At 34.1% G+C, this 57,671-nt stretch carries 49 protein-coding genes (1 of these 49 cut by a window edge); 23 read left to right on the forward strand and 26 right to left on the reverse strand.

Annotated elements, in window-relative coordinates; all coding sequences use genetic code 11:
- Positions 1-364 carry the 5' portion of a hypothetical protein gene (locus tag IEV50_RS07050; RefSeq protein WP_188412537.1) on the reverse strand. 362 nt of this gene lie to the left of the window's left edge, so the window shows 364 of its 726 coding nt (coding positions 1-364); it begins with the start codon at positions 362-364; its stop codon lies beyond the left edge, outside the window.
- Positions 365-800: 436 nt separating this feature from the next.
- Positions 801-3,308, reverse strand: a complete 2,508-nt coding sequence (locus IEV50_RS07055) for a S9 family peptidase (RefSeq protein WP_188412538.1) — start codon at positions 3,306-3,308, stop codon at positions 801-803.
- Positions 3,309-3,699: 391 nt separating this feature from the next.
- Here IEV50_RS07055 and IEV50_RS07060 point away from each other — a divergent pair, with 391 nt between their 5' ends.
- Genes IEV50_RS07060 through IEV50_RS07075 form a run of 4 tightly spaced genes read left to right on the forward strand, consistent with a single transcriptional unit; the run spans position 3,700 to position 8,093 of the window.
- On the forward strand, positions 3,700-4,578 hold the full coding sequence (locus IEV50_RS07060) for a polysaccharide deacetylase family protein (RefSeq protein ID WP_188412539.1): 879 nt from the start codon (positions 3,700-3,702) through the stop codon (positions 4,576-4,578).
- Positions 4,579-4,629: 51 nt separating this feature from the next.
- Complete coding sequence (locus IEV50_RS07065) at positions 4,630-5,991, forward strand: M1 family aminopeptidase (protein ID WP_188412540.1); 1,362 nt, start codon at positions 4,630-4,632, stop codon at positions 5,989-5,991.
- 11 nt (positions 5,992-6,002) lie between these two features.
- Entirely contained in the window at positions 6,003-6,884 is an 882-nt protein-coding gene (locus IEV50_RS07070; RefSeq protein ID WP_188412541.1) for a polysaccharide deacetylase family protein, read from the forward strand.
- Positions 6,885-6,923: 39 nt separating this feature from the next.
- Positions 6,924-8,093 (forward strand): RsiV family protein, encoded by a 1,170-nt coding sequence (locus tag IEV50_RS07075; RefSeq protein ID WP_188412542.1) that lies wholly within the window; start codon positions 6,924-6,926, stop codon positions 8,091-8,093.
- Between the two features lie 62 nt (positions 8,094-8,155).
- On the opposite strand, the gene IEV50_RS07080 is transcribed toward IEV50_RS07075, so the two are convergent.
- Together IEV50_RS07080 and IEV50_RS07085 are read right to left on the reverse strand one after the other, a co-directional pair.
- Positions 8,156-8,608: a 3-oxoacyl-ACP synthase gene (locus IEV50_RS07080; RefSeq protein ID WP_188412543.1), complete on the reverse strand. Its 453-nt coding sequence runs from the start codon at positions 8,606-8,608 to the stop codon at positions 8,156-8,158.
- A gap of 147 nt (positions 8,609-8,755) precedes the next feature.
- Complete coding sequence (locus IEV50_RS07085; RefSeq protein ID WP_188412544.1) at positions 8,756-9,331, reverse strand: nitroreductase family protein; 576 nt, start codon at positions 9,329-9,331, stop codon at positions 8,756-8,758.
- A 1,159-nt stretch (positions 9,332-10,490) separates the two neighbouring features.
- Between IEV50_RS07085 and IEV50_RS07090 the strand changes: the two genes are divergently transcribed.
- The 5 genes from IEV50_RS07090 (at position 10,491) to IEV50_RS07110 (ending at position 15,637) form a co-directional block, all read left to right on the forward strand.
- Positions 10,491-12,113 carry an ABC-F family ATP-binding cassette domain-containing protein gene (locus IEV50_RS07090; RefSeq protein WP_188412545.1) on the forward strand — a complete coding sequence of 541 codons (1,623 nt, stop codon included), beginning with the start codon at positions 10,491-10,493 and terminating at the stop codon, positions 12,111-12,113.
- Positions 12,114-12,190: 77 nt separating this feature from the next.
- Complete coding sequence (locus IEV50_RS07095; protein ID WP_188412546.1) at positions 12,191-12,847, forward strand: hypothetical protein; 657 nt, start codon at positions 12,191-12,193, stop codon at positions 12,845-12,847.
- Between the two features lie 107 nt (positions 12,848-12,954).
- Positions 12,955-13,656 carry a DUF4397 domain-containing protein gene (locus tag IEV50_RS07100; protein WP_188412547.1) on the forward strand — a complete coding sequence of 234 codons (702 nt, stop codon included), beginning with the start codon at positions 12,955-12,957 and terminating at the stop codon, positions 13,654-13,656.
- 123 nt (positions 13,657-13,779) lie between these two features.
- On the forward strand, positions 13,780-14,364 hold the full coding sequence (locus tag IEV50_RS07105) for an RNA polymerase sigma factor (RefSeq protein WP_229746663.1): 585 nt from the start codon (positions 13,780-13,782) through the stop codon (positions 14,362-14,364).
- Positions 14,357-15,637: a hypothetical protein gene (locus tag IEV50_RS07110; RefSeq protein WP_188412548.1), complete on the forward strand. Its 1,281-nt coding sequence runs from the start codon at positions 14,357-14,359 to the stop codon at positions 15,635-15,637. The genes IEV50_RS07105 and IEV50_RS07110 overlap by 8 nt, the downstream gene beginning before the upstream one ends.
- An 81-nt stretch (positions 15,638-15,718) precedes the next feature.
- Here IEV50_RS07110 and IEV50_RS07115 read toward each other — a convergent pair whose 3' ends face one another.
- The 10 genes from IEV50_RS07115 to IEV50_RS07160 form a co-directional block, all read right to left on the reverse strand.
- A complete protein-coding gene (locus IEV50_RS07115) occupies positions 15,719-16,225 on the reverse strand; it encodes an FKBP-type peptidyl-prolyl cis-trans isomerase (RefSeq protein WP_123204087.1) in 507 nt (168 codons plus the stop codon).
- Positions 16,226-16,615: 390 nt separating this feature from the next.
- Positions 16,616-16,954, reverse strand: coding sequence for a TfoX/Sxy family protein (locus IEV50_RS07120; protein WP_188412549.1), 339 nt, complete (start codon positions 16,952-16,954; stop codon positions 16,616-16,618).
- A gap of 131 nt (positions 16,955-17,085) precedes the next feature.
- Complete coding sequence (locus IEV50_RS07125; RefSeq protein WP_188412550.1) at positions 17,086-18,129, reverse strand: ligand-binding sensor domain-containing protein; 1,044 nt, start codon at positions 18,127-18,129, stop codon at positions 17,086-17,088.
- 107 nt (positions 18,130-18,236) lie between these two features.
- A complete protein-coding gene (locus tag IEV50_RS07130) occupies positions 18,237-18,782 on the reverse strand; it encodes a hypothetical protein (protein ID WP_188412551.1) in 546 nt (181 codons plus the stop codon).
- Positions 18,783-19,030: 248 nt separating this feature from the next.
- Positions 19,031-19,447, reverse strand: a complete 417-nt coding sequence (locus IEV50_RS07135) for a hypothetical protein (protein ID WP_188412552.1) — start codon at positions 19,445-19,447, stop codon at positions 19,031-19,033.
- Between the two features lie 11 nt (positions 19,448-19,458).
- Entirely contained in the window at positions 19,459-19,812 is a 354-nt protein-coding gene (locus IEV50_RS07140) for a YciI family protein (RefSeq protein ID WP_188412553.1), read from the reverse strand.
- A gap of 79 nt (positions 19,813-19,891) precedes the next feature.
- Complete coding sequence (locus IEV50_RS07145; RefSeq protein WP_188412554.1) at positions 19,892-20,461, reverse strand: Crp/Fnr family transcriptional regulator; 570 nt, start codon at positions 20,459-20,461, stop codon at positions 19,892-19,894.
- Between the two features lie 185 nt (positions 20,462-20,646).
- Positions 20,647-21,222, reverse strand: coding sequence for a DUF4411 family protein (locus tag IEV50_RS07150; RefSeq protein ID WP_188412555.1), 576 nt, complete (start codon positions 21,220-21,222; stop codon positions 20,647-20,649).
- Positions 21,206-22,375: an ImmA/IrrE family metallo-endopeptidase gene (locus IEV50_RS07155; protein WP_229746664.1), complete on the reverse strand. Its 1,170-nt coding sequence runs from the start codon at positions 22,373-22,375 to the stop codon at positions 21,206-21,208. Before IEV50_RS07155 ends, IEV50_RS07150 begins: the two co-directional genes overlap by 17 nt.
- A 394-nt stretch (positions 22,376-22,769) precedes the next feature.
- Positions 22,770-24,779: a thioredoxin domain-containing protein gene (locus IEV50_RS07160; protein WP_188412556.1), complete on the reverse strand. Its 2,010-nt coding sequence runs from the start codon at positions 24,777-24,779 to the stop codon at positions 22,770-22,772.
- A 128-nt stretch (positions 24,780-24,907) separates the two neighbouring features.
- Here IEV50_RS07160 and IEV50_RS07165 point away from each other — a divergent pair, with 128 nt between their 5' ends.
- Both IEV50_RS07165 and IEV50_RS07170 read left to right on the forward strand, forming a co-directional pair.
- A complete protein-coding gene (locus tag IEV50_RS07165; RefSeq protein WP_188412557.1) occupies positions 24,908-25,555 on the forward strand; it encodes a PDDEXK nuclease domain-containing protein in 648 nt (215 codons plus the stop codon).
- Between the two features lie 396 nt (positions 25,556-25,951).
- On the forward strand, positions 25,952-27,049 hold the full coding sequence (locus IEV50_RS07170) for a mandelate racemase/muconate lactonizing enzyme family protein (RefSeq protein ID WP_188412558.1): 1,098 nt from the start codon (positions 25,952-25,954) through the stop codon (positions 27,047-27,049).
- A 198-nt stretch (positions 27,050-27,247) separates the two neighbouring features.
- Here IEV50_RS07170 and IEV50_RS07175 read toward each other — a convergent pair whose 3' ends face one another.
- The 6 genes from IEV50_RS07175 to IEV50_RS07200 all read right to left on the reverse strand — a co-directional run bounded on the left by IEV50_RS07175 (position 27,248) and on the right by IEV50_RS07200 (position 34,018).
- Positions 27,248-28,114: a glycoside hydrolase family 25 protein gene (locus IEV50_RS07175; protein WP_188412559.1), complete on the reverse strand. Its 867-nt coding sequence runs from the start codon at positions 28,112-28,114 to the stop codon at positions 27,248-27,250.
- A gap of 373 nt (positions 28,115-28,487) precedes the next feature.
- Positions 28,488-29,651: a Shedu immune nuclease family protein gene (locus IEV50_RS07180; protein WP_188412560.1), complete on the reverse strand. Its 1,164-nt coding sequence runs from the start codon at positions 29,649-29,651 to the stop codon at positions 28,488-28,490.
- A 96-nt stretch (positions 29,652-29,747) separates the two neighbouring features.
- On the reverse strand, positions 29,748-30,233 hold the full coding sequence (locus tag IEV50_RS07185) for a hypothetical protein (protein ID WP_188412561.1): 486 nt from the start codon (positions 30,231-30,233) through the stop codon (positions 29,748-29,750).
- 341 nt (positions 30,234-30,574) lie between these two features.
- A complete protein-coding gene (locus IEV50_RS07190) occupies positions 30,575-31,744 on the reverse strand; it encodes a hypothetical protein (protein ID WP_188412562.1) in 1,170 nt (389 codons plus the stop codon).
- Between the two features lie 166 nt (positions 31,745-31,910).
- Positions 31,911-33,518: an SIR2 family NAD-dependent protein deacylase gene (locus IEV50_RS07195; protein WP_188412563.1), complete on the reverse strand. Its 1,608-nt coding sequence runs from the start codon at positions 33,516-33,518 to the stop codon at positions 31,911-31,913.
- 164 nt (positions 33,519-33,682) lie between these two features.
- Positions 33,683-34,018, reverse strand: a complete 336-nt coding sequence (locus IEV50_RS07200; protein ID WP_371870267.1) for a DUF5763 domain-containing protein — start codon at positions 34,016-34,018, stop codon at positions 33,683-33,685.
- 425 nt (positions 34,019-34,443) lie between these two features.
- Between IEV50_RS07200 and IEV50_RS07205 the strand changes: the two genes are divergently transcribed.
- The gene (locus tag IEV50_RS07205; protein ID WP_188412565.1) at positions 34,444-35,670 is read left to right on the forward strand and encodes an MFS transporter; all 1,227 of its coding nucleotides are present in this window, start codon (positions 34,444-34,446) and stop codon (positions 35,668-35,670) included.
- A 174-nt stretch (positions 35,671-35,844) separates the two neighbouring features.
- On the opposite strand, the gene IEV50_RS07210 is transcribed toward IEV50_RS07205, so the two are convergent.
- Both IEV50_RS07210 and IEV50_RS07215 read right to left on the reverse strand, forming a co-directional pair.
- Complete coding sequence (locus IEV50_RS07210; RefSeq protein ID WP_188412566.1) at positions 35,845-36,825, reverse strand: glycoside hydrolase family 43 protein; 981 nt, start codon at positions 36,823-36,825, stop codon at positions 35,845-35,847.
- Between the two features lie 637 nt (positions 36,826-37,462).
- Positions 37,463-38,833: a dipeptidase gene (locus tag IEV50_RS07215; protein ID WP_188412567.1), complete on the reverse strand. Its 1,371-nt coding sequence runs from the start codon at positions 38,831-38,833 to the stop codon at positions 37,463-37,465.
- A 259-nt stretch (positions 38,834-39,092) separates the two neighbouring features.
- On the opposite strand from IEV50_RS07215, the gene IEV50_RS07220 reads away from it, so the two are divergent.
- Positions 39,093-40,064, forward strand: a complete 972-nt coding sequence (locus IEV50_RS07220) for an SGNH/GDSL hydrolase family protein (protein ID WP_188412568.1) — start codon at positions 39,093-39,095, stop codon at positions 40,062-40,064.
- A 63-nt stretch (positions 40,065-40,127) separates the two neighbouring features.
- Here IEV50_RS07220 and IEV50_RS07225 read toward each other — a convergent pair whose 3' ends face one another.
- The gene (locus tag IEV50_RS07225; protein ID WP_188412569.1) at positions 40,128-40,439 is read right to left on the reverse strand and encodes a DUF493 family protein; all 312 of its coding nucleotides are present in this window, start codon (positions 40,437-40,439) and stop codon (positions 40,128-40,130) included.
- Positions 40,440-41,122: 683 nt separating this feature from the next.
- Here IEV50_RS07225 and IEV50_RS07230 point away from each other — a divergent pair.
- The gene (locus tag IEV50_RS07230) at positions 41,123-43,423 is read left to right on the forward strand and encodes an ATP-dependent helicase (protein ID WP_188412912.1); all 2,301 of its coding nucleotides are present in this window, start codon (positions 41,123-41,125) and stop codon (positions 43,421-43,423) included.
- A 76-nt stretch (positions 43,424-43,499) separates the two neighbouring features.
- Here the strand turns inward: IEV50_RS07230 and IEV50_RS07235 are convergent, their stop codons facing one another.
- Positions 43,500-44,483: a potassium channel beta subunit family protein gene (locus IEV50_RS07235; RefSeq protein ID WP_188412570.1), complete on the reverse strand. Its 984-nt coding sequence runs from the start codon at positions 44,481-44,483 to the stop codon at positions 43,500-43,502.
- 371 nt (positions 44,484-44,854) lie between these two features.
- Between IEV50_RS07235 and smc the strand changes: the two genes are divergently transcribed.
- From smc to IEV50_RS07265, 6 genes are all read left to right on the forward strand, one after another.
- Positions 44,855-48,394, forward strand: a complete 3,540-nt coding sequence (smc, locus tag IEV50_RS07240) for a chromosome segregation protein SMC (protein ID WP_188412571.1) — start codon at positions 44,855-44,857, stop codon at positions 48,392-48,394.
- Between the two features lie 172 nt (positions 48,395-48,566).
- Entirely contained in the window at positions 48,567-48,779 is a 213-nt protein-coding gene (locus tag IEV50_RS07245; RefSeq protein ID WP_188412572.1) for a DUF2281 domain-containing protein, read from the forward strand.
- Entirely contained in the window at positions 48,779-49,186 is a 408-nt protein-coding gene (locus IEV50_RS07250; RefSeq protein ID WP_188412573.1) for a type II toxin-antitoxin system VapC family toxin, read from the forward strand. The genes IEV50_RS07245 and IEV50_RS07250 overlap by 1 nt, the downstream gene beginning before the upstream one ends.
- Before the next feature lie 16 nt (positions 49,187-49,202).
- Entirely contained in the window at positions 49,203-50,171 is a 969-nt protein-coding gene (locus IEV50_RS07255) for a M28 family peptidase (protein ID WP_188412574.1), read from the forward strand.
- 177 nt (positions 50,172-50,348) lie between these two features.
- Positions 50,349-50,720, forward strand: a complete 372-nt coding sequence (locus IEV50_RS07260) for a BlaI/MecI/CopY family transcriptional regulator (protein WP_188412575.1) — start codon at positions 50,349-50,351, stop codon at positions 50,718-50,720.
- The gene (locus IEV50_RS07265; RefSeq protein ID WP_188412576.1) at positions 50,717-51,946 is read left to right on the forward strand and encodes a M56 family metallopeptidase; all 1,230 of its coding nucleotides are present in this window, start codon (positions 50,717-50,719) and stop codon (positions 51,944-51,946) included. Before IEV50_RS07260 ends, IEV50_RS07265 begins: the two co-directional genes overlap by 4 nt.
- A 48-nt stretch (positions 51,947-51,994) precedes the next feature.
- Here the strand turns inward: IEV50_RS07265 and rsmG are convergent, their stop codons facing one another.
- Both rsmG and IEV50_RS07275 read right to left on the reverse strand, forming a co-directional pair.
- Complete coding sequence (gene rsmG / locus IEV50_RS07270; RefSeq protein WP_188412577.1) at positions 51,995-52,630, reverse strand: 16S rRNA (guanine(527)-N(7))-methyltransferase RsmG; 636 nt, start codon at positions 52,628-52,630, stop codon at positions 51,995-51,997.
- 25 nt (positions 52,631-52,655) lie between these two features.
- Positions 52,656-53,783: a glycosyltransferase gene (locus tag IEV50_RS07275; RefSeq protein WP_229746665.1), complete on the reverse strand. Its 1,128-nt coding sequence runs from the start codon at positions 53,781-53,783 to the stop codon at positions 52,656-52,658.
- Between the two features lie 229 nt (positions 53,784-54,012).
- Here IEV50_RS07275 and tgt point away from each other — a divergent pair, with 229 nt between their 5' ends.
- Genes tgt through IEV50_RS07290 form a run of 3 tightly spaced genes read left to right on the forward strand, consistent with a single transcriptional unit; the run spans position 54,013 to position 57,129 of the window.
- Positions 54,013-55,143: a tRNA guanosine(34) transglycosylase Tgt gene (gene tgt / locus IEV50_RS07280; protein ID WP_188412578.1), complete on the forward strand. Its 1,131-nt coding sequence runs from the start codon at positions 54,013-54,015 to the stop codon at positions 55,141-55,143.
- 1 nt (position 55,144) lies between these two features.
- Entirely contained in the window at positions 55,145-56,248 is a 1,104-nt protein-coding gene (locus IEV50_RS07285) for an LptF/LptG family permease (protein WP_188412579.1), read from the forward strand.
- A 2-nt stretch (positions 56,249-56,250) separates the two neighbouring features.
- Positions 56,251-57,129, forward strand: coding sequence for a DMT family transporter (locus IEV50_RS07290; RefSeq protein ID WP_188412580.1), 879 nt, complete (start codon positions 56,251-56,253; stop codon positions 57,127-57,129).
- The last annotated feature ends 542 nt before the right edge of the window (positions 57,130-57,671 follow it).

Genomic DNA, 57,671 nt, shown 5'->3' on the forward strand with positions numbered 1-57,671 from the left:
TAGCCGAAACAGGTACTTTCTTCTTTCTCTGAAAACCCCTAATTTTATCTGCCAGGCTTTTTGCCGTTTCTATTTCTTTAGGGTTGCTGATGCAAACTTTAAAATAATTTAAGCTTCTGGTAATTTTATTATTTAAAGATTTAAAAACCAGCACTTGTTTGTCTACTGCTAAACTAAAAGGGGGCATAGCAATACTAATATCCCTCATTGCAATTTTTGCTTCAGTTAATTTTTCTTGCAGGTTAAGTATCCTTAATTCGGGCTTCGGCGGATTATATAATGTACCCAAGGCTGTAATTTGTGCTATAAAATCTTCGAATCCGGCCAGTTGTTTTGCATTTCCTGTTTCTGATGTTAATCCCATAATATTGTTTCTAAGTTTAAAAATTAATTATTGCAGGAAAGATTTTTTTTTGGATTTGCACAAATCTGTTTAGATATTTTAAGCAAAGCGGGAATGTGTATTGCTTAAAAATGAGCCGAATGGCAAAGACCAATTTTCTATTTATGATCTTTTTAGGGATGATTTCAGAACGATTGATGTTGTGAAATCTTAAAGCAATATTGGAAAAATAAATAAATTTTCAAAAAAAAAATATTTTATTTAAGCGGGTTGGCGTTGAAAACTAAAATTAGCTGATGCATTGCTTTATGGTTTTCCGGATTAAATTACTGGTTGGTGCATCCACCAACCAGATATAACCTAATAGTTGAAATTGAAATAGTTTATGTGGATTTTATTGGTTTATACCCCCATCAAACAGATAAGTTGATATATTTAGCATAACGTTTGCAGAATTTTACTTCCCATTCTGTTCTATATCTCTATCCATTTCAACCAAATCGACTTCACTGGGATCAGAAAAATCGCCGATTAAATATTTATTAAAATGATCGGCAAGTTTCCAAAATGCATATTCGGTTAAATCGCCATAACCGTGGCGTTGTCCGGGTACAATAAGCATATCAAAACGTTTTCCTGCTTTAATTAAAGCATTTGCAACCCTAATTGTATTAGCCGGATGAACGTTATTATCAACATCTCCTGTCATTAAAAGTAAATGACCTTTTAAGTTTTTAGCTAAATCTGGGTTCTTTTCAATATTATATTTAAAAGTTGTATCTCCTTTCGGACTAATAATCTCTTTAACACCATGATGTTTTTCGCTCCACCACCGATTGTAAATGCTATTATCATGATTACCTGAATTACTTACGGCAGCTTTAAAGAAATCGGGATAAACCAACATTGCCGCGGTAGACATAAAACCACCACCAGAATGACCTGTAATACCAACTTTATCATCATCTATGAAGGAATATTTTGCCGCCAATTGCTCAATGGCAGTTTTTTTATCGGCCAAACCATAATCGCGAAGATTGCCATAACCATAAGTATGGTACCATTTCGAGCGGGAAGGATTACCGCCACGATTACCAACTGTAATAACAATATAGCCAAATTGCGCAAGGCGTTCGGTACGATCCATGCTTTTGCTAAACGCTTTGTTTACAGCTTCTGTTTGCGGGCCAGGATAAACGTACTCAATTATAGGATATTTTTTATTCGGATCGAAATCGAATGGTTTATACATTACACCGTATAAATCGGTAATACCATCATCAGCCTTAACTTTAAAAGGTTCAGGAAATTTGTAACCCGCAGCCATTAATAACGATAAATCTGTAGTTTCCAAATCCATTACTTTCTTACCCTGCTTATCATAAAGTGTAGATTTTGGTGCCGTATTCACCCTCGAATAATTATCAACAAAATAAGTGTTGTTATCATTTAAACTTGATAAGTGATCGAAATCACCTGCATTTAATAACTTCATGTTCGAGCCATCAAAATTAATGCTGTATAAATGCAGATAATAAGGATCTTCTTTGACTTCTCTCCCATTTGCAGTAAAATAAAGCACACGGTTTTTCTCATCGATATTTACAATACTTTCGCAATGAAAAGCGCCTTTCGTAATTTGATTTTTAAGTTTTCCGTTTCCATCAAACAAATAAAAATGTGCCCAACCATCGCGTTCGCTCCAATGTATTAATTCATTTCCATCGTTAACTAAACCTGGTCTGTTCACTTCAACATAAGTATTAAAACGTTCATCAATTAAAGGGGTCACCTTGCTGGTCGCAATGTCCACTGTGCCGATATCAATCCGTTTTAAATCGCGACTTGTGCGGGAGAAATAAAATTTGCTATCGTTACCCAACCAAACCGAGGGGCGAAATTCATTATCTCTATCTTTATTTAATGATGGTTTGCTCCAAATAGAAACGCTCTGATCTTTAAATGCGGATACGTTTAGTTTTTTATATGATTTGGCAGTAAAATCGAAAAGCAAAACTTCATCTTGTGGCGCTTCTGCTTCGCCAGGCATTTGGTATTTGTAAGTTTCTAAAGTCGGGCGACCTGGCGTTACGCTGTTAATCACCCATAAATCCTTAACCTTACGCGAATCGGTTCTATCTAAAACAAAATATTTGGCATTTGGAGACCAAAGCACATAGGCACCTCTACGTTTTTTATTATTTTTTTCGTTTTCTACGTTATTTTCTCCATCACCATCACTTCCGTAAGAATAAAATTTAACACCATCTTTAGTTAACTGGTGTTCTACAATTGTACTATCATCCTCATTTTTTACAGCCTTTTTATAGTTTTCTTTATCCATCCAATACAAATTATAATTGCGTGAAAAGATAATGGCCGATGAATCTGGCGATACAGAACCCCACATTGGCTTTGGCTTTGGTTTGCTGAAATTAGGGACTTCTGTAAGTTTAGTAGTGGCTAAATCATACTTAAAAGAATAAATTTTCTTCTGCATAGAATCTGCAGCTTTTTTATCCTTCCTATCTTTTTTTAACTCATCAATAGAACTTTTTACCTCGAATGAAACGCTTTTCTCATCAGCAGCGAATTTTAAATTTTCTAAAGGTAAATGTTCAGCATCAAATGGATCGCGAACGATTAGGGTGATATCCGCAGCGATTTTTGCGTTATCAAACATCAGTTTTTTTGATTTTGCAGCAGGATCTACCAAATACCAAAACTTACCTTTCGGGCTTTCGAATGTATACCAAAAACGGTTAGTTAATTTTAGCCAATGCGGATCTACAGCAGTTGAATAAACCATTTTCTTTAGCTTGTTAGGCGAAAATCTGGATGCAAGCTGATAATTTGCTTTAGGTTGAGCCTGTACGTTTTCGGTTATGGTAAAGGTTTTGGTTTGTGCCGCAACTGCAAACGATAAAAGTTGAGCGCATAAAACGAGTTTGTAAAATTTATTCATTAATGCTTGATTTTGAGTTGCCTAAATTATTCAATAAACAGGAAATAAGGCTTATAGATGATGTAATAAATGCGATAGTTTTACTTAAAATAATTCGCATAAAAACAATGAAAGCCCTAAGGAATCTGTATCATAAACCAATTTGTCTTTGGATCTTGCAACGTTGAGCTTGTCGAAACGCTCTAAAAGGCAGTCTTTGTAAGTCATTCGACAAGCTGGATGACATTTATTATTTAGATTCCGTCTGCACTGGAATAACAATAGCGATAAATATAATGTTGACTTAATTTGAGGAAAACTAGCCTTTCGAAAAACCAAGTATTTATCAACACAATTTAAATTAACGGATATTTTTTAGCAGAATTTATAGTTTTGTACCAAATACTTATATATGAAATTCAACTTTTTAATGATTGTATCTGCAAGCATAATTCTATTTGCAAGTTGCCAATCTAAATCGAAAACAGAAGGAAGCAAAGTTGCCGATTCTACAAACCAAACAACACCAGATAATGAAATAACAGCAAGTAAAATCGATGTGTCTAAAATAAAAGTAGCCGATCCAAAAACCATTTTAGCCAGAAAACAAGTCCCTATATTGTGTTACCACCAAGTTAGAAACTGGAAACCGACAGATGGTAAAGTAGGCAAAGATTATATCGTTGAAATTCAAAATTTTAAAGATCAAATGAAAATGCTGGCTGATAGCGGTTACCATACCATTTTGCCTAATCAACTTTACGCTTATTTAAATACTGGCGCTGCTTTACCAAGCAAACCCATTATGTTAACTTTTGATGACACAGATGAAGATCAGTTTACTGTTGTGCGCCCAACTTTAGATAAGCTTGGCTATAAGGCAGTTTATTTTATCATGACGGTCTCCATCGGACGAAAAGGAAAGTTTGTTGATTATATGACTAAAGAGCAAATTAAACAACTTTCTGATGAAGGTAATGTAATCGGCTCACATACTTATGATCATAAAAACTTTAAAAAATATGCCGGTAAAGACTGGGAAGAGCAATTGGATAAACCAACTAAAAAATTGGAAGAAATTACAGGCAAAACAATGACTGAATTTGCTTATCCATTTGGTTTATGGAACGCAGAAGGTATTCCGGAATTGAAAAAGCGTGGTTTTAGAATGGCTTACCAGTTATCAACAAAACGTGATGAAAAAGATCCTTTATTTACCATCCGTAGAATTATAGCAAGTGGTTACTGGAGTCCGAAAACATTGAGTAACAGCATTAAAAATAGTTTCTAAAATTCATTTAAGTGTTGAACTTTTATTAATTTAATAGAAAAATCGACAGGTATGAAAAGATACTTATTTGCAGCACTATTAACGTTTTTACTTTTAAATGTTCGTGGTCAAACGCCCCATTTAAAAGGAAACGTTGATGTTGCAATGGCAACAGGCCAGATTACCTGCGATTTTGTTTTGAGCAATATTCCCGACTTAGGAAAAGATTATCAGATTTTATTAAACAAGGGTTTCAACATTAAAGCTATAAAAGATTCTGAAAATAAAACACTTAGCTATGGTGGTTTTTACAACGGGAAAATGCGTGGAGAAGGTTTAATTTACGTTCCTGAAAAAGGAAAGGACACCTTAACAAATCCCAAACAACTACATATAATCTATACGGGCGCATTTCCAATTTATACAGATACTTTAAATTTTATAGATTTTAAAGGCTTAATTGCTTTTAATGGTAAAACTGTTCGGGCTACAGATCAATCTAAATGGTACCCGATAATTTACGATATTAAAAACGACAGGCTTATTGAGCAAATGACTTACGATATTCAGGTAACAAGTAAAGATGCTAAAACAATTTTTGTTAACGGAGATTTACCTAAATCAGGACCTGTTGCAAGCTTTAAATCAGATATAGCGATTGCGCCAATGCTTTTTGCAGGTGACTACGACATACAGAAAACCAATGGTGCTTTATTCCTGAACACAGAAATGAATGATAAGCAATTGGCTGTTTTTGAGCAAAATATTGCAGAAATGAAAGCTTATTATTTTAAGGCACTAAAAATTCCTTACCATACAAAAAACGTTTTTATTGAACATTCGCCTGTCGAAAAATTTAACAAAGGCCGAAGCTGGGGTTTCGTTTCATTTCCGGTTATCGCTTTTGCGGGCTTAAAACTGGGTGATTTGGTTGATGAAGAACACTCGAAACTGAAAGATTCTACAGACTATCCTTTTATTGCGCATGAGATTGGTCACTATTATTTTGGCAATGTTTTGCAACCAAACTCCACCTTATTTTGGTTTTTTTTAGAATCAACAGCCGAATATCTTTCTGTTAAAGCTGCGGAAGAAAAATTTGGCAAACAGTTCGCAACTCAATATTTTCAGAGTAAAGGCAAGCAATTAAAAAACTTTAAAGCCGTACCACTAAATTCCATCAAAGATATGAACAGCATATCTGGCACTTACCGATATGCTTATGGGCCATTTTTATTAAGAGGTTTAGAACAAATGATTGGAGAAAAACGAATGTTTAAGTTTTTAAACACCTGCTTAACTACGAAAAACGAATTGACCGATTACGAATTTTTTAAAAGAAATGCATTGAAATCGGGTATTACCCAAAAGGAATGGTATGCTTATGAAAAGGACTTTATTTTATCTGAAAACGCAGTATATTTGATTAAATAAATTTTACAACCTTGAATAGAAAACTAAAAGCAGCTACTCATCCCCTCCTATTAACTACATTTCTTGGATTATTTTTAGCTGGTTGTACAGCTAAACCAGGAAAAGAAAAAATTAAAGATAAACCTACTGTAGAATTGTCAAAAATTGATTCTGGCAATACAAACCCTGCTGACAATAAAACGATTCTAGCCCGACGTGAAATTCCGGTTTTATGCTACCATCAAATTAGAAATAACATCGCCAGCGACAGTAAAAGAGCACATGATGATATTATAGCGCCTGATAAATTTAAAGAACATATCAAAATGCTGGCCGATAGTGGTTTCCATACCATTTTGCCCGACCAGCTGTATAATTACCTAGTGTATGGGGCAAAGTTACCTCAAAAACCAATTATGATAACTTTCGATGATACAGACGAAGATCAGTTTACTACTGGTGCATCAACCCTAAAAAAGTATGGTTATAAAGGTGTTTATTTCATTATGACAGTTTCAATTGGCAGAAAAGGGCGAATTAACTATATGACCAAAGAACAGATAAAGCAATTATCTAATGAGGGGAATACCATTGCAAGCCATACCTACGATCATAAAAATTTCGCCCAGTTTAAAGATGAAGACTGGACAACACAAATAGATGAGCCAACAAAAAAGCTCGAAGAAATTACGGGTAAAAAAGTTGAATATTTCGCTTTTCCTTATGGTGTTTACAAAGCTGCTAGCTTGCATAAATTAAAAGAGCATGGTTTTAAAGCAGCGTTTAGTTTATCAACACCACGAGATGAAAACTATCCCCTTTATACCATCCGAAGAATAATCGACCCAGGGAGATATACTGCTAAAAATCTTTATTACAGCATTAATAATAGCTTTAACAAAACAAAATCATAGTTTCATCTGTAAATTAGTAATCAGATTTAATCCCATCCTATGAGAAATTCAATTCTTTTTCCCCTTTTTGGATTACTACTATTCAGCGCTTGCAATAATAAAAAAAGCGAAAATAGCAGCAATGAAAGTTCTGATAGCACAACAAGTGTAAGTACAAAACTGCCAGAGAATTTTTACAAAAGATTAGAAGGTACAATTGCCGGAAAAAAGGTTGTTATGCACCTTCAAAAAGTTAAGGGCGAATTTGATGGTGAGTATTATTATGATGGTAGCTGGCTTAACCTAACTACAGATACAATAATTGGAAAAGACAGCCTTGTGCTTTTGGAAAATAGTTTCTACGATTACTATTTTGATAAAGAAGCTAAACAACCTCATTTAACTTTGAAATGGACAGGCAAAGGCTTTAAAGGAAAATGGGAAAGTGGCGATAAATCAAAAAATTATCCTGTTTTGTTAGAAGAGAAATATCCTGTAGGAAGTTATGCTTTTTCAGCAGGAATTTATCAGGATTCTACCAAAGCATTTGCAGACAAACCAAAATCACCAACTGCTAAAATTAGTTTTGAATATTTAAAGCCAAAAGCGGCTGACGAATCTGGAAATTGGCTAAACAACCAGCTTAAACGTATTTCAGGAATTAAATTAGGCAATGTTGATAGAGAAATTGGTTTCAAAAAAATTGCTGATGAATACTTTGCTGATTATAAAAGTGAAATTGCAGAACAACAAGAAAATGATACAGACAGAGGATTTTTACAATGGATGAATTACGATAATAATAGTCAGCAATCTTTAGCTTATAATGATAATGGTTTTGTGATTATCGATTTCCTTGCCGATGCATACACAGGTGGTGCACATGGAAATTATAGCAGCACAATGTATTGTTTGGATGTATTCAACAAAAAACAACTTACCTTAAATGATATTGTTAAAATTGATTCGAATACGCTTCAAAGTTTGCTGGAAAAAAACTTAAGAAAACAATACAATATAAAATTGGGCGATAAAATAAGTAGTTTTCTTTTTGATGACTATCTAAAACCAAATGAGAACTTTTATTTCAATAATAATGGCCTGGCTTTTATGTATAATCCTTACGAAGTTGCAAGTTATGCACAGGGTCAGATTGTGGTTTTTATTCCTTTTTCAGAGCTGAAACCATACCTGATACCTGCTTTTGCTTCGAGAATTGATGTAAAATAGTTTAACTTACTCGTTTTTATTGGTTGGGTGCAAAAGCAAAATTTCGTAAATTTAAAGTCCAGTTACAAAATATCTTTTACTAAATATTTCTTTCCGTTAAAATTGAGTTCTTCTTTTACTTTCTTGCCAATAAATAATTTTCCAATTGGCGATGCCTGAGAAACTGCAAAAAAGATTTGTCCATCGTAATTAAGTTCTCCTGCACTAATGCTGATGTAAAAATTTCCGCCAGATGTTAAAACCAAACTTCCGTTTTTAATTTCTTTTGCTGCATCAACATTTTCTATTAGTTGCAAGGCTATTTTCTGCTGGCCAGCCTCATACAATAGCTTGCTGTTTCTATCCATTTCCTGCTGCATCATTTCACGGGTGGTTTCATACTTATCACCTGCACTACTTTTGGTATCGTCGTTTGATGCCTGCCTTGCTTGCTGCAATGAATACTCGATGTTTTCTATTCTATTTTGAATAAAAGTAAGGCATAGTTTATATAGGTGAGATTTTAAAGATGACATATTTGTTGATGGAAAATGGTAAATGTTTGATTTAAGTTGGTAATGAATAATTGGAATAAACGATTTAAGAATAAATTGTTTTATTGCTAAATTGTTAACAAACGCTTATGGCTATATAACAATAAAACATTTATCAATATACAATTGCTACGCTTCAATCCATCTAACTTTTTCTTCAATTGAAGTTCGATTTGGCTCCCAGGGTTTTTCATTATGATAGCCCATGTAAAAAAGACCTATACATTTTTCGTTTTCTTGCAAACCTAAAAATTCTCCTAAATCATTAATTAGTGGTGGAGAACTCCAGTAAGCACCAACTTTTAAGCTTTCGGCAGTTATAGCCATATTTTGAACCGCACAAGATACAGCTGCCAATTCTTCCCACTCGGGTATTTTGCCACTAAGCTGCATATTAATAGCAATAATGCAATCGGCCTGGCTTGTTTTTTCGGCAAAGCTATCGTATTTTTTCTGTAGAAACTGCTGTGGTGTAACCAGGTTTTTATATAACCTACCCAACTCCTCACCCAACCTGGCCAACGCAGCTTTTCTTATCACAACAAAACGCCAGGGTTGCGTTAATTTATGCGTTGGTGCATAATTTGCCGTTTCTAAAATCTGGTTAATAACCTCAACCGGAATTTCCTTTTTGATGTAGCTTGCAGGAAAAATACTGCGTCGCTCTTTTATAATTTTTGATACAATTTCGTAATTAGTACTCATTTGGTAAAAATATATAAAAGCTAAAAGAACAAAGCTGAAAGCCTTTATTAAAATAGTTAAAACAGAAATATGTGACTTTTTGATGTATTAAACTACTAATTACAATGGCTTGATAAGTTTTGTATTCTTCAACTGCTTTCTTATTTGTTTCACCTTTGCAAAAAAGGCAATACTTTCTTTATCAACTAAAAAATCCATTGTTTCTGTAAGCTCGTCTCTTATCCAACTGTGCTTTGCGCTGAATTACACCGATTGGATTTCGTATTATGTTGATTAGGTACTGCATAAATAACCAGTTTTTGAAGGTTAATTTATAAAAATATAAATTTCCTACAAGCCTTTATTAAGACATTGCATAAGAGCTTCTAACTTTGTTAAATAAACCTGATTAAAAGAAAATACTTTTTGTTGCAGATTTCTTTCAATTTAAAGCAGAACGATAACAAAAAGATTGCAGTGAAAGCAGGGCTGCTTTTGCCATGAAAAACTGAACCTTCGTTTACAAAACAAAAAAACCTTTAAAATTTGATTGATTCTGATTTCGGTCTGTGAGGACACAGACCGAGGAGTTAAATATAAATTTTCTACAAGCCTTTATTAAGACATTGCAATAAGAGCTTCTAACTTTGATAAATAAACCTGAATAAACGAAAATCCTTTTTGTTGCAGATTTCTTTCAATTTAAAGCAGAACGATAACAAAAAGATTGCAGTGAAAGCAGGAATGCTTTTGCCATGAAAAACTGAACCTTCGTTTACAAAACAAAAAAATCTCTCAAATTTAATTGATTCCGATTTCGGTCTGTGAGGACACAGACCGAGGAGCTTACCTTACAATTATTTTTAAGAACATCTTAAAAAGCTTCTAACTTTGTTAAATAAACCTGATTAAACGAAAATCCTTTTTGTTGCAGATTTCTTTCAATTTGAAGCAGAACAATCACAAAAAGATTGCAGTGAAAGCAGGGCTGCTTTTGCCATGAAAAACTTAACCTTCGTTTCCAAAACAAAAAACTTTTATAATTTTCAGAACGGAAAGCGAGACTGTACAAGCCAAGCTTATCTGAATATTCATTTCCAAATAAAAGAAAATACTACCCTACTATTCACTTTTGACTTCGGACTATTAACCGTATCTTTGCGGCTTATTTATTTACAGTATGATTTCAGTTTCTAATCTTTCCCTACGCTACGGCAAACGCACACTTTTTGAAGATGTTAACCTTAAATTTAACCAAGGCAATTGCTACGGTGTAATTGGAGCGAATGGTGCAGGAAAATCAACTTTTCTTAAAATCTTATCGGGTGAGGTAAACCAAACCTCAGGTAGTGTTGCTTTTACGCCTGGTGAAAGGATGGCTGTTTTAAAACAAAATCACCACGAATTTGATGAATCGACGGTTTTGGAGACCGTAATGATGGGACATAAAGAACTTTATGCCATTATGAAGGAGAAAGATGCCATTTATATGAAAGAAGATTTTACCGAAAAAGACGGCGAACGTGCTGGCGAATTGGAAAATATCTTCGCTGAAAAAGATGGCTGGAACATGGAAAGTAATGCAGCTACCATGTTGAGTAACTTAGGCATTACGGAAGAAAATCACTATAAATTACTTAAAGAATTAGATAACACACAAAAAGTACGTGTGTTGTTGGCACAAGCGCTTTTTGGTAATCCTGATATTTTGTTGCTCGATGAGCCTACTAACGATTTGGACATTGAAACCATTGCATGGTTGGAGAATTTTTTAGCTGATTACCAAAACATTGTATTGGTTGTAAGCCATGACAGGCACTTTTTAGATGCCGTTTGTACGCATATTGTAGACATTGATTTCGCGAAAATGAATATCTACTCTGGTAACTATACATTCTGGTATGAATCTAGTCAGCTGGCATTGAAACAACGTAGCGACCAAAACAAAAAAACCGAAGAAAAAGTAAAAGAGTTACAGGAGTTTATCCGCAGATTCAGTGCAAATGCATCGAAATCTAAACAAGCAACTTCGCGTAAAAAAGCTTTAGATAAAATTGATATAACAGAAATTAAAGCTTCAAGTAGAAAATACCCAGCAATTATTTTCAATAACACAGGCAGAGATGCAGGCGACCAGATTTTACAGGTTGACGCTTTAGGCAAGTCTGGCAACGACGGTATTTTATTCGATAAAGTTACCTTCATGGTTAATAAAGGTGATAAGATCGCTGTTTTATCGCAAAATAGTTTGGCAACCGCAGCATTTTACGATGTTTTAAGTGGTAGAGACACCGACTTTAAAGGTGAATTTAAATGGGGAGTTACCATCAGCACGGCTGATATACCAAACGATAACGCAGAATATTTTGCTGATAAAAATGAAAATTTAGTCGACTGGTTACGTGAATACTCTGGAACGGATGCTGATGAGCAGTTTGTAAGAAGCTTTTTAGGCCGTATGTTATTTTCTGGTGAGGAGGTTTTGAAAAATGTAAAAGTGCTTTCTGGTGGAGAAAAAATGCGTTGTATGTTTTCGAGGATGATGCTTCAACAAGCAAATGTGTTGATGTTTGACGAACCGACCAATCACCTTGATTTAGAATCTATCGAAGCGCTAAACAACGGTATGAAAGATTTTAAAGGAACGATTTTATTTACTTCACGAGATCACCAGTTAACAGAAACTGTTGCAAATCGTATTATCGAAATTACACCAAAAGGAACTATAGATAAGTTAATGACTTATGATGAATACATTAACAGTTCTGACGTTGCAAAGCTTCGAGAAGAAATGTACTCGTAAATTCATTTTTAAATATTATTATAGAAAGAGCTTTGATTTTGATTCAAAGCTCTTTTTTTTTATCTAAATTTATTAATATGAAATCGCTCTACTCCATTATTCTATCCTTTATTTGTCTATCTGTTTTTGCTCAGAAAAGTGATTCTACCAGAACATATTATAGAATTATTAGAGGCGGCTTAATAGAACATGCAACAGAATTAAAATCTAAAAGATATATAAAAAATGGTGAATCGGAAATAAGAGCGAATAAACATCTCGCAGCTTCTGGCCTTTACAAAGATGGAGAACGATATGGCAGATGGCGCTTTTTTGATGGACCTGATTCAGTAGAACAAGTGTATAATTACACAACTAAAAAAGTTGAAATAAATAAGCCAATAAGGGATATTCTGTACGAAGTTGATGGACTAAAAACTGGCGATAGAATCATCTATCCTGCTAAAATCGGTGGTTTTAATTTGGGTTTAAGGTTTTTATTAAAAGAATATATTCCATCAAAAAGTTTTAGACCATATGTTGGTATTCATGTGGTTAAGTTGATATTTCACATAAATGAAGAAGGAAAACTAGTTAAATATGAAACTGAAACCGGAGAAGGTAATTTAAAAGAAGTTATAAATATTGATTTGAAAAATTTACGCCCCGAAGATTTTGAATTTACCCCTGCCTATCTTAACAATAAACCAGTTGCAAGCCGACTAATTTTTAAAAGTAAATTAACAGTCGATTAAAATAATTCTTGTACACTGTAGCGTTTTTCTATCCTGCTTCGTTTTATCAGAAAAAGTGTTAATGGCCATTAACCAATTTTAATTTAAAATTGACTTAAATCATTAAAATGAAAACGAATCTGAAAAAATTTAGTACGACAACAAAAATTATATGCTCGCTCCTATTATTTACAATATTTATATCAGCCTGTAAAAAAGATTGGAATAACGATGCCGTTACCGTTGCAGGTATAGGTTTTGTACATGCTTCTCCAGGCACTGGTGCTTTAGATTTTATCGTAGATAATCAAAAAGCTAACAATAAAGCTTTTAACTACACAAATGATTTGGGTTATTTCGGTGCCTACCCTGGCTCAAGATTATTCGGTATCACTAAAAAAGATTCAACCAAATTTATTTCTACAGCAAATGTTAATCTACAATCGGGTTTATTTTACTCGGCCTTTGTGATAGATGTTTTGCCAACTCCAAAAATTTTAGTGGTTGAAGATGATTTAAAAGCTCCTGAAACCGGCAAAGCAAAAATTCGATTTATAAATTTAAGTCCTGATGCTGCTGCTTTAGATTTAGCTGTTGTTGGCAAAGATGCAGCTTTAGTAACTGCAAAAGCATATAAAGAAGCTTCTCCTTTCATTTCGATCGACCCATCAGCAAGTTATACTTTTCAAATTAAAGAAAGCAATGCAGTAACTGCTACACTTCCAGACACAAAAATTGAAGCTGGCAAAATTTACACCCTTTGGGCAAAAGGTTTAAAAAGTAAAACAGATAGTACCAAATTTGGCTTAAGCATCCTTACAAATAAATAACACCTACATATGAAACGAAAATCGACATCATCCGGTTAAACGGATGGTGTCATTTTCATTAACTTTGCATCAGAATTGCAATCCACACCAAATCATTAACAAATCTCTATAAGTTCTTAAAGGTTGATAAAAAAAATACTCAGTATTGAGGAAATTATACAAGGCTGCCAAAGGAATGATAACAGCTGCAAGGAAATGATGTATAAATCATTTTATGGCTATTTAATGGGTATTATTTTAAGGTATGTAAACAACAGTTATGATGGAGAAGAACTTGTAAATGACAGCTTTATAAAAATTTTTAAGAGTATTGATGGTTTTCAAGCACCGAATAATGCTTCAGACTTACAAAAAATATTTAAAGGTTGGATTGCCAAAATTGCTTCGAGAACAGCAATTGATAAACTTAGAACCTTAAAAAACCAGGCTTATGTTGATGATTTATCGGAAGCTGAGCATCCTGTTACCCACGTTTCAGTTGCATCTGATTTACATGTCCAGGATATTCTGAAACTGTTAAATTATTTACCTGAAACACATCGGCTGGTTTTTAACCTTTACGAAATTGAAGGCTTTGCACACGATGAGATTTCAAAAATGATGAATATACCCGAAAGTTCGAGCAGGGTTTATTTAACCCGTGCAAAAAATAAATTGCGGGGTTTATATTTAAAAACATTGGTTAATTCGTATGAGAAAAATGGATAAAGAATTAATTGACCACATAAAGGATAATCTTCAGGCACATGAAGAGGCATATACTCCCGGAGCTTGGGAGCGCTTTAGCGTGCCCGAAAAAAAGAAAAGAAGAGGTATTGTTTACTGGCCACTTTGGTCGGCCGCAGCAATAATTTTAGCTATGGGCAGTATATTCTTCCTGCAAAACAATGAAATTAAGCGTGATAAAATCGTTGTGAATCAACATAAAGCAGTAGATAAAAAAGTAGAAGATAAACCTTCAACAACTGTAGAAGAAACTCCTTTACTACAACCTAAAACTCAAAAAACGGAGCGTAACTCATTATACAGTAAAAACGAACAAAATTCGGTTTCTTCATCAATAGAAAAAGAGGAGATCATTTTAAATAAAAATCCATTTATCACATCAAATGAAGTAGAAATAGCTTCAGTTTCTGATAAATCATCGCCTAACAATGTATTAGCTGGAAAAACATACATAGAACAAATTGCTCCAAAATCGAAGGCCAATGAAACTGAAATCGTTGTCGAGAAAAAGCCGAAAGCGAAAGCAAAAACCACTTTTGAAGAACTTTTAGCGCAAGATAGTTATGCCAATAGCACAAACAAATCACAAAAAACTAAAGGAAATACAAAATGGGAACCTGGAATATTTGTTGCGCCTGCAATAGGGAATGATAATAAAGTAAATATGAATTATGGTTTTTCCCTTTCATATAACCTAGCAAATAAACTTTCGATTAGTTCTGGAGTTGCCTATACAGCATTAAGTTCTACAAGTAACCCCGCACAAAATGATTTTGGGGCAGCTCAAAATTCACCATCTGCAATGGCCTTGGCAAGTTCTAATAACAGTAACCGAAGTCTTCAATCTGTTGATGCAAGTGTTCGTGGCATTAATATTCCGCTTGAGCTAAAATATAATTTCAGCAATAAATTTTATACTGGAATTGGCGTTTCTGCTTTAGCTATTCTCAACAATAAACAGCAAAATAATTATATTGTTAGTCAGGCACAAAACACTACAGTTGTAAATACAATGGGTTATGCCGAGCAAAAAATGCAGGTTGTTACAGAAAGAGTTTCAGAGCAGCAAAGTGAAGCCACAATTGCACCCGAAAAATATTTAGGTTTTTATAATTTTAATCTTGGTTACAAACAAAAAATTTCATCGAAGAAACATATTGCTGTTGAGCCATTTTTGAGGTTACCAATGAAAGATTTCTCTAAAGATAATTTAAACCTTACCAACGGAGGATTAAGGCTAAAGCTTGATTTTTAGAAATATGAGATAAAAAAACCTTTCCGAAAAATCGAAAAGGTTTTACAATTTATCAGCACAAAAACTGACAGATATAATTATTTAATGACCAGAGTGACCGTCAGCACCATGAGCATGACCATGAGCCAGTTCATCTTGTGTAGCTTCGCGAACGTTTAAAATTGTTCCGGCAAACATTAAATTTTTACCAGCCATCGGATGATTTAAATCAACTGCAACCGTTTCATCATGAACTGCAGTTACACCAGCTCTAAACTGATTTCCTTGATTATCTTGCAATGGAATAACATCTCCAACTGCTGGTACTTCACCACCAGCCTCGGTAAACATGCTTTTTGGTAAATCTGCAAATGCACCAGGATCTAATTCTCCATAACCATCAGCAGCAGATAATTCGAAGCTATATTCATCGCCAGTTTTTAAACCAGTTAAATGCTCTTCAAATTTAGGCAACATCATGCCAACACCATATAAAAATACTAAAGGATTTTGCTCATCAGCTTTTTCAACAAAAACTTGTTGTCCTTCTTCGTTAGTGGTGTGCAATTCATAAGTTAATGCAACCACTGAGTTTGATGAAATATTCATTTAAATTGTTTTATTGTAAATACTCTAATGCTTTATCAACAGAACTAACCGGCAACTGGCATAATTATTTCGGCAAATATCTTTTAATTGATTTAACGCTCGTGGCGCAAAGATAGCCTAATTATTAGTTTAACAAAAAAAGTGTTTAATTGTTGGCTAATAGATATAAAAATTAATATCGGTGCGAGTTTGGAAGAAAAGGGTGTCCGCCAACATTCTCCGCTAACGGTTTGGGGCTTTGCATTCGGGTAAGAAATCGAAGCACAAATGCTGGTATTATGATTAAAGTTCAACTTGAAAACTACTGTTGGATTATACAAGTCGGCCCTAACTTTTCAAACCCCAATTGGCGGTTCGTTGCTTTTTCTTGGCTTGTCTTCTTAGTAAAATCTACTTTTTGTCTTTCGCTTTAATTTTTTTTAGCTTCGGTTCTGGCAATTCATCAACAGTAATTTTTATTAATTTTCTTAGCCATTCCCTATCGTCCAATTTTTCTTCAATTAAAAAGCTTGGTTTTGCTCCTGGATATGGTGATGCTTCAACAACGTCATTGATATATACTCTTCCCAGTTGAGTTGGCTTAATAAATAATTTATTGTCGCAAACAAGAGCAAATAATTTGTTGTCAAAATATAGTCCGTACTCACCAAACATTTTTTTGCTTGTAACTTGTTCTGAAAAACCAATTTGGTCTATGATAAAATCTACGAATTTCTGCTCTGATGCCATGGATAATTTACTTTAATTTGAAATATGGATTAATTTTAATGCGAACAACTATTGTTTGATTAACCACTGATTTGTTTCTTAGAATCGAATCAGCAATTTGCCCAAATCGACGTTATGCATTCGAAATTTATTTAATATTTTCTTTCGAAAGAACTTCCGTTGAACCAATACACACCACTTGAATTTGCTCCTCCAAACCACAATTCGCCTTGTTTGCTTTTGTATATCGTCCAAATGTGTTTACTTTCAAGTCCATCTTCTTTAGTAAAATTTTTCACAGAATTACCATCATATCTCCATACACCAGAAGCTAAAGTACCAAACCAAATATTTCCTGCAGTATCTTCTCCAATCGAAAAAACTTTTTCAAGAGAATTGCCTTTCGTAAACTCCTTCTTCAAATTATGTTGTGCGGTAAAATTGACTACTTTTTTTCCATCATATTTCAAAACGCCAATTCCATTATTACCAATCCAAAGATTTCCTTTCCTGTCTTCCATTATACTTCGAACATGCAAAGCACCAGTTTCTGCGTTTAGCCCAAGATATTCATTATCCAGTATCTTAAAACCTGAACCATTATATCCAATTACAGCGCCGTAAGCTCCAAACCAAACGATTCCATTTTTACCTTTGACAAAAGATGTTGAAATGTAATATTTAAACCCATCTCCGGGTTTAGGTGTAACAGGAAACAAACGATAGGAAAGCTTTTGTCCGTCATATTGATACACGCCCGGGTACGCTTCAAGTTTATTGTAGCCCTCAATTTTATCACCTTTGAACCAAAGATCACTTTCATTTAACGTCCATTCGTGCTTTGAACTGTAATCTCGTTCTTTATAAGTAGCCATTTCCTGGCCATTATAAGTACTCAATCCTCTTCCACATTCAAGCCAGATAATGCCATTTTTATCTTCATAAATATTCCTTACCTGGTTATCACTTAAGCCGTTTTTTGTTGTGAAATATTGAAGCTTCCCATTATGAAGCAAACATACCCCTTCGTTGTAACTACCAAACCAAATATTTCCTTTACTATCTTCTAAAATTGAACGAACTCCGGTTGTGTATTTTAATCTTATGGCACTTTGCTTATTACAAGAAATTGTTACGACAATCAAAAATGTGCAGCAAAGCAGACATGTATTTTTCCATTTTGGTTTTACGTTCATTCTAACGATATTTTTTCTGTGACGCACAATGGCTACGGCCTGGTGATATGGCGTAAATCGAAGCACAAGAAGGGCGTAATTTTGTCAAGCCCATGTTGGCAAACGTATTATTTTCTGTTATATCTATTTCTAAAATTAGTTTTAGGAAAAGACGCTTGTAAAATTATTAAAACTGCACCTTCGTCAACTTTCACGCCGTTTAAAATCAATTGATTTTCTTTTGTTAAGCCTAATTCCGTTTTGTTAATCTGATAACCACCAAAAATATAAGGTAAACCTGTTAACCTAAAATTTTTGTTTTTTAAAAATATTAGTCCATTTGCCGATAATTTATATTCTGTTTCATAATTGCTTTCATTTCCGTTTTCAGTTTTGAATGTAAATTGAATTTTTTTATCATTTAAAATTAAAATTTTCACACTTTTAATTTCACTTGTATTCTTGACCCTGTTTCGAAAGTCTATGTAACTTTTAATACTTGTATATTTTAAATTTTCATTTTCAAAAGATTTATTTTCATATTCTCCTTCAATTTCTTTTACATTTCTGATTTCTTTTAAATCGCTTTCTTCGTATTTTTTTATTGATGCGCAAGAACAAAGCAATCCAATTAGAGGCAAAATGATATATTTTAAAAATTTATTTTTTTTCATTTCTTCTTATTAACGATTTCGCTCAAAATATATTTGCCAAGGGCTTGCGGCCTTGCGAAGACGGGATTTTGAAACCGCAAACTGACTGTCATCACGAACTTAATGAGAAACAAAAACCTTTATTATAATCACTGAACCACCAATTTCTTGCAGCTGCTATTGGGAATATATGCTTCTTTTTCCACTAAGCTAAAATACAAAAAGTCGGAACATAATTATCCCGACTTAAAATTGATTTGCTTTTGCACTTAACCGATTACACTTTTGTCTTTCGCTACAAATTTTGCAAAAGCCAATAATGCACCTGTTACCATTATGTTTCTGAAAAAATTGACCATTTCCAATTCTTTTTCTCTTGCTATATCTGCTGCCATATTTTCTGTACCTAATTCGTGTCCCATTGCTCGTGGCAAGTGAACCAAAATAGCCATTAATATTACGTATAATGCCATTAACGAATAAGCTAATTTGTCGTATTTGCCTAGTACAGCACTTACAATAAATAGAAGAATACAAACCAAAGTGAAGTAGTTCCAAAAATAAGGAAAAGGAATATAGTCAGGCACGAAAGAAGCGCCCACTTCTGGTTTTCCAAGGTGCAACCCAACATACAATAAAAACGAAAGTGGAAAAATGTATTTTCCTAAGTTTAAAATTTTATCCATTTTAGTAAAGTTTAATTGGTTGGAAATGGAATAAGTGGTCTGATTTCTACCGAACTGTTTGGATATTTAAGTATTGGACAAGTCTTGCTCCATTCTTCAACTTCTTCTAAATTGTCAGACTTGCAGATTAAAAAACCAGAAACTAAAACACTGTCTATTTCTTTGTGCGGACCAACTGTAACTTCGTTATTTTTTACAATTGAAGCATCGTAGCGAATGGGTGCAGTATGCATTAGCTTACCTTGCATTGCGATATTGCCGATCCACGATTGCCATTTGGGCATATCTTCAGCCATGTCTTGTGAAGTAGTCAAGTAGCCATTCTCGGCACTTGCGTTGCGGAACAATAATAAGTATTCTGTCATTGTGTTGAAATTTAATTTGTGAATGATGAAGCAAAATTCAGCTATTAAGTTTCTGTGAGCGATGACAAAAGTCGATGTTTTACAATTTGGCTTTTAGTCGACTGAAAACGTCTTTGTTGATGCCTAAATAAGAAGCGATGAGTTTGCTTGAAAGTCTGGTCATTAACAATGGTCGGTATTCCATTAGCCACTTTATTCTTTCAAATGCCGTCAATGAAACAAAAGTATTAATGCGATAAACAGAGTTGGCATAAGATGCTTCAAGGATTTGTTTATATACTTTATCAAACTGAGGAACAGTTTCCATCATTGTTTGAAATGATTTTCTGTCAATTGCAAAAAGCTCGCAAGGCTCAACGGTCCTAACGTTTTCTGTTGCAGGTTTGCCGCTTCCAAAACTCAAAAGTTCTGAACACCAATTGTCTTCAATAACAATGTCCCTTGTGGTTTCGTTAAGGTCTTTATCGTGAACGTAAACCTGTAAACAACCTTTGGCAATAAAGTAAACGTTTTTGCAAATATTACCTTGCTGTAAAAGTTGCTCGTTTCGTTTAGTCGAGATGTGTTTAAATGAAGAAAGCACCTCGTCCAAATGGTCAAGGTCATTACCAAGTCTGGTTGTGATGTGTTTCCTTAAAACTTCTATCATTTATTTTATGTCGTTGATATTTGCTTTCGGGGTCGTTTTAAAATGCCATATAACGTTTCGCTACTTTACGATAGCGAGAATATCGAAGCAGAAATGTTCAGTTTTGCACAAAAGTTCAATCGAAGAGCGGCTGTCAAATTTAGCACAAAACCCGCCATTTTGCCAAACTGTTGTTGTGTGCCGTTTTATTTTATCTCGAAACTTATTCCGTCAAATTTGTCGACAAGCTGTTGAATATTTATTGTCTGAATGCCCAATTGCGAACAAATTAAAGGTATTTTTTTGAAAACTTTATTGTCATTACTGACTTCTGTTTCTTCGGTTACGAGGAAAATATCTTCGGTTGGATTATCTTTTATGAGAGTTAGGCTTGTCAGAATTAATTTCATATCAGCCGAATTCATAAAATCATTTTTTACTGAGTCGTATTGCGTTTCTGTTAAGCGGTTTTTCTGAACTCCATTTACAAATTGGTTGTCAACTTGTCTATAAAATTTAGCAGGTGCAGGTGGTAGAATAAATTCAGTATTTAATGGAAGTTTGTTCGTTTTATTAAAAGTCTTGTCAGTTAAAAACGTAAGTGAAGTCAAAACAATTCCTTTTGATGTATAGGCACACTCATCAATTATCTTGTCAATAACCAAGATTTCCCCATTTACAATTTTTGATTTAATTGCTTCAAATAAAATTGTTTTCTTGTCAAATGGTAAGTAATACCGAACCAACGACAATAAAGAGCTGGTGTCAATTACTACTTTCATAGATGAAACTACCTATTTTATCGGGTTTTATGTTTAGCTTTTTACACAATTCGTATTCATTAATTACACCTTCATAAAATGCAGTTTGAATTGTTGATACTAATAATGGCGATTTAATTGGTATTGGTGTTGAACCACCCGGATTAATTCCGTTCTGTTTGTCTAATTCCCTTTTCTTTTTTAGCTCTTCATTTTTAATTCTAAAATCATCTTCAAAACTAACTTTTACTTTATTGTAATTTGCTGGGCTGATTTTATTTAGCAAGAGTAACTTTGTGAAAATCGCAATTCTACTTAAATGCGTCTTTTCTGAAATGGATTGAATTAGGTCAATATTATAATCATTGTTGGCAGTTGAATTATCGATTGTTTCAATTATTTTTTGAAATTCGCCACTTAGAAAATGGAAGGCAAAATCATTGCACCAAGTTTCAATTCTTGATAATTTTTGATTAACGAAGTCTTGATAATCAATTTGGTCTATTTCTTCTTCATTTAAAAGATAATGTCCCAATTCGTGTGCAATTGTAAATATTTCTCTTTTAAAAGAAATTTGTTGACGTTTTAATACAATTACATTAGGTTTAAGGAAAAAGCCATCAATATTTGCTCTTTCTTTTTTATTCCAAGTTTCTACGAACTCAAATACTAAAATATTTTTTTCTGCAAGTTTTTCTATTAGCTCGGTTAGAAAATCTTTATCCTTGATTTTAAATTCGGGATTTACCAATTTTCGTATTTCTGTAGCTACATTTTTTGGGTTGCTATTAAGCGTAAAAACAGGTAATGTTCTATCAAACTTTATGTCTGATAGTTCCGCAATGGCAGATAAGGAGATTTTAAATTCTTCAAAATGATTTACAATCTTTCTTGCACCTAAACTTAAATTAACATCAAATTTTGTCTTTCTAAAAAATATACTTGCATCTTTAGAAACTTCAGGTGATTTAGGGTCTAAATAGTAATGAATACCTTTATTAAAAACTTTATCAATTCTTTTAAGGTGTCCAAGTTCAATATTTGGACTTAATATTTGTTCTTTTGTTATGGGCTTAGTCAAACCTTCACTTATTAAAGGTAATAGTTCTTCAACCGACATTTTTAACAGTGTCAGTAAGTACTTTAGCTTTTCTATGTTTTGTTCAACTTTCAAGAATTCATCTTTAATTTATTTACAAATATACTCAAATTTTTAGTTGTCTTTTAATGTACGGTGGTTCGAAAAAATTGCACCTAACTCTCAAATATCCGCAACTATAAACACCTAAAACAATGTTCAAATGCTTATATTCGCTATTTCTATTAGGTATTTTGAATACACTTCATAAATAGTTAAACGTTATAAACGGAGACTCATAGTTAACCAATTATTGATTTCGAAGAATTTTGAGCGTATGGGGTTATTAATTTAGTTCACACTAAACTATAAACTAAAAAGCACAATTCAAAGTGGGTATACAATATTTAAATGATCTGATAAAACCATGAATGGCAAGTAGAAAATATTATAATAAATAAATGATTTACAGTTTTTTAATTAAATTTTTCTATTCCAAATACCCTAAAGCCTCCTCAATAGTTTTAACCGGCAATTGGCATACTTTATTTCGGCAGATATAAATTTTAGTATCATTGCTTTGCTTACCTTTAAGCAGCGGCAACGTACTTTCTGTTCCGCCCAATAAAATTTTATTTGGAATATAATGATTGCTTAATTCCAATTTAACAACATCAGTTTCTAAACCTGTTAGGGCAATTTCGTTTATGCCATAAACTTCGTTAAGCAATTGAATGGACCAATTTGAATAGGCAGAACCATACGTTTTTATTTTAGGATGAACCGAAGCAAGCATTTCAGCAGCTTTTGCACTGTAGCTTTCTAAATCAAAAAATAAGCCCAGTTTTTTAAGGTTTTGAGCCATTACAGAATTCGCTGCCGGAATTACATTATCCATCACTTCGTGTTTACGAGCAATTAAACTTTCACTTTCTGCTGAGGTATAAAAAAACATCGGCGAATCTGTATCCGAAAAGTTTTCCAATACATAATCGCTAAGGGCTTTTGCCTCATTGAGCCACTTTTCATCAAAATCATATTCATATAAGGCAATTAATGCATCAATTAAAAAAGCATAATCATCTAAGAAGCCGATAATAGAGGCTTTACCATTTTTATAATTTCGATACAATCCACCTTGTTCTGTTTTTAAATTAGCTAAAATAAATTTTGCTGCTTCTGCGGCTTTTTCATAATATAAATCATGGTTTAAAACGGTTGCCGCATCAGCCAAACCCTTAATCATCATTCCATTCCAGGCCGTTAAACATTTATCATCTAAACCTGGTCTGATTCTTTTGCTTCTAACCTCAAGCAATTTAGCCTTCTCAGATTTTACTTTATTGTAAAGTGTTTCAGCATCTATTCCGTACGTAGCAATTAAATCATCATCTAATATGGTTTTACGCAATATATTGGTTTGCTCCTCCTCCCAGTTTCCATCTTCGGTAATGTTGTAATACTCACCAATTATTTTGGCATCATCACCCATTATTTCATCGAACTCTGTTCTATCCCATACGTAAAACTTACCTTCAACACCTTCGCTATCGGCATCCAAAGCAGCATAAAATAAGCCATCACCTGATGTCATTTCTCTAAAAACCCAATCAATAGTTTCTGTAACAGTTCGTTTAAAGGAGTCGAATTTTGTGCATTGATAGGCTTCTGCATATAAGCTTACCAGCTGCGCATTATCATAAAGCATCTTCTCGAAGTGAGGAACATGCCATTTATCATCAACAGAATATCGGGCAAAACCTCCCCCAATCTGGTCGTAAATTCCGCCTCTGCTCATTTCCTCTAAAGTGTGACAAACAGCCGTAAAAACCGATTCATCATCTTTTAGAAAACCGTATCGCAGCAGAAATATCCAATTATTTGGCAAAGGAAATTTCGGTGCACGGTTATAGCCACCATAAGTGATATCAAAATGGCGTTTCCAAGGATCAATAATTTCTATTAAATGTGCTTCAGTATAGGCTTCCTGAATATCTACCGCAACTATTTTTTCACTATCATTTATTCCTGATGTTAATCGCTCTGCATATTGAATTGCTTTCTCCGGCTCGTTTGACCACAAACCCGCTACGTTTTCAAGTATGTTAATCCAGTCATCTTTCCTAAAATAAGTTCCGCCATAAATTGGACGCTGGTCTGGCAGGCAAATACAATTTAGTGGCCATCCGCCACTTCCCGTCATTAACTGTATGGCATACATATAAATCTGGTCGATATCTGGGCGTTCTTCCCTATCTACTTTTATACAGATAAAATGTTGATTCATAACTTCAGCAACTTCATGGTTTTCAAAACTTTCTCGTTCCATAACATGGCACCAATGGCAGGCAGAATAACCTATACTTACTAAAAGTAACTTATTTTCAGACTTAGCTTTTTGTAATGCTTCGGTTCCCCATTCGTACCAATGAACAGGATTGTATGCATGTTGCAATAAATATGGCGATGAAGCATTGATTAAACTGTTGGGTTCGGACATGTAAATGATGGAAAATGTAAGATGTATAATAGAAGTTAAATTTAGCGATTGTAAATCTATTAATAATCTACAAAGCTGCCTTGTTTTAGTTTTTGTTTTTATATTTTAGATGGAAATCTATTTCTTTTATGGAGCTATCAAAAAGTGATTTATTTAGTGTAATTAAGGATATTATTATTCAATCTCGCTTGAGGGTTTTCCGTGCTGCAAATTCGGCTTTACTGGAATCTTACTGGCAAATTGGAAAACTTATTGTAGAAGATGAACAAGCAGGCAAAGCAAGAGCTGATTATGGAAAATCGACATTAAAAAACCTATCTCAGCTGCTTACAATGGAGTTTGGAAAAGGTTTTGATGAAAGTAACCTTAGAAATATCAGGGGATTTTACCTTGCCTTTCCAATTCGTGACGCATTGCGTCACGAATTGAGTTGGACGCATTACCGCCTACTTTCGAGGTTGGAAACTGAGCAAAAACGCGATTATTATTTATCCGAATCCATCACCTCAAATTGGAATAGTAGAGAATTACAAAGGCAAATTAATTCGCTTGCATTTGAAAGGCTTGTATCTAATAATATTCAACAAGATTCTCAACAAGAAATTGAAAACTTTTTAAAAGACCCTTATATTTTTGAATTTTTAGGATTAAATACAAACGCAAAAAATTCTGAAAGGGAATTAGAAAGCTCTATCATAGACCACATTCAGAAATTCTTGTTAGAGTTTTGGGAAAGGTTTTGCTTTCGTAGCCAGGCAACAACACATTGTAACTGATACTTCTGATTTTTTTATTGATTTAGAAACAGTTGAAATTTTAACTAATAAATTATCAATAGGTTAATGCTTTGGCACAATTTATTTTATGAAATTAATATGATGGACATAATTATTATTGTCCTAGCCGGACAGGCTTTTTACTTTTTGACAACAAAAAGTAACAAAAATTGCCAGCTGAAAATTTTTGTTTTAAAGCAAGTAGTAAGGCATTGACAATGCATTCCCAAAAATTTGTTAGGCCGGATTTAAGGTAAACGAAGATTCATTGCTTTGGCTTAGTTAGAAGGAAATGCTAATTTTATAAAATATTAATTACGATCCTTAATTAAGCTTCCAAATAAAGGATTTAATAGAAATAGATAGACAACCTTTTGAATTAGAAAAACAATAAACATGAAAATCACCCATACCGAAATATACCGCTTCAGCATCCCGATGGAACCATTCGTTATTGCAACCGGAACCATGCATTTTGCCCAAAATGTGCTGATTAGAATATATACGGATTCTGGTATCCACGGCATTGGAGAGTGTTCGGCTTTTCCGATGATTGTCGGCGAAACGCAGGAAACCTGCATTGCAATGGCGAAAGATTTTGCCGCGATTTTAAAAGGCAAAAATCCTTTGGAAATTCCTGAACGGATGAATGATTTGTTGGGTTATGCTGACCATAATAATACCATAAAGAGTGCTTTTGATATGGCCTTATTTGATATTGCAGCTAAAGATGCGGGCCTGCCACTATACAAATTTCTTGGTGGTACAAAAAGAAGCATAGAAACTGATATGACGATTGGTATTGATTCTCCAGATGGAATGGCTGCGACTGCCTTAAAATATCAAAGCAAAGGATGCAGGATTTTAAAAATTAAATTAGGCAAAGGTATTAATGATGATATTGAAAGGGTAAAAAAGATTCGTGCAGCCGTTGGTGATGAAATGATTTTACGCTTAGATGCCAACCAGGGCTGGAGTTTTGATGATGCCTTATTTGCTCTGGGTGAACTGGAAAAATACAATATCGAATTTTGCGAACAACCCATGCGTACCTGGTACGATGATAAATTACCAGAATTGAATGTAAATTCACCAATTAAGTTGATGGCCGATGAAAGTTGCTACAACCACCATGATGCCCGAAAGTTAATTAACAGCCAATCTACAACCTACCTAAACATCAAGTTTTCGAAATCCGGTGGAATTTTAGAAGCGCAAAAAATCCATGAAGAAGCCTTGCAAACAGGAGTAAAATGCATGATTGGAAGTATGCTCGAAAGTCGAATTGCCTTAAGCGCAAACCTTCATTTTGCGTTAGCAAGTCCTAATGTTATATTTTTTGACTTAGACACCGCCCTACTTGGCCATTTGGTTGACCCGGTTGTTGACGGATTAACTTACAACGGTTATTTTTTAGATGTTCCGGAAACGCCAGGTATTGGCGCAGAAGCGGATGAATTTTTCTTAGAGCAATGCGAAAGTTGGATGGTATAGTTCACTGGTTTGTTGGTTGATTTGTTTTTTAGTTTATTGGTCATTGGTACATTGTATAATTTGTGTTAGCGTGTTTCATTTAACTATCAAAATTTATATGTTGTACTTTTTTCAGTTTGCTAAAAATCAACAAACTATTCCACAAAAAAACTAACCAACCAAAAAACGAATTAACTAAAAACTAACCAACTAATAACCTTACCGAACGAGCATTCTTGCAAGATCAGTACTATCTCCATTAAAGGCATTAAAATCTACCACATGACCAATTCCATTGATTTTGGCTTTATCAGAGTGTTGCCAAAATTTCCATTTGCTTTTGTCTAAACGCAGCTTAGGTTGATAATAATGAGCAATCCAAAGTGGATAATCTTCAAAATCACCTTCTAAATAATCTTCATAAAACTTTAATCCGGTATAAATAATAGGTCTTACCTTTGTTTTCATTTCCACATAATTCAGAAAATCAGAAAGCTCTGCCCTCATTTTTAAAGGTGAAACGCCATCCAAACTTTCTACATCAACAACTGGTGGCAAATCGCCTTTTTCGATATTAACAACCTGTAAAAAGAATTTAGCCTGGGTTTTTCCATCGCGTTTTGGTCTGAAGAAATGATATGCACCACAAATAATCCCAGCCTTTGGTGCCTCACGCCAGTTCCGTTGAAAATATGGATCAACCAGCAAAATACCCTCAGTTGCTTTTATAAAAGCGAAGCGAATACTGACCTCGTCCTCTTTCATGGCCTTAACTTTCTGCCAGTTTATTTTACCCTGATAGTAAGAAACATCAATGCCATGAATAGCATATTTTTTAGGGATTTTTATGTCGAAACTATAATAAGTTCTATATTCCGGATCTTGCCCCCAATCTGTAACCCATCGCCAGGCACCGACAAAACCCTTTACTACATAACCGTAATAAAATGGAGAGAGTAAAATTAGTAGTAAACCTGCAATGGCTACTTTCCACTGCGTAGGAAATGGTTTAGGCTTTTTCTTTCGAGGTACCGTTTTTCTGGCTGAAGGTTTCTTAACAATTGGTATTCTTTTCTCTGGCGGCATATTTTATTTGATGCCGCTAAGTTGAGGAAAATTGAGGGGAAATGGAAAGACATTGTTCTCTGAACCACTTTCCAATTATAGATTTATCTAAGAATAATTTATCTTTTCCTCCTGAGCGGAGTCTAAGGATTTGTGGGAAATTAAGGTTTAAAATATTAAAGTTTTGCAGCTACAAGAAGTTGGCGATTTCGAAGCACTAAACTGTCAACCAAGCACAAGCTTTGATAGAAGCACAAAACTTGATTTAACCACCGTCAGCCATTTTTACACAAATTTGCTGTTATGGGTAAATGTATCTTTTCTGTCGTTGCGATATTAAGCTTTCTGTTTTTCCGTTTTGTCATTTACCAATCCTTGTGATTGATTGCTAATCTTATTGTTGATTTACAATAAAGTTCGCTCGTTCAAATAGTTCGTCATATGTTAGGATTTCTATGTTTCTTGAATCCCTACGAAATAACTCAAAAGTATCAAGTTTAATCTCTCTTATTCTAACATTTTCTATGTCGTTAAATTCTGATTTATTACCAATTAATAAAATAGATTTGGCATCTTTAGTTCTTTGTGCAAGTTTTCTATCTCCTACTTTATTGTAATTGTTTGAGTTCTGTCCAAGTATACACCATTCTGCTTTTTGTTCCAATACTTGAGTCACAGCGTCGATAAAACCCTTACTTAAACTCCAGGTTCCACTTCTGTTTTTTGTTTTGTCAAATATTTGTGTGTCTGGTTTTTTGATTTCTACTGTAACAGTGAAATCTTTAAAAGTCATCAAAAAATCAACTATTACTTTTTCCTTATTGTCGGTACCCACAGAAGTTAAGTTCATTTCTCGATCAAACTGTGTCATCATTCTGTAATCAAGTCCATAGCCAAATATCCATTTTTGGCTATCAAAGAATTTTTGCCAATCAGTTTCGCTCCATTCAAGATTGTTTAGTTGATTTTTGAACACTTCCAATGCATCCTTTCTACCCAACAAAATATCGATATCTTGTTTTGTAAGATTATTTTTAATCTGGTTTAGAAGGGAAATTCTTTCTGAACCATATGTGTTTTTAAGAACTTTAATAATGGCTTTTTCGCTACTGTCAATTAGTGCTTTATTACCATTATTAGAAGATAAATCTTCAATTTGAAAATTATCTTTATTTGAAAAATCAATGAATTCAATTGATTTTAAGAATGCAAGTAATTTTTGAAATTCATCTCCTCTAAAAGTAAAGGTATGTTCGTTTGTTGTTTTAAAATCTCCTGATTTGTTTTCGTCAAAGCGTTGAAGTGTTAGTCGCTTGATTTGTTTATCCTCTTGGCTCACAAGAACTAAAACTTGCTGTTTCTTTTTCGTTGACTGTCTTAACGTAAGTATTCCATTTATTTCTCCGGCAATAACAATATTAGAATCCTCAAAAACAATTTTCACATTTCTGGTATCTGTAGAATTTTGAGAAAGTTTAAATGCTTTACTTATGTAGATTTTACCTTCTTTGCGAATTTGATAGAAGTCAAAGTCAGTTTGTGGAGTATTATCTATCATGCAATTTTCGTTTTATCAATTTCTGTAAGACTGATTGTTTGTTTCATTGCTGTCGTCAAAGTTTTCTGCCATTAGACCTCGATTTTATTACCAATTTTAAACAAAGTTATGAACGATTTTTTCAACCCAAGGCCATCCAAAAGATATTAGTTTAGGAAATATTGATAATACTATAAAACCAATAGAGCTAATCAAAGCGTTTAATCCCAAAGCATTTACATGGAAAGGTTCTTGCCTGCCTACATCTAAATCATTTAACTTATTTTTAGCTTGAATATACCCACTAAACGCAAGAATTACACTTATTATAAAAGCAATTCCTAATAAAATAATTTTAAACCCCATTACTTTTGTTGTACATGCATAACATAATAAAATTAAGGTACTTAGAAATGATAAAAAAATATATGAATGGATGAGTGTTAAAATTATTAACGCAATAATATATTTGGTAGAGATTTTAATTTCCGATTTTATAAATTGATAAACTATGGAGGATGAAATATTCATCACAAAAATTGAAACTCCACCAAGAACAATAGCGGTAATAATTAAAAGTATAATGGTAATTAAAAAGTTCATTTCAAATTCATTTTAAGTATAAAGTTTATATTTTACAATTCAGATGTTCAATTGATAATTTCGTTGGTTCTGAAATTGTTTTTTAAAAGGTTCAAATTATATTGTGCTATTTATTTCTGTTCAGTTTAAGTTTTGTTTAATTCGAATGTGTCAGCAAACTTTCATTGACCGATGAGTTTCGTTAGGGTAACATTTACCCATAACGTTTTGGAAATTTGCGCAGAAATGGCGTTGCTTGCACAACCATTGTCAGCCAGCACTAAATTAGGTTAATAACGGATGAAATAAGGTAAACCACCGTCAGCCATTTTTGCACAAATTTGCTGTTATAGGTAGCCATTTTAGAGTTTGCCATCAATTTCCCAACTGTTAATCATATCATTTGCTCTTTTTACAGCACTATAGATATAAAGGTCGTTCTTAGTTTTTAACCAAATGTGGTCGGTAATTATTAAATAGCAAAAAATTTCTTCATTAATTAACGCCAGATTAGTCATAGCGCTATTAAATTGATGTCGGGCAATTAATACCGAACTAAGTAGAACTCCTGATAATAAAACAATTATGGAAATATTTATATGGCCAAGATAAAATAGATATATACTTGCTATGAATACAGTAAATGCTAAATATTTGAGGTATGGTTTGTCGTTTGAATTTGTGGTCAACCTACCAATTATAAATTTTATTGGTAATATTAGTAGAAATGTCCAATCCTTTAGAAATATGGCAAGGATGATTGAAATAAGTATGATTAAATTGGGCATAAAAATCGTAACATCGTGGTATAACATACTTTTAATATCCTTATTTATTCCTTTCAAGAGCTTGTATTTGTAAAATGACAAGACCTTTGAAGTGCCCTTTTTCACATCGTTTTTTAGTTTTTGAAAATCGTCGTATGGAAAATTAATTAGTTTTTTTAATGATAACAGTTCTTTGTTATTACTAATTTCTTCAAATATTACTTTTCCAAATGGGGTTTTATAGAATTCTGTTTCAATTGAATTATCATTATAACTGCGGTTTTCTTTGTCTTCTTCTAAATCAACCTTGCGCTGTTCTTCTTCTTCTTGTGCTTTATTGAACTCTTCCCAGTAATTCTTTCGTTCATTTTCCTTATCTTCTTCTATGATGGAACAGGTCTGTGTTTTTGCTAAGTCCAAATATTCTAGTGAACTAGTGTTGCAAGCCGACCACATATTTACTTTACAAAGCTTTGAAATTTCTTTGAGTGGATCAGTTCCTCCCAGCACTTTTATGCTTAATAAGTAAGGTTTTAATTTATCAGGTTTGCATATTTCTATTTTTAGGTCAGCCTCATTTGATTTATAATGACACTCGTAGAAAAGGTCTTCTTCGTTCGTATCCAATTCTTCCCATTTATAATGTTCTTTTGTTAGTGTTTGGTCAATTTTATCTCTCAGTTCTCGTGGGTCTGCAAAACAGAAAAATTCGTCTTTAATCTTATTTTCTTCGGAATTCGTTATCCAATATTCTTGTTCTCTCATTTCTGGGCGATTTTTCGGGGGTTACCTATAACGTTTTGGCGCTTGGCGAAGGTGACGATTTTCACTACGCATGTTGATGCGGAGAACCAAACTTTGATTAACCTCCAATGTGTCTGCGGAGCACTACACCGTCACTTTTGCCAAACGCCTGTTAGCGGATGTTGTTTTAGTTCTGTCCAATAAGTTCATATACACCATTAACTATTCTCTTTGCGTCTGTGGCATTTACAGTTGCCTTCGTATGGACAAGCCTATTTCGTGTGTCAGACCACATTCTGATTTTAGCAAAATCCTCTTGATGAATTATACCAAAATCTTTTGCTAAAATATAAATTGAATATGGTACAGTAGTTTTAATAGGAACATCCTTCATTGTTTCAACTCTCTGTCGAATATTAACCTCAAGTAAAGTCATCGCAGAAATTACAGCAGCTCGGTATTCTTTCTTTTTAAGGAGTCTGTTTGGCTCTTCGTCATAAGTTGTTTTCATTGGCTCTACGACATCTCTAAACCAATGTTCTATTCTTTCACTAAGCTCATCAATTGCTTCAAATGGATTGTCAGGCCTTAATATGTATAGTAAATTTTGAATGTCCGCTGGAATAGGAGAATTCTCTGAACGAATAATTAAAAGTCTATTTTTATGCTTGCTTTGACTTAAAACCAGTCCGAGCTCAAACATTGTGTTTTGAGTTGCAAGGTCTAAAACAATAAATTCTGCTCTGTTTATCAAGGCGGATACTTTGGCTATCCAATTGTCACCAATTGAAATGACATCATCTGCACTTATAGGAACTAACCCTTTTCCCGCTGCAATTGGGAAAATATACTTTTTATAAAAGGGTAAAAATTTTATTGGTATCGAGAAAAAACATAACCTATTATTTGTGTCGTCTGGCAAAGCGAGTTCAGCTAATGTAGCTTCCTCACTAACTGTCGGCAGTTTTAATACTTCATCATTCCAATAGTCTTTAAGTTCAGTAAAGACTTCTTCTAAAATTTTAGGGTAGTCGGAAGGATTGCCTTTTATATTAATTACCTTAACACCTCTTCTTTCAAATCTTGCCTTTTCGTGTGGAGAGCAAGCAATTTTCAAAACGTATGCTTGTCTTCGGAGATTTCCTAGTCGGTCTTTTATTACTTGCCAAATTTGTCTAAAATCAGTGTCGTCCAAGCTGTAGCCGATAAATAATGGAGTTCTTATAATAAGTAAATTTGCTAAATATGTTGCCAGCATTGGATTTTTTGATAGAAATCTATCATAGTCTTCTTCGGTAACAACCAATTTGTTCGGATGATGCAGGTCTCCGTGAAGTTTAAGAATTGTAATTCCATCACTAGAATTAGAAATAGAAAGCTGGTCTTCATCAATAATTGGTCGGCAGTATTTAGGAATTAGTCCATAGCCTTGTTCAAGTAAAAATTCAAAATTAGTTGTGCAAACAATGTCAAACTGCAATTCGCAGAAAGCCTTATGAGTTTTTCCGGGCTTAACAGAACTCAACAACAATAGTTCTGTAAGTTTTTCAACAAGATTAGTTCTGGAATATTCGTGACAGAATGCAGAAATTGCATCAATAGCATTAGTGTATTTGTAGTCCTGAATGTCTTGAGCAATCGCCTTTCCAAGTTCATCCCAGTCAAGCATTTTCTTGTTCTTAGGTATGTCAGCATTTTTAGAAAAGCCAGCTCCGATTATCGGTAAACAGCGATTACTAACCAAGTCTTGTAAGAATGGTTTCGGAAAATATTCTATGTATTTATATTTTTTCATTCGATGTTGTCTGTCGTTTTACAATATCCGCTAACTTACTTATTGCGGCAACTTAACCGTTTAGAATCGAATATAAACGTTTAATATCTTTTAACATTCAATATTTCTTCCCCAAACCTACTCCTTCCTACCCTCACCTCCTTACGGTTTCCCGTAACCTTATTCTATTTCCCATGTTGCCAGCAAAAGCCATTACCATTAGCACTTCTTTTGCACCTCGCTCCTTTTTTGGTAAACGCTTTACATTGCCCAACATAGCTATTGCTTGTGGTGATTGTTTTTCTGCTGCTAAAGGTATTAATCGTTGTTGATTTCGCATTTGCACAAACGCCACAACTACCGCCGCTGTTGCAATGTTTACAACCCGAGCAATTAGAACAAGCGATACAATTGCTTTTGCCATAACACGTAGCTACTGGCTTGCGAAAGGAATAATTTTTAGGTGTTGGTGCGTTAAAAAGCAGCAGGCTGCCTATTAAAAGAAAGAGAAGCGTTTTCAAAATAATTAAGAGCGTTGAGGGTTGATTTAAAATATTTAGTTAAGTTAAAATTACGTTTAATTTATTGATTTCCAAGCCATAAAAACTAAATTGGTAAAAGGAATAGAATATATCACCCCCAGCACCCAATGTCATTAACTTAAGGCGAAAATGAAAAAACGTTGTCATCCTGAGCTTGTCGAAGGAAGAATGTTTTTTTGTTTTAGACAGTAAATTGGTCTTCGACGAGCTCAGACTGACAGGCAATTTTGCTTAAGTTAATGACATTGCCCCAGCCCCTCCTTGAAATAAGGAGGGGCGTTTAGCTCTTTTTTTAAAATAGATTGCTTCGTTCCTCGCAAGGGCAGCTTATTTAAATATTTCAATAAAAAACAATCCTTTTATCACACTCCGTTTTACTACTTTTGCAGCTCGAAAACCAAACCATGTTCAAGCTCGTTTTAAACACCTACAAATCTTCATTTAGCGGATTAAGCAGAGAAACCTGGTTGCTTAGCATAGTAATGATGTTTAACAGATGCGGAAGTATGGCCGTTCCATTTATGGGCTTGTATGTTACACAAAGCCTGCACCGTAGCGAAATGGATGCCGGTTTAATTATTACATTGTTTGGTGTGGGCTCCATTTTAGGTTCTGCAACGGGTGGAAAACTAACTGATATTATTGGTTTCAGACCGGTTCAAATTTTATCATCCATTATCGGTGGATTGCTTTTTATATTATTTTCTACCATCACGCATTTTTCTACACTGTGCATTTTGTCCGTCGTAATCAGCTTTTTTTCTGAAGCATTTCGCCCCGCTAATTTTACAGCTGTGGCGCATTATGCTAAAGAAAATACCATCACCCGCTCCTATTCATTAAACCGATTAGCTGTAAATATTGGCTGGTCGGCAGGCATTAGTATGGCAGGGATAATTGCCTCAATTAACTACAAACTTTTGTTTATTGTAGAAGGTTCGGTAAGTATTTTAGTAGGTATTTCGATTCTATTTCTATTACCAAAAGTGCAGGATTTCATAAAAAAAGCTAAAGAAAACCGCAGCACAATTGTTATTCTTAAACCCTGGCAAGATGGTTTTTACGTTAAGTTCATTCTATTAACCACCTTATTTATTACCTGTGCATTTTTAATGTTCAGGGTTGTTCCGGTATTTTTTAAAGAAGAATGGCACATAGATGAGTTTGCTATTGGGATAATTATTGGGTTAAACGGCGCAATTATTGCTCTTTTTGAAATGATAATGATTAACAAAATTGAAAAGAAAAAATCGCCGATGTTTTTCATCATCATTGGGTCTATTTTCTTTGCTGTATCTTATTTACTATTAAGTGCTCCAATAATTTTCCATGTGTTAACAGCAGTTTTAACCATAGTTGTTTTTACCATTGGCGAAATGTTTGTTTTGCCATTTATTAATACGGTTGTAATTAGCAGAAGTAATGAGCATAATCGTGGTTTATATGCTGCAGGCTACACACTGAGTTGGTCTTGCGCACAAGTTGTTGGCCCTTTAGCCGGATTTTTTATTGCAAAACACTTGGGTTACAACTGGCTGTGGTTTGGATTGGCCTGCATCCTTTTACTTTGTGCTTATGGTTTTAGCATCCTCGATAAAAAACAGGAAAAAACCATTTTAGGCACCAATTAGCGCATATTAAAAGTCAATCCGCAAATTTTCGCATGAGTCACGCTGAGCGTAGTCGAAGGGCAATATAAAAGGTATTCGACTACGCTCAATACCATCATTTTAAAAGAAACAATAGTTTATAGAAGCCCTAAATCGGCAACCGATAACTAGGAACTGCAAACTGGCAACTGATAACTATTTTACTCTTTCAGCTTTTACACCCTCGTTTGTAATTTTTACCGGAAGAATTTTTCCATCAGCATCAAATTTCATTTCATCGATACAAGTCTCACGGTGGTTTCCGTCTGTTTCAGTCAACGGGCGACGATGATAAACAATATAATATTTGTTCTTTTTCTCATTAAAAATTACCGAATGATGCCCTGCTCCTCTGGCAATTGATGCATCTTGTTCTAATATTTTATCAACTCTTTTAAATGGCCCAAAAGGCGAATCGCCAACGGCATAAGCAACCGAATAATCAGGGCCCGTCCAACCACCTTCGCTCCACATAAAATAGTATTTTCCGTTTCTGATGAACATGTAAGGACCTTCGACATATTTATCTGGCGTAATTTCTTTAAAAATTGTTCCATCTTCGAAAGGCACAAAACCCGTAAAATCGTTATTTAATTTAGCGATGTTACAGTGTTTCCATCCACCATAAATCAGGTAATATTGACCGTCCTTATCTTTAAAAACATATTGGTCAATCGGTTGTGCACCATTATGAAATTTATCTACCAAAGGTTTACCCAAATGATCTTTAAAAGGCCCTTCAGGTTTATCAGAAACTGCTACACCAATTCCACCCACTTCATTATCACTTTGAATATCATTTGCACCAAAGAACAGATAATATTTTTTATCTTTTTCTACAATTGCTGGAGCCCACATGGCTTTATTTGCCCATTTAATCGCTGCTGTATCTAAAATATGTTCATGTTTTTTCCAATTGGTTAAATCATCAGATGAGAAGGCATCAAGGAAAACCTGTTCTTTATACTTTGCAGAATAGGTTGGATAGACCCAATATTTGTTCTTAAAGATTGCTGCCTCGGGATCAGCATACCAACCTTTAAAAATGGGATTTCCAGATTGATTAATCGTTTTAGTACTTTGTGCAAAAGAAGTAATTCCTGCTAAAAGTAAAAGAGATGAGCATATGTATTTCATGAGGACAATTTATAAAAAAATACTTTCTTAAAGAATTAAGTTCGCTTAATGATTTTGGAAAGCAGTTTCAGTACGCATCGGTTTTTTCAGTCCCGCCCCCATTTCAAATCTTTACCGAAAAAAAATCGGCAAAGGATTTTACATTCAGGTCGGGTTTATATGGCATTTTTGGCAATTCTATTGAGGTTTTTTAACCACCGCCAGGCACCAGATATTATTAAATTAAGCAAATTCCTTGTGTGAGGGTTAATTTGTTGTATAAAAATCAGTATAAATGACGTTGTTACAGCTAGAAAAATTAACCATTTAAGAAATGTAAGGCCATTTAAGCTTAGATTTTCTTACATGCCTTATATGGTTTAAAATACTTGTGGTAAAAATAACGTCAATGGTAGCGGAGTAGAAGACCTTTTTTATAGTCGAAAACAAAAACATCTGTCCTTCGACCTTTGTTTAACCACCCCCGCCCCCTCCTAAATTAGGAGGGGAGTAAGTTAATGCCGGAGCCATTTTAGCAAAACTATCCAAGGCGGAACTACAGAACCATTGAAAAACTGAACGTTGATTTCAAAAAAAATCCCTGTCTATAAATAAACAGGGATAATTAGTCTTCGAATCGCTCAGACTGATAAAAAATTTATTTGCTCAATTCTGCAAAGTATTTATGAAACAAAGGCAAGGTTTCTATTCCTTTGTAATAGTTAAAAATATCATATTTCTCGTTTGGTGAGTGCAATGCATCACTATCTAAACCAAACCCAAAAAGCACCGATTTAATCCCCAAAACATCCTCAAACAGAGCAACAATAGGAATACTACCACCGCCACGAGTTGGAATAGCCGTTTTGCCGAAACTATCTTCTATAGCTTTTTCTGCAGCACGATAAGCAATACTATCAGTTGGCGTTACCACTGGCTCGCCACCATGATGTGGTGTAACTTTAACTTTTACATTTTTAGGCGCAATGCTTTCGAAATGCTTAGTGAAAATCTCAGCAATTTCTTCTGAACTTTGGCTTGGCACCAAACGCATCGAAATTTTAGCATTTGCTTTGCTTGGCAAAACGGTTTTAGCACCTTCGCCAATATAACCACTCCAAATTCCATTTACTTCTAAAGTAGGCCGAGTTCCTGTACGCTCCAAAGTAGAGTAGCCTTTTTCACCCCAAACTTCTTTAATATCTAAATCCTGTTTGTATTCGTTTTCATCATAAGGAGCAGAGTTTAAAGCTTTCTTTTCTTCATCTGTTAATTCAATAACTTTATCATAAAAAGCAGGAATGGTGATATGGTTATTTTCATCGTGCAAAGAAGCAATCATTTTACAAAGAATTGTAGCCGGATTTGCAACTGCACCACCATAAACACCAGAGTGTAAATCGCGGTTAGGACCAACAACTTCTACCTCCATATAAGCCAAACCGCGTAATCCGGTTTCTATTGATGGGTTTTCCATGCTAATCATCGACGTATCAGAAATTAAAACAACATCGGCTTTCAGGCGTTCTGCATTTGCTTTAACATAAATACCAAGATTTGCCGAACCAACTTCTTCTTCCCCTTCAATCATAAATTTAACATTGCAGGCTAAAGTGTTGGTTTCCATCATTAACTCGAATGCCTTTACATGCATATAAAACTGACCCTTATCATCGCAAGCCCCGCGGGCATAAATTTTGCCATCACGAACAGTTGGTTCGAAAGGTGGTGTGTGCCACAATTCTAACGGATCTGCCGGCTGTACATCATAATGGCCATATATTAAAACTGTTGGTAAAGAACCATCTATAATTTTTTCGCCGTAAACGATAGGATATCCTGCAGTTTCGCAAATTTCTACTTTATCTGCACCTGCATCTTTTAGCTTTTGAGCCACATAATCAGCTGTTTTTAAAACATCTTCTTTGTATTTTGGATCGGCACTTACCGATGGAAAACGTAATAATTCAAACAACTCATCTAAAAAACGTTGCTTGTGTGTTTCTACATAATTTTTAATCTCTTGCATAAGAAAATGAATTTGAGCAAATATAGGATTTTAGTGTAAAAGCCCTTAAAATTATAGATAGAAATGAACGAAAAGAGTAATTTACAGACGGGCAAAAATTAAGTATATTTAACACTACAGGTTTTACTTTTTATGCCAATATAATCAAAGTGTTAAATATTCAAATTAATTTAATTCTACCTCTTAATTATTTCGTTTTTTTACTAAATTGCGCCTTTTAAAATTCACCCATAGAAACCTCAAAACAAATAAGTTATCAATGAAATTAAGCGCAATTGTATCGCATATTCTGCTGCTTTTTTCATTTTTAATCCCTGTAATGGCTTTATCTCAAACTAACGTAAAAGTTAGTTGCCCTGAAGCAGCCCAATATTATGCTAAAGACAGCATCAACATCGTCACTTTTGGGGCGAGTACTGTAGAAGGCGTAAAAGGGCTTGGATTCCAAACCATGCTCGAAAGTAATTTTCTAAATTGTTATTCAGGAAAGGTTGTAAATATCACAAACCAGGGTATTGGCGGACAAACAACCATGCAAGGTTTATTAAGAATTGATAAAGCAATTAGAGCTCGTACAGGATTTATTGTTATATCTATGGGAATAAATGATGCCCTTGCAATAGCTAACGGAAAAGGAAGTGTTGCAGAAACCACAGTAAACATGCGGCTATTGATTACTACTAGCCTGAAGCAAAACCTTATACCGATTATTTGTACCCTTCAAAATGTTGATGACAGAACAAATAAAGCACTTGTTGCAGTTAATACAAATATAAGAAACATAAATATCGCTTACAGAAAACTGGCCACCGAATACAGAATTTATTTAGCAGACGTTAATGGTGCCATGCGTAGAGACTTTGGGCTTTATCAAGATAGTTTTCACCCTAACGCTAGAGGCTACAGATTAATTAGTTATGTAATTTTTGACGCCATAAATAAAGCTATTTTTGATAAGTTTTTACTGTTCGTAGCAACTCAAAACTATCCAAATCCTGCATCTACTCAAACGTTTATCGATATCGTACTTCCCGAACCTGATAAAATTAGTGTTCAAATCTTCGATATGATGGGAAGGTTAACTAAAACTGTTGTTAATGAGTATTTAAATACAGGGAAACACACACTCGAAATTAATACAACTACTTTTTCTTCAGGCATTTACTTTTTTAAGATATCATCAGATTCTGGCAAATACAGTGCTGTTAAAAAGTTTATTGTAGCAAGGTAGTAAGAACAATAAGAGCTACCAAAAAATTCGTTTTATAACCAATTCGATCTACAGTTTTACTATTTAAAGTGTAATAATACCTTTAATGCTTGCAGCTTGTTTATAAATGGCAATTACCTCATCAGCATTTTTCATTTCTTTTTTTACTGTGATAGATGCATATTTACCTGTTTTAGAAGGTTTCTCAATGTATTCATCATTCGGTAAAATCTTGCGTAATTCTTGTATCTTATCTACTCCGCCTGTTATAATGAACTTAAAATTATAAATACCTGGAAACCGCTCCACACGCTCTAATTTCTCTTTCAAATTAGCGTAAATATCTGCACCATTTCCCTCTGGGATATCATTAAACTTAATATTATTATCTTCCATAGCAATAACATATCAAATTCTATTCCCAAATGGGCCGTATGTAATTTTGGCATAAGTTTGATAAATTTTACTATAAAATACATAGAAATAGCACATAAGTTCATCGGCTTATATTTTCCTGAAAAGAGTAGGCGATAATAATACCTCCCCTTCCAAAGGGATACAAAGAGCAAATAGCAAACGAAGAAACACACCTATCGAAAACTTATTTTTACATCATACAGGTAGGCACCTTATATCCCCCGCCCGCGGGGGAATTAAAGTGGGGTGGTTAGCAATGCAACATTTTTAATCGACAAAGTATGGTTAACTAAATTACCTCCCCCTGCCCCTCCAAAGGGATACAAAGTGCAGAATACTACAAGCTTATATTTTCTTACATTCCTTAAATGGTTATGTTAAATTTAAAGATTCTGAAATGAATTCAGAATAATGAAAAGCAGAAATACAACTTTGGGTTTTAAACATAAATAGTAGTACAAACCTTAATTATCTAAACCTTGGCGAAGCGGATACTGGCCTAAAGCATAAGGCCTGCAGGCGTATGAGCAAAGCAAAGGACCACCGCAACTAACGATAATCAGGTTTTGCTTTTCGAAAGAATTTACTTTCTATTTCTCCACAATTTAAATAAAAAGCTTTAGGAATTCTTATTTTTGAGCCTCAAAAAAACAGAAGCCGATTTGGATTATTTAGAAGGATTAAACCCACAACAAAGAGCAGCAGTAGAAAATACAAAAGGACCGGTAATGATTGTTGCTGGAGCTGGTTCGGGCAAAACACGAGTTATTACGTATCGTGTGGCGCACTTAATCCAAACTGGTACGGACCCTTTTAATATCCTGGTTTTAACCTTTACCAACAAAGCGAGTAAAGATATGCGTGAGCGTATTAGCAAAGTGGTTGGTGCTGAGGCGAAAAATATTTGGATGGGTACTTTTCACTCCGTTTTTGCTAAAATTTTACGTGTTGAGGCAGAGAAAATTGGCTATCCAAGTAATTTTACCATTTACGATACTGATGATAGCAAAAGTGTAATCCGTGCCATTTTAAAAGAAATGCAGCTAGATGATAAACTTTATGCAGCAAATTTCGTTTTCGGCAGAATTTCATCAGCAAAAAATAACCTGATTTCATGGGGCGAATACCAGGCTAACGACCAAATTCAGGCAGAAGATATCCAAAATAAACGTCCGCTGATTGGGCAGATTTATGAAACTTATGCGAAGCGTTGTTTTAGAGCAGGTGCCATGGATTTCGACGATTTGCTTTTCAAAACCAACATATTGCTAAAAGAACATACCGATGTTTTAAATAAGTACCAACAGAAATTTAGGTATTTAATGGTAGATGAGTATCAGGATACTAACTTTTCGCAATACACTATTGTAAAAAAATTGGCGGCTGCCTACCAAAATATTTGTGTAGTTGGCGATGATGCGCAAAGTATTTATGCCTTTCGTGGGGCGAATATTCAAAATATTTTAAACTTCGAACGCGATTATCCCGATTTGAAAGTTTACAAATTAGAGCAGAATTACCGCTCTACTCAAAATATTGTTGATGCCGCTAGTAGCATCATCGCCAATAACAAAAATCAGCTCGAAAAAAATGTATTTTCTGAGAACGCTGAAGGCGATAGAATTAAGGTTTCTCGTGCTTTTACGGATAACGAAGAGGGTAAATTGGTTGCTGAAGCCATTATTCAAGAACGCAGCACGAAGGGTTACGACCATAAAGATTTTGCCATTTTGTACCGTACAAATGCACAAAGCAGAGCAATGGAAGAGGGTTTGCGTAAACTTAATATCCCTTACAGAATTTACGGCGGTCAGTCTTTTTACCAACGTAAAGAGGTAAAAGACTTAATTGCATACTTCCGTTTAACTTTTAACCCGAAAGATGAAGAGGCTATAAAACGTGTTATTAATTACCCAAAACGTGGAATTGGAGATACGTCTATCGATAAAATTATCGTAGCTGCCGACCAAAACGATAAAACGATGTGGGATGTGATTTCCAACGCACATCAATATGTGGAAGGGCGTTTGGCGAACCAATTGAATGATTTTGCAGTAATGATTCAAAGTTTTCAAGCCGAGGCTAAAAAATTAGACGCTTATGAAACAGCCTTATTTATCGCTCAACATGCAGGTATTTTGAAGGAACTTTATACGGATGATAGTGTAGAAGGAAGAAGCAGATATGAAAATATTCAGGAGCTTTTAAATGGTATAAAAGAGTTCTCAGAACGTGAAGATATCGAAGAAAAAGGTCTGGATATTTTTATGCAAGATGTTGCGCTTTTAACCAATGATGATAAGGATGGCGATAAAAATAAAGATACTGTTTCGTTAATGACGATTCACTCGGCCAAAGGTTTGGAGTTTAAAAACGTGTTTATTGTTGGTTTAGAAGAGAATCTTTTCCCGTCGCAAATGTCGTTAACAAACCGAACCGATTTAGAGGAAGAGCGCCGTTTGTTTTATGTTGCGATTACCAGAGCCGAGATAAAACTAACGCTTACTTATGCTACTTCTCGTTATCGCTGGGGAACCTTAACCAATTGTGAACCAAGTCGTTTTATTAATGAAATCAATCCAAGGTTTTTAGAATTAGATGTTAAGCCGGCAAAAATAAGTGCTTTAGAAGGAAACTTTGATGATGAGCGCAAAACCTGGACATCGCAACCTCGCGATTTTTTCAGTAAGCCAAAACCTGCAAGTACTACTTCTGCCCCACCCGTTCGCCCGAAAACGACTTCTTTGCTGGCAAAGGCGCATGTACCTACCCCTGGCTTTACACCATCGCAACCACATGAATTTCAAGGCGGTATGGAAGTAGAACATGAAAAATTTGGTTTCGGAAAGATTATTAGTTTAGAAGGTACTTTACCCGATGTTAAAGCAACTGTGTTTTTTCAAGGATTGGGCAACAAGCAATTGTTACTGAAATTTGCAAAATTGATGATTGTTAGGAATTAAAAACGCTCAAAACTTGTCACGCTAAGTTTGTCGAAATACATATAGAGTTCAACAAACTTAACGTGACAAATTATTATTAAAATTGTGGAAGTTTTGGTTTTGTTCCCATAATTTCTTCCACCTGCTCCATTACTTTATCAGTAAGCAAAGGCACAACTTCTAAAGCAGTTAAGTTTTCTTTCAACTGCTCTCCTTTTGATGCTCCTAAAATCACTGTACTTACATTCGGGTTTTTTAAGCACCATGCCAAAGAGAATTTAGCTAAAGATACATTCAGTTTATCAGCAACTTTCTGCAACTCTTCTACTTTCTTTAATCTATCAGCCTGTAAAACATTGTCTTTTAGCCAACCCAGTTTCGCATCAGCCAAACGCGTATCTTTTACATCGCCCTTAGTATATTTGCCTGATAATAAACCAGATGCTAATGGCGACCAAATGCTGGTACCCAATCCATGATCGCGGAAAAGCAATAAAAAATCATCCTCTAGTTTTTTACGCTCAAAAAGATTATACTGTGGTTGTTCCATAGTAGGCCCAATTAAACGATAATCTTTAGCAACAGCAATGGCTTCGGTAATTTCTGCTGCGCTCCACTCTGATGTACCCCAGTATAAAATTTTACCTTGTTGCAATAAGGTATTCATGGCTAAAACTGTTTCTTCAATTGGGGTGTTTTTATCCGGACGGTGGCAAAAATATAAATCCAGATAATCCACTTGCAAACGTTTTAAAGCAGCATTACAAGCCTCAACAACGTGCTTACGCGATAAACCCATTTGGTTTGGACCTTTGTTTTCTGTCCCGAAAAACACTTTACTCGATACCACAAACGATTCTCTTTCCCAGCCTTTTGACTTAAGGATTTTACCCATTACAATTTCTGATTTACCTTCAGCATAACCTTCAGCATTATCAAAAAAGTTTACGCCGGCATCGTATGCAATCCCCATTAATTCATCGGCAACTTTATCACTAATTTGAGCACCAAAAGTTAACCAACTACCTAACGATAAGGCGCTTACCTGCAAGCCAGATTTACCTAATCTTCTATATTCCATATTTTAATTATTGAATGTTTAAGTTTTGAATGATTGAATTTCACCATATTACCATTAAAGGTTACAGAATGTTTTAGTTAAAAGATTTTTTACAAACAACAAACAAGTAATTAAAAAACGTATATTACGAAGAACAACATCAATTATTCGACATCTTATACGGTAATTCTTTGTGCATTTTCATATTAAATTTTAAAATTTCCCTGGTTAATCGTCCTTTTCTCAATAAAAATCTCTGTGCGCCTAGTGTTAAAATAACTTTGCCTTCTTTGCGAAAAACCTTTGCACCCTTTGCGTTTAAACCCTAAACTTGAGTTTGAAAAACCCCAAAATTATCCTTATTATTGGGTTCGGTTCTCCCGTTAAAAACCATGCAACTCACCAGATTAGAAATTAAAGGATTCAAAAGCTTTGGCGACAAAGTAACCATCAATTTTAATGAGGGAGTTACCGCCATTGTTGGCCCAAATGGTTGTGGAAAATCTAACGTAATTGATGCCATGCGATGGGTTTTAGGTGAGCAAAGCACCAAAGCTTTGCGTTCTGAAAAGATGGAAAACATCATTTTTAACGGCACAAAAAACCGAAAGCAAGCACAATTAGCAGAAGTTTCTTTAAGTTTTGATAACACAAAAAATATTCTTCCAACAGCTTATTCTCAAGTAACGGTTACTCGGAAATTATACCGAAATGGAGACAGCGAATATCGGTTAAATGATGTTCAATGCCGGCTAAAAGATATTACTGATTTGTTTTTGGATACCGGAATTGGCTCTGATAGTTATTCTATCATTGAGCTTAAAATGGTTGATGAGATCATTACAAACAAAGAACATAGTCGCCGTTCGCTATTTGAAGAAGCATCTGGAATTTCGAAATACAAGCTGCGTAAAAAACAAACATTCAATAAGTTAAAAGATACAGAGGCCGATTTAGAACGTGTTGAGGATTTACTCTTTGAGATTGAGAAAAATTTAAAAACACTCGAAAATCAAGCACGAAAAGCTGAACGTTACTACAAACTAAAAGAGCAATACCGCGAATTTAGTATTCAATTGGCTACACATCGAATTGCCTTTTTCCGCACTGATTTAAATGCGCTTGAAACACAAGAACAAAACCAACAAGTAAATAGAACAAAATTAAGAACTAAAATTGATACGCAGGAAGCTGAACTACAAAAACTTAAGTTAGAAAGTATCAATCAAGAAAAAAATCTTTCCATTCAGCAAAAGTCTACAAACGAACTGGTTTCAAAAATTCGCGCTTACGAAAGCGAGAAAAAAGTAAAGAATGAGCAAATGCGTTTCTTGCAAGAAAAAGAAACACGCTTATCGGGCGAATTAGAGAAAGATAAAAATCAGGTTAACCATATTAAATACAATATAAAGCGTTTAAATGAAGAAATTTTAACTGAAGCAGAGGTTTTCAGTAAGTTAGAATCTGATTTAAAAAGCTTAAAATCGACTCTTGATACTTTAAGAGAACAACAACAAACAGAGAAAAACCGAATAGATAACCAAGTAAAATCAGTTAACGATTTACAGAATCAGGTTTATCAATTACAAAAGGAAATCGATATTTTAAATATCCAAAAGGATGCTTTGATTCAGGAAACGAACAGAAACGTTGATGATACGGAAACCAAAACATCAGAATTAAAGGCTTTCGACCATGCTTTGGCTGAATTGGATATTCAGGTTGCGGAAAAGCAGAATATTATCAAACAACTGAAAGAGGCGGAAGAAACCTTAAAAGAAAAGCTTGCAGCATCTGAAATTAACCTAAGTTCAAACAAGGAAAAGCTAACGTCTGAAAATCGCAAAAAAGATGCAAAGCAAAACGAATACAACCTTACAAAGTCACTTGTAGATAGTTTGGAGGGCTTTCCAGAATCCATTCGTTTCCTTAAAAAAAATAATGCTTTTGCCAAAAATGCTTTACTCCTATCTGATATTTTATTCTGTAACGAAGATTATCGAATCGCTATTGAAAATTACCTAGAACCAGTAATGAACCATTATGTGGTTGATAAGTATACAGATGCTGTTCAGGCGATTAACCTTTTAACCGATGCTACTCGCGGTCGTGCAAACTTTTTTATTTTGGAGAATATTCCTGATAAAAACCCTACCCTTAGCAATTATGAAGATTTGGTTTCAGCTTTATCAGTTGTTGAGGTAGATAAGAAATACCAAAATCTTTGTAATTTACTTTTGCGAAATGTGTACATCGCAGCTGCTGAACAAGAAAATCTCTTTAAAGAAACACCAACCGAAAGTTTAACTATTCTGGCCAAAAATGGAAAGTACGCCCAAACCAAATTCACTTTATCTGGGGGATCAGTGGGTTTATTTGAGGGGAAAAGAATCGGTCGTGCTAAAAATTTGGATAATTTAGCGAAAGAAATTAAAGCATCAGAATTGTTGATTAATCAATATAATACAGCAATTACAACCGAAAACACTAATATTTTTAACCTAAAAGAAGCATCAAAAATTCATCAGATAAATGCTTTGCAACAGGAGTTGAATCGTTTTATTAATGAGCAAATTTCCGTTCAAACCCGTCGTGACCAATACCAAGAATTTATCGAAAAAAGTGAAAATCGTAAAACAGATATCGCACAGAAAGTAGTTTCTATAGAAAAATCGCTCTCAGAAAAGTTGCCTGCTTTAGTTGAGCTGCAGAAAAAGCAACAGCAAGACCATGTTAACCTACAAGAGCAACAGCTTAACTATCAAGATATTGCCAACCAAGTAAATGATAGTGCTGGTAAATACAATCAGGATAATATTCGTTTCCATCAACAGCAGAATAGGTTAGCAAGCTTAGAAAAGGATTTAGATTATCGTTTTGTACAGGAGGAAGATTTGAACAAGCGAATTGCTGAAAACGACAAAGAACTTCAGGAAACTTTAACCCAGATTACAGCAACTTTACAGCATACCGATTTTAGCGACGATATACTTTTAGAGTTATATCAGCAACGCGAAGAACTAGAAAAAGGCCTTGCAGACGTAGAAAAAGAGTATTTTGAAAGCAAAGGAAATATCAACGAATTAGAAAATAACATCACGCTTATTCGTAAAAACCGTGAAGAAATCGATTTCCTTTTAACCGAAATCAAGGATAAAAAGAACACGCTAAAAATTGATTTAAACTCCCTTAAAGAACGTTTGGCTGTTGAATTTAACATCGATATCAACGACCTTTTAGAAAATGAAACTGAGGTAGATGTTTTGGAAAGTGAGTTTGAAATTCGCCAGAAGGTAGAAAAAATGAAACGCCAGCTGGATGAATTTGGTGCCATTAACTCAATGGCGATGGAAGCTTTTAAAGAAATGGAAGAGCGTTACGTTTTTATTCAAAATCAAAAGAAAGACCTTAATGCCGCCAAAACCGACCTTTTACAAACCATTAAAGAGATTGATGATACTGCGAAAGATAAATTTATGCAGGCTTTTACACAGGCCCGCGAGCATTTCATTGTTGTTTTCCGTTCACTTTTTAACGAGGAAGATAGTTGTGATTTAATTCTGTCGGATATAAATAATCCATTGGAAGCTGACATCGATATCATTGCTCGTCCGAAAGGTAAAAGACCACTGTCTATAAACCAATTATCAGGAGGAGAAAAAACACTTACAGCTACTGCCCTATTATTTTCACTTTACCTGTTAAAGCCAGCTCCTTTCTGTATTTTCGATGAGGTTGATGCACCATTGGATGATACAAATATTGATAAATTTAATAACATTATCCGCAAATTCTCCAACCAATCACAATTTATTATCGTATCGCATAACAAACGTACCATTGCCAGTACCGATATTATTTATGGCGTTACCATGGTAGAACAAGGCGTTTCGAGGGTTGTGGCAGTAGATTTGAGAGAAGTAGCGGCTTAAGCAAAATGATAAAAGCTTAAAGACTAAAGCGAAAATCGCATTATTGAAAGCAGTTTTGCTAATGAAACAATCACGACATAGAACCGTTATTTAAAAAAACGTAATATCGCACCATAACCCACGTTTGAATAACATATTGAAAATAGTATATTTGTTTTAAGCAGTCACGATTATGTTAGCAACCGTTAAAGGATATTACGAAAAAGGAAAAATTGTTTTAAATGAAAAGGCACCAGTCCTATCTAAAAAGGATGTCATTGTGACATTTTTAACTGATGATAAACTCAACAATATTTTAAAAAGAACTACTGGCGCATTTAGAGATAAAATTGAATTATCTGATGATTTTAATGAGCCTTTAGATGATTTTAAAGAATATATGTAATGCCATCAAATCATTATCTTTTAGATACACATTTCTTAATTTGGTTTCAGGAAAATAATCCAAAAATACCAGAAGTGGTGATGGAAACCATACAAAATAACGAAAACACAATTTATTTTAGCCAGATAAGCCTCTTTGAAATTGCAATTAAACAAATACTAGGTAAGCTAATACATTTTTACATTACAGTTGAAGATATTTCTACACAAGCTCTAAAAGATGTATTTACATTTATCCCTTTGGAAAATCCTGCAATATTTAATTATGGAAGCATTTGCTTGTTAAACGAACACCGAGACCTTTTCGACAGGCTAATAATCTCTACCGTAATTCAAAAAGAGGCAACATTATTATCTGCCGATGAAAAATTTAAATTTTACCCAGACCTATTAAAATTGCTTTGGTAATCAATTCAACGTAAACATGAAAATTCTATATATCATTCCCTTAGCCATAATGCTAAGCTGCTGCTCATCAGTAAAAAACCAATCTTCAACCGGATCAGGAAAATTAGATACACAACTTTTAAAAGATGTAGAAGTATTGTCGTCAGATGCTTATCAAGGCAGAAAAACCGGAACTAAAGGTGCTGAAATGGCAAGAGCCTATATTATTGAGCGTTTCCAAAAATTAGGTTTAAAATCATATCCTCAAAATGTTAATTATGCTCAGGAATTTACTTTCAATTCAAGAGGTGGTTCAAAAGTAAATGGAACAAATGTCATCGGATACATCCAAGGTAAAGGCACAAATGTTATTGTGGTTTCTGCACATTACGATCATTTGGGTGTGGTAAAAGAGGAAATATTTAACGGTGCAGATGATAATGCATCAGGAACTGCGGGTTTACTAAAAATTGCAGCTTATTTTGCTAAAAATAAACCAAATAACACCATTATTTTTGCCTCCTTTGATGCTGAAGAAATGGGTTTACAAGGTGCAAAAGCATTCGTTGCAAATCCCCCTGTTCCTATTAATACCATTGCCATCGATTTAAATATGGATATGATTAGCCACAGCGATAAAGGAGAATTATATGTGTGTGGTACTTTTAAATATCCTGCTTTAAAGAAATATGTAGATACCAATAGAAAAGATATTAAAGTTATTTTAGGTCATGATGACCCTAAACTTGGTCATGATGACTGGACAAACCAAAGCGACCAGGGTGCTTTCAATGCTAAAAACATTCCCTTTTTATATTTCGGTGTAGAAGACCATAAAGATTATCACAAAGCAACTGATGAATACCAAACCATAACCAAACAGTTTTACAGCAATGCCGCCAATGCTGTTTTAGAAGTTGTAAAAAATGTAGATAAGCAAACTGGCTTACAGCAATCATTAAAAGATAAAATGTTAATGATGGATAACCCACAGAAAAAGTTTTAATCACTTTTTTAAATATTCAACCTGCCCTAATAAGGCAGGTTTTTTTATGCGTAATTTTACATTTACATAATTTTATTTAACTGATTATAAGCATTTTACAAATTAAACTACAAAAATAGTTTGTAAACTATAAATATAGTAGTACATTTATATAACGAAACTATTAAAATAGTTGATATGATAAAAGAACTCACAAAAGCAGAAGAACAAATTATGCTCATCCTTTGGGAAATGGAAGAAGCATTGGTAAAAGATGTAATTGAAAAGATGAATGAGCCAAAACCAGCTTATAATACCGTTTCTACAGTTATCAGGGTTTTAGAAGGAAAAGGCTTTGTAGACCACAAAGCTATTGGCAATACCTATATCTACTTTCCTATTATAAAAGAAGCTGATTATAAACGATTTGCTTTGGATAAAGTAATGAATAACTATTTCGAAAATTCTTACGAAAGCCTGGTTTCTTTTTTGGTAAAAGACAAAAGTATGAGTAACGAAGAATTAAATGAGCTAATTCAACTTGCTGAAAAACTTAAAAAAAATAAATGATGAACTGGCTATATTATTTACTCGAATCAAACTTGTATCTAATTTTATTTTATGGATTTTACAGATTACTCCTGCACAAAGAAACCTTTTATGCAGTTAACAGATATTACTTAATAGCAAGTACTTTAATAGCATTTCTAATTCCATTCCTTCAACTGGGGTTTTTATCAAAAGATATTATTGTAATTGAGGAACCTGTTTACCAGCAAATTCAAGTTGAAAAACCTTTATTAAACACTGAAAATATATTGCTTCTTCTTTATTCCCTAGTTGCCTTAATATTCATTTCAAAAATAGTGTGGGGATTCAGGAATATTTCCAAACTATTGAAGAAACCAAATAAAACCGTTCAAAATGGTATTACAATAATTGAATTGACGAATACCAAAACGGCTTTTTCTTTTTTCAACATGCTTTTTATCGACCCAGAATTGCCTCAGAAAAACACAATCCTGAAACATGAGATGGCTCATATTAATCAGAAACACAGTTTTGATGTTTTGTTTTTCGAAATAGTTAGGAGCTTAAGTTGGTTCAACCCAATTGCTCACCTCATTAAAAGCGATGTTAAACTTTTACACGAATACCTTGCCGATGAAGAAACCACAAAGAAAGGAATAGAAAAATATGAGTATGCAATATTTCTAATCCAAAATTCTTGCGGCGATCAAACTGTGCAATTAACTAATCAATTTTTTAATTCATCCATTTTAAAAAGACGAATAAACATGTTAAATCAAAAGAAATCAGCAAAATGGGCCAGGCTCAGATTGTTATTGGTACTCCCTGTAGTTGGCGGGATGCTATGTACCTCAACCATGGCTTTTACAAAAAATTACGGCGTTGTCGATTTGTATCCGAAAAAATTAACAGAATTAAGTATTCAACTACAAGATACTGTTAAGAAATCAAAGGCAAAGGAAATTGTTATTGCTGAGCCTATTCCACAAATAAAAAAAGTAAAAGGTGTAAAATTAGCACCACCACCACCACCTGTTGAACCAGCGCCAAAAACAAAAAGTGCTAAAAAACCGACAAAAAGCGTAGCTCCTCCACCTCCACCACCCGTTGAGCCAACTGTAACTCAAAAAGTGAAAGGTGTAAATGTAGCTCCACCAAAGCCAGCAGAAGAATTAATTATTGAAGAACCAGTTATAAAGAAAGTTAAAGGTTTGAAATTAGCTCCACCACCACCGCCTGTAGAACCTTCAATAAAGAAGCAATAAGGTATAGATGATGTGATTTATGGTAAAATAATTGAGGGAACTTGATAATTACTGCGGCACATAAACTACATACTTAGTCTCAAAAAACTCTTCCTCAAAATAAGCTGAAAGCGGATACAATTCTGCTTTCAGTTTTGATTCCTTTATTTCTTCGGCTAAATCGCCACCCTTTAAGTATAGAATCCCATTTGGAATAGCATTAATAGATTCTTTTTTAAATTTGCCTTGAATCCATGGATAGAATTCACCCAATCGGGTAACTGCTCTGGAAATTATAAAATTAAATTTTTCTTTAATTTGCTCTGCTCTTAAATGATCGGCCTTCAGGTTTTCTAAACCCAAAGCAGAAGCTACTTCTTTAACAACTTTTATCTTTTTTCCGATAGAATCGACCAGATAAAAATGAGTGTCTGGAAATAAAATAGCCAATGGTATCCCTGGGAACCCTCCTCCAGTGCCTACATCTAAAACCGATTCGCCTACTTTAAAAGAACAAACCTTTGCAATTCCTAACGAATGCAAAACATGGCGCTCATATAGTTCTTCGATATCCTTTCTAGAGATCACATTGATTTGAGCATTCCAGAAGCTGTATAAATCGAACAGTTGAGAAAACTGAGCAAGCTGTTTTTCTGATAAATCGGGAAAATATTTTAGAATGATATCAGGCTTTACTTCAGACATTTTGTATTTATTTCAAGAGTTTTACTTATTTCCAGTTTACTTTTTTCTTTCCAAACAATGATAAAAACCCATTTAATGTCAAAAAGAAGAACAAAAGTATATCTAATATTGGGAACCACCAACGTAAATCTCTATAATTTAATCGGTTTAACAATTTTGGATATACCATGCACCTAATTAAAATACTCAAAAATAAAATTCCTCCCGCTACATATTTGGCTTCCATACTGAAAAACATACAAGATGCAAAAATCACATAGAATAAGAATTGAAATATGATTTGCAAGCTCAAAATAAACTTGTGCCTGAATTTATAAAATTTTCCAGCACCAAAATGACGTTTTTTTTGCCGAAGATAACCAGCCCAAGTTAGATTGGGTTCACTCCAAACGTGGCTATTTTTGTTTATTCTGATTTCTGTATTATTGGCTGTTGCATGCGCATTTACAAACAAATCATCATCGCCCGAAGGAATGTGCATGTGCGCCGCAAAACCTTTATTTTTAAAGAAAAGTGCCTTTTTGTAGGCCATGTTTCTTCCTACGCCCATATAAGGCATACTTTTTAATGCAAAAGAAAGATAATTAACAGCCGTAAAAAATGTTTCAAAACGAATAAGCGCATTTAATAAGCTGCCCTTTTTTAAATATGGAGAATAACCCAAAACGATTTCAATATTGTCATCTGATGGTTGCTGCATGTATTTTAACCAGTTTTCACTTTCCGGCGAACAATCAGCATCAGTAAAAACCAACCAATCGTATTTTGCAGCTTTAATACCCATTGTTACTGCAAATTTTTTGCCCGCAATAAATTTATCATTGTCTAAAACCTTTACAATTTTAAGGTTTAAATGCTTTTTTTCCAGTTCTTCAAGAAATTCTTCTGTACCATCCCACGATCTATCATTTACCACTATAACTTCAAATTCAGGATAATGTTGATTCAATATAGAAGGTAAATATTTTTCGAGGTTATTTATCTCGTTTCTTGCACAGATGATCACACTCACCGGAGATTTGATAGAATCAGGAGTATCTTCTACAGCAACTTTAGCAAGCTTTAGATGTACAAACAGCACGTAATATAACTGAACAAACAGACAAAAAGCAAGTGCAGAAAGCAAACAAATTTCGGGTAAGGTTAATATCACAACGTTAAAATAAGCAGGCGCAAATTTCTCATTTTTAATCTGTAATACACTTTTATGTTGATAAAAAATTAAACAAAAATAAACCCTCAAATTTTGCTATTTTTGGCTGATTTTTTGACAAGAAAAACACCTTATGAACCGTCACCATCAAAATAACAATTATTATCTTATTAAAAGGGTTTGATAGTGGTAAGCTCCATGTAAAGGTGGAGAAAAATATATAAAATACATGAAATTTACTTTACAGGCTAAAGATACACTATCTAAAGCCAGAGCCGGAACAGTTACAACTGCCCATGGCGAAATACAAACACCTATTTTTATGCCTGTAGGTACTGCCGGGACAGTTAAGGCAGTTCATCAGCGGGAGCTTGAGCAAGATATTGATGCACAAATTATTTTAGGCAACACCTACCATCTTTATTTAAGACCAGGGCTTGATACATTAGAAAAAGCAGGCGGGCTACACAAATTTATTGGCTGGGATAGACCAATCTTAACTGATAGCGGTGGTTATCAGGTATATTCATTGAGTAAAGTTCGCAAAATTAAGGAAGAAGGCGTAACTTTCAATTCGCATATAGATGGTTCCAAACACCTTTTTACCCCAGAGTACGCAATGGACATCCAACGTACCATCGGAGCCGATATCATTATGGCTTTTGATGAATGTACTCCATACCCTTGCGATTATAAATACGCGGCCGAATCCATTAAAATGACACATCGTTGGTTAAAACGTTGTTGTACTCGTTTTGATACTACTCAGCCAAAATATGGCTTCGACCAAACGCTTTTTCCAATTGTTCAAGGTTCTGTTTATAAAGATTTAAGGGTTAAATCGGCCGAATTTATTGCGAGTATGGACCGTGAAGGTAATGCGATTGGTGGTTTATCAGTCGGTGAGCCTGCTGAAGAAATGTATGCAATGACTGAAGTAGTTTGCGATATATTACCCTACGAAAAACCGCGTTATTTAATGGGCGTTGGTACACCCATAAATTTATTAGAAAACATTGCATTAGGTGTTGATATGTTTGATTGTGTAATGCCAACCAGAAACGCCCGTAATGGCATGTTATTTACAAAAAATGGAATTATAAACATCAGAAATAAGAAATGGGAAAACGATTTTTCGCCGATTGAGCCTGATAGTGAACTGCATGTTGATTTGGTAACAAGCAAAGCCTATCTTAGACATTTGGTACATAGCAAAGAAATGCTTGGCGCACAAATTGCTACTTTACATAACCTGCATTTTTACCTTTGGCTGGTTAAACAAGCTAGAGAAAAAATTATTAGCGGCGAATTTTACGAATGGAAAAACCAAATGGTTAAAGTACTGGGCAACAAGCTATAAAATGAGTTTTATAACAAGCAGAATAAAAATTATCGACCGATATATTATTGGTAAATACCTGGGTACATTTATTTATACCCTGGCCATTTTTGTAATTATAATTATTGTGTTCGATTTATCAGAAAAGCTTGATGATTTTTTAAAAAGCGGTTTGGGATTTTGGGGTGTCTTGTCTAAATACTACGCAGGCTCTATCCCATTTTACATCAACATGCTTTCTCCTTTGATTAACTTTATTGCTGTAATATTTTTTACTGCAAAAATGGCTGATCAAACTGAAATTGTACCAATTTTAAGTGGTGGTGTGAGCTTTAATCGTTTTCTATGGCCCTATTTTGTTTCTGCAACCGTGATATTTTCGGCTAATTTGGTTTCTAATTTGTATATTCTGCCATATACAAATACGCTAAAAAACAGCTTCGAAAATAATTATGTTAAGCGAAATGACCCTTCTACAAAATCAAACATCCACATGAAACTGGATGATAAAACCTATATTTATATTCAAAGTTTTGACAACAAAACCAACTATGGCTACCGCTTTTCTTTAGATAATTTTAACGGTGATGTTTTAATCAAAAAAATTATTGCTGACAACATAAAATGGGATTCTACAAAGCGGAAGTGGCAATTAAGCAATTATTCTATAAGAAAAATTGACGGCTTAAAAGAAACAATGATTTACGGAAATGGGAAATTAAAAGATACCATTTTGGATATGCGTCCTGATGACTTTTCTGCCTATGATAATGTTGTTCAGAATCTATCCACTACAGAATTAGACGAAAAGATTAGAAAAGAAAAAACTCGCGGAACAGGAATTATGAATGATCTTCAATTTGAAAGGTACAAGCGTTATTTTCACCCCCTATCTGCATTTGTTTTAACCTTAATTGGCGTTGCGCTTTCTTCACGTAAGGTACGTGGTGGTGTTGGTGTATCATTAGGTATCGGTATATTCATCAGTTTCGCTTATATCGTATTTAATCAATTCACACAAATGTTCTCTACGAAAGGTGGTTTGCCGCCATTTATAGCGGTTTTATCGCCCTCAATTGTCTTTGGCCTTTTAGGATTTTATTTACTTAAACGTGCCCCAAAATAATAATGGACGCTACTAAAAAAAACCTTCTAATTCTTCATCTTACGGTTTTTGTATGGGGCTTTACGGGAGTACTTGGAAAGGTAATTTCTATTGATGCAGTTCCTATGGTTTGGTACCGCGTTTTAATTGCCAGCGTAACCCTTTTTACCTGGTTTACGGTTACAAAAAAGAATATAAAAATTACCAAAAAGCAGTTTATTCAATTCTTTTTAACCGGTGGAATTGTAGCCATTCACTGGATATTTTTCTTTCATGCCATTAAGGTTTCTACGGTTTCAGTCACTTTGGTTTGCCTCTCATCCTTCACATTATTTACCGCAATACTAGAGCCATTAATAAAAAAGCAACCTGTTTTTATAGGTGATATATTAGTTGGTTTATTAATTATTGTAGGAATTTATATGATTTTCAAGTTCGAAAGTCAGTATACTTTAGGCATTATTTTTGGTCTAATGGCAGCATTCGCAGCAAGTCTTTTTTCAATAATTAATTCGACCTTTGTTCAAAAAAGCGAACCATCAATTATTGGATTTTACGAACTTGTTGGTGGCTTATTTTGGATAACATTATATCGTTTGTATGATGGTTCTTTCTTAAATATGCCATTTAACCTGATTACAAAAGATTGGCTTTACATCGCAATTTTAGGAACTTTTTGCACCTCGGTTGCCTATGTTGCAGGCGTATCAGTAATGAGAACTTTATCTGCATTTCGAACAGCCTTAGTAACAAATCTAGAACCTGTTTATGGCATTATTTTAGCTTTTATCTTCTTTAAAGATAAAGAGCAAATGACTGGTGGATTTTACATTGGAGCTTCCATAATTCTTGCTTCTATTTTCCTTTATCCAATTTACAAAAAAAAGAAAAATCAGCTGTAATTTATCAGTGCATATTTCAAAAATTAAACCCATAAATTATACCATTTTAATTAAATAAGTTAAGTAAAAGTATTATCTATTTTTGCTGAATTACAACCATTCTAATGCACTCTAAGAGGTGCTAAATCAGAACTTAAAATAGTAAAACCGCAAGTTATATAGCAAGTAAATCTCTAGAAATACAAGCTCACATCAATTAGTATTAAAAAAAATATCGCCAAGTTGCTTAATAAAATGTGGTTTAAAATGAAGTTTATTTAAACAAATTCAGAGTAAAAACAGAGTAATTATCATGTTAAATAATGAATTAAATTTCCACTGCTCTTAGTATATTATATTTACAAATTAAATTACAAAAAATAATAAAACACTCATCTACAACAACTTACCATACAAAAAAGCAAAAACCCATAAAGCTTTGGTAAATGGTCAAGGAAAGCAAATATTGCAGAGAAATCAGGTTATAGATGCAAAAACGCACTTTGTAAAAGGCCAAATTTTAAGTTTTTATGCACATATCGAGTCCAATGTGGCTATTAATC

It is taken from the genome of Pedobacter mendelii (genome assembly GCF_014635725.1).
GTDB classification, from domain to species: domain Bacteria; phylum Bacteroidota; class Bacteroidia; order Sphingobacteriales; family Sphingobacteriaceae; genus Pedobacter; species Pedobacter mendelii.

Coding starts and splice junctions, on each gene's coding strand:
- IEV50_RS07055 (WP_188412538.1), bottom strand. CDS start 3,308: ATGAATAAATTTTACAAACTCGTTTTATGCGCTCAACTTTTATCGTTT.
- IEV50_RS07255 (WP_188412574.1), top strand. CDS start 49,203: ATGAAAATTCTATATATCATTCCCTTAGCCATAATGCTAAGCTGCTGC.
- IEV50_RS07195 (WP_188412563.1), bottom strand. CDS start 33,518: ATGAAAAAATATAAATACATAGAATATTTTCCGAAACCATTCTTACAA.
- IEV50_RS07165 (WP_188412557.1), top strand. CDS start 24,908: ATGGAGCTATCAAAAAGTGATTTATTTAGTGTAATTAAGGATATTATT.
- IEV50_RS07065 (WP_188412540.1), top strand. CDS start 4,630: ATGAAAAGATACTTATTTGCAGCACTATTAACGTTTTTACTTTTAAAT.
- IEV50_RS07130 (WP_188412551.1), bottom strand. CDS start 18,782: ATGAAAAAAAATAAATTTTTAAAATATATCATTTTGCCTCTAATTGGA.
- IEV50_RS07260 (WP_188412575.1), top strand. CDS start 50,349: ATGATAAAAGAACTCACAAAAGCAGAAGAACAAATTATGCTCATCCTT.
- IEV50_RS07135 (WP_188412552.1), bottom strand. CDS start 19,447: ATGGATAAAATTTTAAACTTAGGAAAATACATTTTTCCACTTTCGTTT.
- IEV50_RS07290 (WP_188412580.1), top strand. CDS start 56,251: ATGGACGCTACTAAAAAAAACCTTCTAATTCTTCATCTTACGGTTTTT.
- IEV50_RS07085 (WP_188412544.1), bottom strand. CDS start 9,331: ATGAGTACTAATTACGAAATTGTATCAAAAATTATAAAAGAGCGACGC.
- IEV50_RS07075 (WP_188412542.1), top strand. CDS start 6,924: ATGAGAAATTCAATTCTTTTTCCCCTTTTTGGATTACTACTATTCAGC.
- IEV50_RS07150 (WP_188412555.1), bottom strand. CDS start 21,222: ATGAAAGTAGTAATTGACACCAGCTCTTTATTGTCGTTGGTTCGGTAT.
- IEV50_RS07160 (WP_188412556.1), bottom strand. CDS start 24,779: ATGTCCGAACCCAACAGTTTAATCAATGCTTCATCGCCATATTTATTG.
- IEV50_RS07145 (WP_188412554.1), bottom strand. CDS start 20,461: ATGATAGAAGTTTTAAGGAAACACATCACAACCAGACTTGGTAATGAC.
- IEV50_RS07115 (WP_123204087.1), bottom strand. CDS start 16,225: ATGAATATTTCATCAAACTCAGTGGTTGCATTAACTTATGAATTGCAC.
- IEV50_RS07110 (WP_188412548.1), top strand. CDS start 14,357: ATGGATAAAGAATTAATTGACCACATAAAGGATAATCTTCAGGCACAT.
- IEV50_RS07285 (WP_188412579.1), top strand. CDS start 55,145: ATGAGTTTTATAACAAGCAGAATAAAAATTATCGACCGATATATTATT.
- IEV50_RS07210 (WP_188412566.1), bottom strand. CDS start 36,825: ATGAAATACATATGCTCATCTCTTTTACTTTTAGCAGGAATTACTTCT.
- IEV50_RS07245 (WP_188412572.1), top strand. CDS start 48,567: ATGTTAGCAACCGTTAAAGGATATTACGAAAAAGGAAAAATTGTTTTA.
- IEV50_RS07095 (WP_188412546.1), top strand. CDS start 12,191: ATGAAATCGCTCTACTCCATTATTCTATCCTTTATTTGTCTATCTGTT.
- IEV50_RS07180 (WP_188412560.1), bottom strand. CDS start 29,651: ATGATAGATAATACTCCACAAACTGACTTTGACTTCTATCAAATTCGC.
- IEV50_RS07090 (WP_188412545.1), top strand. CDS start 10,491: ATGATTTCAGTTTCTAATCTTTCCCTACGCTACGGCAAACGCACACTT.
- IEV50_RS07250 (WP_188412573.1), top strand. CDS start 48,779: ATGCCATCAAATCATTATCTTTTAGATACACATTTCTTAATTTGGTTT.
- IEV50_RS07235 (WP_188412570.1), bottom strand. CDS start 44,483: ATGGAATATAGAAGATTAGGTAAATCTGGCTTGCAGGTAAGCGCCTTA.
- IEV50_RS07225 (WP_188412569.1), bottom strand. CDS start 40,439: ATGGAAGATAATAATATTAAGTTTAATGATATCCCAGAGGGAAATGGT.
- IEV50_RS07185 (WP_188412561.1), bottom strand. CDS start 30,233: ATGAACTTTTTAATTACCATTATACTTTTAATTATTACCGCTATTGTT.
- IEV50_RS07060 (WP_188412539.1), top strand. CDS start 3,700: ATGAAATTCAACTTTTTAATGATTGTATCTGCAAGCATAATTCTATTT.
- IEV50_RS07215 (WP_188412567.1), bottom strand. CDS start 38,833: ATGCAAGAGATTAAAAATTATGTAGAAACACACAAGCAACGTTTTTTA.
- IEV50_RS07140 (WP_188412553.1), bottom strand. CDS start 19,812: ATGACAGAATACTTATTATTGTTCCGCAACGCAAGTGCCGAGAATGGC.
- IEV50_RS07170 (WP_188412558.1), top strand. CDS start 25,952: ATGAAAATCACCCATACCGAAATATACCGCTTCAGCATCCCGATGGAA.
- IEV50_RS07100 (WP_188412547.1), top strand. CDS start 12,955: ATGAAAACGAATCTGAAAAAATTTAGTACGACAACAAAAATTATATGC.
- IEV50_RS07265 (WP_188412576.1), top strand. CDS start 50,717: ATGATGAACTGGCTATATTATTTACTCGAATCAAACTTGTATCTAATT.
- IEV50_RS07205 (WP_188412565.1), top strand. CDS start 34,444: ATGTTCAAGCTCGTTTTAAACACCTACAAATCTTCATTTAGCGGATTA.
- tgt (WP_188412578.1), top strand. CDS start 54,013: ATGAAATTTACTTTACAGGCTAAAGATACACTATCTAAAGCCAGAGCC.
- IEV50_RS07190 (WP_188412562.1), bottom strand. CDS start 31,744: ATGAGAGAACAAGAATATTGGATAACGAATTCCGAAGAAAATAAGATT.
- IEV50_RS07080 (WP_188412543.1), bottom strand. CDS start 8,608: ATGTCATCTTTAAAATCTCACCTATATAAACTATGCCTTACTTTTATT.
- IEV50_RS07175 (WP_188412559.1), bottom strand. CDS start 28,114: ATGCCGCCAGAGAAAAGAATACCAATTGTTAAGAAACCTTCAGCCAGA.
- smc (WP_188412571.1), top strand. CDS start 44,855: ATGCAACTCACCAGATTAGAAATTAAAGGATTCAAAAGCTTTGGCGAC.
- rsmG (WP_188412577.1), bottom strand. CDS start 52,630: ATGTCTGAAGTAAAGCCTGATATCATTCTAAAATATTTTCCCGATTTA.
- IEV50_RS07120 (WP_188412549.1), bottom strand. CDS start 16,954: ATGGCATCAGAGCAGAAATTCGTAGATTTTATCATAGACCAAATTGGT.
- IEV50_RS07125 (WP_188412550.1), bottom strand. CDS start 18,129: ATGAACGTAAAACCAAAATGGAAAAATACATGTCTGCTTTGCTGCACA.
- IEV50_RS07220 (WP_188412568.1), top strand. CDS start 39,093: ATGAAATTAAGCGCAATTGTATCGCATATTCTGCTGCTTTTTTCATTT.